This is a genomic window from Vibrio sp. 10N.261.52.C11 (assembly GCF_041471405.1).
In the GTDB taxonomy this organism is placed as follows: domain Bacteria; phylum Pseudomonadota; class Gammaproteobacteria; order Enterobacterales; family Vibrionaceae; genus Vibrio; species Vibrio crassostreae_C.
Map to the genome: position 1 here is coordinate 1 of NZ_JBFROI010000046.1, position 42,880 is coordinate 42,880.

General features: G+C 41.7%; 36 protein-coding genes and 6 pseudogenes. 23 read left to right on the plus strand and 19 right to left on the minus strand.

Annotated elements, in window-relative coordinates:
- The 3 genes and pseudogenes from AB4323_RS17460 to AB4323_RS17470 form a co-directional block, all read right to left on the minus strand.
- Positions 1-247: DUF1640 domain-containing protein (locus AB4323_RS17460; protein ID WP_372152989.1), on the minus strand; the 247-nt coding region annotated here is incomplete at its 3' end.
- Between the two features lie 103 nt (positions 248-350).
- Positions 351-599, minus strand: a pseudogene (locus AB4323_RS17465) (JAB domain-containing protein); the annotation flags it as partial.
- 104 nt (positions 600-703) lie between these two features.
- A complete protein-coding gene (locus tag AB4323_RS17470; RefSeq protein WP_372117333.1) occupies positions 704-1,315 on the minus strand; it encodes a recombinase family protein in 612 nt (203 codons plus the stop codon).
- Between the two features lie 213 nt (positions 1,316-1,528).
- Between AB4323_RS17470 and AB4323_RS17475 the strand changes: the two genes are divergently transcribed.
- Positions 1,529-1,897, plus strand: coding sequence for a type II toxin-antitoxin system RelE/ParE family toxin (locus tag AB4323_RS17475; RefSeq protein ID WP_372117331.1), 369 nt, complete (start codon positions 1,529-1,531; stop codon positions 1,895-1,897).
- A complete protein-coding gene (locus AB4323_RS17480; protein ID WP_088879100.1) occupies positions 1,869-2,174 on the plus strand; it encodes a helix-turn-helix domain-containing protein in 306 nt (101 codons plus the stop codon). Before AB4323_RS17475 ends, AB4323_RS17480 begins: the two co-directional genes overlap by 29 nt.
- Positions 2,175-2,394: 220 nt before the next feature.
- Here the strand turns inward: AB4323_RS17480 and ltrA are convergent, their stop codons facing one another.
- Positions 2,395-3,867 carry a group II intron reverse transcriptase/maturase gene (gene ltrA, locus AB4323_RS17485; protein ID WP_237297782.1) on the minus strand — a complete coding sequence of 491 codons (1,473 nt, stop codon included), beginning with the start codon at positions 3,865-3,867 and terminating at the stop codon, positions 2,395-2,397.
- Between the two features lie 809 nt (positions 3,868-4,676).
- On the opposite strand from ltrA, the gene AB4323_RS17490 reads away from it, so the two are divergent.
- From AB4323_RS17490 to AB4323_RS17500, 3 genes are read left to right on the plus strand one after another with little or no spacing between them, the layout of a single operon-like run.
- Positions 4,677-5,141 carry a cupin domain-containing protein gene (locus AB4323_RS17490; protein WP_017097733.1) on the plus strand — a complete coding sequence of 155 codons (465 nt, stop codon included), beginning with the start codon at positions 4,677-4,679 and terminating at the stop codon, positions 5,139-5,141.
- A 27-nt stretch (positions 5,142-5,168) separates the two neighbouring features.
- Positions 5,169-5,534: a VOC family protein gene (locus AB4323_RS17495; RefSeq protein ID WP_017097734.1), complete on the plus strand. Its 366-nt coding sequence runs from the start codon at positions 5,169-5,171 to the stop codon at positions 5,532-5,534.
- A 45-nt stretch (positions 5,535-5,579) separates the two neighbouring features.
- Complete coding sequence (locus AB4323_RS17500) at positions 5,580-5,951, plus strand: DUF4440 domain-containing protein (protein ID WP_017097735.1); 372 nt, start codon at positions 5,580-5,582, stop codon at positions 5,949-5,951.
- 242 nt (positions 5,952-6,193) lie between these two features.
- Here the strand turns inward: AB4323_RS17500 and cysS are convergent, their stop codons facing one another.
- The gene (gene cysS, locus AB4323_RS17505; protein WP_372117328.1) at positions 6,194-7,567 is read right to left on the minus strand and encodes a cysteine--tRNA ligase; all 1,374 of its coding nucleotides are present in this window, start codon (positions 7,565-7,567) and stop codon (positions 6,194-6,196) included.
- Positions 7,568-8,076: 509 nt separating this feature from the next.
- Here cysS and AB4323_RS17510 point away from each other — a divergent pair.
- Positions 8,077-10,995, plus strand: a pseudogene (locus AB4323_RS17510) (Tn3 family transposase).
- Between the two features lie 25 nt (positions 10,996-11,020).
- On the opposite strand, the gene AB4323_RS17515 reads toward AB4323_RS17510, so the two are convergent.
- The 5 genes and pseudogenes from AB4323_RS17515 to AB4323_RS17535 form a co-directional block, all read right to left on the minus strand.
- On the minus strand, positions 11,021-11,443 hold the full coding sequence (locus AB4323_RS17515) for a lytic transglycosylase domain-containing protein (RefSeq protein ID WP_372117326.1): 423 nt from the start codon (positions 11,441-11,443) through the stop codon (positions 11,021-11,023).
- Positions 11,444-11,662: 219 nt separating this feature from the next.
- Positions 11,663-11,926 (minus strand): DUF1640 domain-containing protein, encoded by a 264-nt coding sequence (locus AB4323_RS17520; RefSeq protein WP_102258136.1) that lies wholly within the window; start codon positions 11,924-11,926, stop codon positions 11,663-11,665.
- A 99-nt stretch (positions 11,927-12,025) separates the two neighbouring features.
- Positions 12,026-12,511: a DNA repair protein RadC gene (radC, locus tag AB4323_RS17525; protein ID WP_371997718.1), complete on the minus strand. Its 486-nt coding sequence runs from the start codon at positions 12,509-12,511 to the stop codon at positions 12,026-12,028.
- Positions 12,512-12,562: 51 nt separating this feature from the next.
- On the minus strand, positions 12,563-12,994 hold the full coding sequence (locus tag AB4323_RS17530; protein WP_102258042.1) for a hypothetical protein: 432 nt from the start codon (positions 12,992-12,994) through the stop codon (positions 12,563-12,565).
- 1,180 nt (positions 12,995-14,174) lie between these two features.
- A pseudogene (locus AB4323_RS17535) lies at positions 14,175-14,743 on the minus strand (transposase).
- Between the two features lie 193 nt (positions 14,744-14,936).
- Between AB4323_RS17535 and AB4323_RS17540 the strand changes: the two are divergent.
- From AB4323_RS17540 to AB4323_RS17565, 6 genes are read left to right on the plus strand one after another with little or no spacing between them, the layout of a single operon-like run.
- Positions 14,937-16,061: an ABC transporter substrate-binding protein gene (locus tag AB4323_RS17540; RefSeq protein WP_016800125.1), complete on the plus strand. Its 1,125-nt coding sequence runs from the start codon at positions 14,937-14,939 to the stop codon at positions 16,059-16,061.
- The gene (locus tag AB4323_RS17545) at positions 16,054-17,118 is read left to right on the plus strand and encodes an iron ABC transporter permease (RefSeq protein WP_016800126.1); all 1,065 of its coding nucleotides are present in this window, start codon (positions 16,054-16,056) and stop codon (positions 17,116-17,118) included. The genes AB4323_RS17540 and AB4323_RS17545 overlap by 8 nt, the downstream gene beginning before the upstream one ends.
- Positions 17,118-17,885 (plus strand): ABC transporter ATP-binding protein, encoded by a 768-nt coding sequence (locus tag AB4323_RS17550; protein WP_017103898.1) that lies wholly within the window; start codon positions 17,118-17,120, stop codon positions 17,883-17,885. The genes AB4323_RS17545 and AB4323_RS17550 overlap by 1 nt, the downstream gene beginning before the upstream one ends.
- Before the next feature lie 8 nt (positions 17,886-17,893).
- Positions 17,894-18,673, plus strand: a complete 780-nt coding sequence (locus AB4323_RS17555; protein ID WP_016800128.1) for a hypothetical protein — start codon at positions 17,894-17,896, stop codon at positions 18,671-18,673.
- Positions 18,670-19,944, plus strand: coding sequence for an opine metallophore biosynthesis dehydrogenase (locus AB4323_RS17560; RefSeq protein ID WP_017100974.1), 1,275 nt, complete (start codon positions 18,670-18,672; stop codon positions 19,942-19,944). The genes AB4323_RS17555 and AB4323_RS17560 overlap by 4 nt, the downstream gene beginning before the upstream one ends.
- A gap of 11 nt (positions 19,945-19,955) precedes the next feature.
- Positions 19,956-20,801 (plus strand): DMT family transporter, encoded by an 846-nt coding sequence (locus AB4323_RS17565; RefSeq protein WP_016800130.1) that lies wholly within the window; start codon positions 19,956-19,958, stop codon positions 20,799-20,801.
- Positions 20,802-20,900: 99 nt separating this feature from the next.
- Here AB4323_RS17565 and AB4323_RS17570 read toward each other — a convergent pair whose 3' ends face one another.
- On the minus strand, positions 20,901-21,821 hold the full coding sequence (locus tag AB4323_RS17570) for an IS5 family transposase (RefSeq protein WP_372152992.1): 921 nt from the start codon (positions 21,819-21,821) through the stop codon (positions 20,901-20,903).
- Between the two features lie 1,503 nt (positions 21,822-23,324).
- Here AB4323_RS17570 and AB4323_RS17575 point away from each other — a divergent pair.
- The 4 genes and pseudogenes from AB4323_RS17575 to AB4323_RS17590 form a co-directional block, all read left to right on the plus strand.
- Entirely contained in the window at positions 23,325-24,386 is a 1,062-nt protein-coding gene (locus AB4323_RS17575; protein WP_229648408.1) for a hypothetical protein, read from the plus strand.
- A gap of 15 nt (positions 24,387-24,401) precedes the next feature.
- A complete protein-coding gene (locus tag AB4323_RS17580) occupies positions 24,402-28,244 on the plus strand; it encodes a hypothetical protein (protein ID WP_229648407.1) in 3,843 nt (1,280 codons plus the stop codon).
- Positions 28,245-28,278: 34 nt separating this feature from the next.
- Positions 28,279-29,547, plus strand: coding sequence for an RHS repeat-associated core domain-containing protein (locus AB4323_RS17585; protein ID WP_016800081.1), 1,269 nt, complete (start codon positions 28,279-28,281; stop codon positions 29,545-29,547).
- Between the two features lie 568 nt (positions 29,548-30,115).
- Positions 30,116-30,457: pseudogene (locus AB4323_RS17590) on the plus strand (recombinase family protein); the annotation flags it as partial.
- Positions 30,458-30,493: 36 nt separating this feature from the next.
- On the opposite strand, the pseudogene AB4323_RS17595 reads toward AB4323_RS17590, so the two are convergent.
- Both AB4323_RS17595 and AB4323_RS17600 read right to left on the minus strand, forming a co-directional pair.
- Positions 30,494-30,796: pseudogene (locus tag AB4323_RS17595) on the minus strand (type II toxin-antitoxin system RelE/ParE family toxin).
- Positions 30,796-31,056 carry a type II toxin-antitoxin system Phd/YefM family antitoxin gene (locus tag AB4323_RS17600; RefSeq protein WP_069592240.1) on the minus strand — a complete coding sequence of 87 codons (261 nt, stop codon included), beginning with the start codon at positions 31,054-31,056 and terminating at the stop codon, positions 30,796-30,798. The pseudogene AB4323_RS17595 and the gene AB4323_RS17600 overlap by 1 nt, the downstream one beginning before the upstream one ends.
- Positions 31,057-31,266: 210 nt before the next feature.
- On the opposite strand from AB4323_RS17600, the pseudogene AB4323_RS17605 reads away from it, so the two are divergent.
- The 3 genes and pseudogenes from AB4323_RS17605 to AB4323_RS17615 all read left to right on the plus strand — a co-directional run bounded on the left by AB4323_RS17605 (position 31,267) and on the right by AB4323_RS17615 (position 32,740).
- Positions 31,267-31,716 (plus strand): annotated as a pseudogene (locus AB4323_RS17605) (recombinase family protein).
- Positions 31,717-32,003: 287 nt separating this feature from the next.
- Positions 32,004-32,216, plus strand: a complete 213-nt coding sequence (locus AB4323_RS17610; protein ID WP_102258025.1) for a cold-shock protein — start codon at positions 32,004-32,006, stop codon at positions 32,214-32,216.
- Between the two features lie 314 nt (positions 32,217-32,530).
- The gene (locus tag AB4323_RS17615) at positions 32,531-32,740 is read left to right on the plus strand and encodes a hypothetical protein (RefSeq protein WP_016800083.1); all 210 of its coding nucleotides are present in this window, start codon (positions 32,531-32,533) and stop codon (positions 32,738-32,740) included.
- 285 nt (positions 32,741-33,025) lie between these two features.
- On the opposite strand, the gene AB4323_RS17620 is transcribed toward AB4323_RS17615, so the two are convergent.
- Positions 33,026-33,283 carry a hypothetical protein gene (locus AB4323_RS17620; protein ID WP_016800084.1) on the minus strand — a complete coding sequence of 86 codons (258 nt, stop codon included), beginning with the start codon at positions 33,281-33,283 and terminating at the stop codon, positions 33,026-33,028.
- A 175-nt stretch (positions 33,284-33,458) separates the two neighbouring features.
- Here AB4323_RS17620 and AB4323_RS17625 point away from each other — a divergent pair, with 175 nt between their 5' ends.
- On the plus strand, positions 33,459-34,094 hold the full coding sequence (locus AB4323_RS17625; RefSeq protein WP_017103703.1) for a recombinase family protein: 636 nt from the start codon (positions 33,459-33,461) through the stop codon (positions 34,092-34,094).
- Positions 34,095-34,229: 135 nt separating this feature from the next.
- Here AB4323_RS17625 and AB4323_RS17630 read toward each other — a convergent pair whose 3' ends face one another.
- From AB4323_RS17630 to AB4323_RS17640, 3 genes are all read right to left on the minus strand, one after another.
- A complete protein-coding gene (locus AB4323_RS17630; protein WP_102421439.1) occupies positions 34,230-35,153 on the minus strand; it encodes an Rpn family recombination-promoting nuclease/putative transposase in 924 nt (307 codons plus the stop codon).
- A 409-nt stretch (positions 35,154-35,562) separates the two neighbouring features.
- Positions 35,563-36,417 carry an EamA family transporter gene (locus AB4323_RS17635; RefSeq protein ID WP_016800581.1) on the minus strand — a complete coding sequence of 285 codons (855 nt, stop codon included), beginning with the start codon at positions 36,415-36,417 and terminating at the stop codon, positions 35,563-35,565.
- On the minus strand, positions 36,414-37,013 hold the full coding sequence (locus tag AB4323_RS17640; protein ID WP_371997471.1) for a class I SAM-dependent methyltransferase: 600 nt from the start codon (positions 37,011-37,013) through the stop codon (positions 36,414-36,416). Before AB4323_RS17640 ends, AB4323_RS17635 begins: the two co-directional genes overlap by 4 nt.
- A gap of 511 nt (positions 37,014-37,524) precedes the next feature.
- Between AB4323_RS17640 and AB4323_RS17645 the strand changes: the two genes are divergently transcribed.
- The gene (locus AB4323_RS17645; RefSeq protein ID WP_102561499.1) at positions 37,525-38,310 is read left to right on the plus strand and encodes a hypothetical protein; all 786 of its coding nucleotides are present in this window, start codon (positions 37,525-37,527) and stop codon (positions 38,308-38,310) included.
- Positions 38,311-38,913: 603 nt separating this feature from the next.
- Here AB4323_RS17645 and AB4323_RS17650 read toward each other — a convergent pair.
- The gene (locus tag AB4323_RS17650) at positions 38,914-39,918 is read right to left on the minus strand and encodes an AbrB family transcriptional regulator (RefSeq protein WP_371997469.1); all 1,005 of its coding nucleotides are present in this window, start codon (positions 39,916-39,918) and stop codon (positions 38,914-38,916) included.
- Positions 39,919-40,455: 537 nt separating this feature from the next.
- Positions 40,456-40,644 (minus strand): hypothetical protein, encoded by a 189-nt coding sequence (locus AB4323_RS17655; RefSeq protein WP_017101218.1) that lies wholly within the window; start codon positions 40,642-40,644, stop codon positions 40,456-40,458.
- 775 nt (positions 40,645-41,419) lie between these two features.
- On the opposite strand from AB4323_RS17655, the gene AB4323_RS17660 reads away from it, so the two are divergent.
- Both AB4323_RS17660 and AB4323_RS17665 read left to right on the plus strand, forming a co-directional pair.
- Positions 41,420-42,010, plus strand: a complete 591-nt coding sequence (locus AB4323_RS17660; RefSeq protein ID WP_229648402.1) for a phage integrase central domain-containing protein — start codon at positions 41,420-41,422, stop codon at positions 42,008-42,010.
- Complete coding sequence (locus tag AB4323_RS17665; RefSeq protein ID WP_241909576.1) at positions 41,952-42,725, plus strand: site-specific integrase; 774 nt, start codon at positions 41,952-41,954, stop codon at positions 42,723-42,725. The genes AB4323_RS17660 and AB4323_RS17665 overlap by 59 nt, the downstream gene beginning before the upstream one ends.
- Positions 42,726-42,880: the final 155 nt, after the last annotated feature.

A 42,880-nucleotide genomic window follows, 5' to 3' on the forward strand; every position in this document is an offset into this window, starting at 1 on the left:
CAATAATGAGGTTTTTAAGGGAACTCACTTCATTACGAACCCCCAGGACCTCATTCCGTACCCCTTGAATATCAGATTTCAGCTCATTACGAACCGCTTCAATTTTATCTGAAAGGTCATGACGAACCGCTTCGATCTTCTGATCGAGTTCTTTACGCGTATCATTTAACTGCTCTTGAGTGGCAGCATGAGCGGTTAGGTTGATCAGCTCTTCAACGCTTAATGTGACTTTGCTTGATTCAGACATAATAGAAACCTTATTTAATTGTCTTTAGTTTACTGCATTACGTTACCGAAGTCATTCACGCCAGAATAGGCGTGAATGAGAAACATTTTTCACTAACTAATGGCTATATCCAACCACGCTCCGCAAATGACACCACGTCTTCAAAAGACACCACGAAGTGATCGAGTACTCTAATATCAACCAAGGCTAACGCGTCGGTCAGTCGTCGAGTAATACGTCGATCGGCTTGACTGGGTGTGGCATCACCGCTGGGATGGTTATGATAAAAAATGACCGCGCTTGCATTTGTGGCCAGTGACTCCTTGACCACTTCACGCGGGTAAACGGATGCGGCGTCAATGGTGCCGTTAAAGGGGTCACACGACGATTCGGAAAATATTGTACGCTAAGAGCGTAACTTATTATTTTTATGGGAAAAAATCAGTTCATGTCCTTCTTTATTACAAAGTAAAGTCCTTATCGGACTGCTCCAGCTTTTTTGACCTTTGCGATCGTTGACCGACTACAGCCTAAAAGGTGTTGAATTTGAGACCAGCTTTTTCCCTCACTAAGTAAAAGTGCCACATTTTCTCGCAGTTGGAGGTCTGGTTTTCTTCCTTGATATTTACCCAAAGCTTTAGCTTTCTGTATTCCTTGTGCCTGTCTTTTACGTCGAGTTTCATAATCATCCCTGGCCATTGCCGCAGCGAGATCAATCATGAATTCAGTCAGCACTTTTGAAATCATCGAATTTTCCAAGTCACCGCTGAGAGCGGGATGAGTCATAGGTTGGTCAAGAACGACAATATGTAGACCAGCATCAATTAATTGATGCTTGAGCAGCTTCCACTGTTCGTATGGTAATCTAGACAGCCTGTCTACCTTTTCGATAAGCAAGACATCATTTTTATGTGAGTCATCTATTAGTCGTGAAAGTTCAGCTCTTTCTAGCTTTGAACCCGACTGGTTCTCAGTATAAAAGCTAGCGATACGAACACCTTTTTGTTCTGCAAATAGCTCCAAGTCGGCTTTTGCACGATTAGCATCCTGTTCATCTGTTGATGCTCTGAGGTAACCACGTATGAACACTTTCGTAATTCTAGTCTGTTATAGGTATGGTATTTGATAATAGTTCGCGTAGGGTGCAAAAACAATAATAAGCGAACCAACTTTGAAGATACATCACATGGTTTGCATAAGGTATACTCTATTAGAACCATTTATTGGTAAAATTTTAATATAGATTGCACTCTATATAGATTGCAGTCTATAATTTCTTCAAATATAAATTAAGCGTCAATTATGTGGACAATACTCAACCGACCACTCTTTGTTGATTGGTTTAAAACGTTAGATAGTAAAGACAAGGTTAGTGTCAGGGCATCCCTTGGATTACTACAAGAAAGAGGCCCTACTCTACCTCGACCATACGCTGACACTTTGGAAGGCTCCAAAATCAGCAACCTTAAAGAGTTACGTGTGCAAAGTAGTGGGAAGCCTATCCGGGTTTTCTTTGCTTTTGACCCTGAACGCCAGTGTGTTGTCTTGTGTGGAGGGGATAAAACTGGTGAGAAACGTTTTTACAAGAAGATGATCCCTATCGCAGAGAGTGAATTTGAGGAGCATATAAAGGAGTTAGACAATGAAAAGTCAGCCACTAAGCGCACTTGATGATCTAATGACAGAGGACGAATTGAGACAAGCACATCAGAAAACTTCTGAGATGTTGCTGGAGCTCAATCTGGCTGAAATCCGGCATAGTGTTCAAATGTCACAAGCACAAGTTGCTAAAACTATGGGTATTAAACAACCCACCATTGCCAGCCTGGAGAAGAATGGCAAAGACGTAAAGTTGCTTTCCCTAAAGCGATATGTGGAAGCTCTCGGCGGTCAGCTACGCATAGATATTGAGATGCCTGATGGTCATCATTTTGGTATGAAAGTATAACTTCCCACTTCTCTAGGAAATGGTTCTGAATTGATAAGATAAGCCAGTGACCACTGCTACTGGCTTGTTTTTTCACACCCGAATGGTTCATAAGCTCTATGTAAGTTATGTCGGGTGGACGACACTTGTTACCAAGTGCCGTCTCCCTAAGAACCTAGCGTGCAACTTTCACTGCACTAGGCTCAAGCCTCCACGAAGGCATCGTTTGATACCCAGCAACTTATAAAGCAGTCGAAGCAGGTTCGTTCCAAGAGTTACGAGCTAGCCTTTTAGATTTTCTCTTTACCAAGTATTCTTGGTAAAGAGGGTCAAAGGGTGTCGCTGCACTTCGGATTTTCACATGCCTTTCTATTGGCACTTTGGCTATTTGGAAGAGATTGAACTGGCAATCCATATCCATGACCTTCTGCCAACCGTGAAACTGCCATTGGCCTTTTCGGTTGATGAAGTATTTTAGGGCAATCCAAGTTTTAGACTTTGTTGGATGACGCCTTTTAGCCCAGTGCCATAACGTATGGAATAACTTGTGACCTACATATCCGAATACCTGTTTAGCTACGCAGTGCCGATAATAGTTCGACCATCCCCTGAGTTTAGGATTTATCAGTTTGATAAGATCATTCACTGGAAGGGTTACGTGCTTTTTGATGAGTTCACGCAGATTGCTTAAGAACATCAACGTATTGGATTTACTCGGCTTGATGAGCAGTTTCCCTTTGTACTTCCTATGGTTGAACCCAAGAAAGTCAAAGCCATCGTTGATATGAGTAATGTGCGTTTTCTCTTCGGATAATGTTAAGCCTCTTTCCGCTAAGAAATCAGCAATCAACGGTTTGATATCGTTCTCGAGTACTTCCTTTGAAGCGCAAGTGACGACGAAATCGTCGGCATATCCAATAAAGTTAGCTCTTGCTCCTTTCTTAAGCGCGGTAGACTTAATGCGCTGTTCGAGACCCGATAACGTCATCAACATCAAGGTGGGGGATATAATTCCGCCTTGAGGAGTGCCTTCGTCGGTGTCGTAAAACAGCCCTTTGTCTACAAAGCCTGACTTTAGCCATTGCTCCAACATCCGTTTATCGATGGCGATGTTATCCATAAGCCATTGATGCCCGATTTTGTCGAAGCAAGCTTTAATATCTCCTTCAAGAACCCATTTAGCCGATTTCTTTAAAGCCAAACACTTGAAGCACTGGTCGACAGCGTCAGCCGTGCTACGATTTGTTCTAAAGCCATAACTATTCGGGTCGGCAGTTGTTTCTGATATAGGCTCTAGCGATAATAGGTGTAGCGCTTGTTGTGCTCTGTCTATCATGCATGGGATGCCCAGAGGTCGAAGCTTGCCATTCTTTTTGGGGATATAGATACGCCTGAGTGGTTTCGCTTGGTAAGCTTTCCGACTCAGTTGATTTACTGCTTTCATACGACGCGTGTCTGTATTCCAGACAACGCCGTCTATTCCAGGCGTTTTACTGCCTTTATTTTGAGAAACTCGCTTAACAGCAAGAAGTTTTGCTGAGCGAGAGTGAGTCAGTATCCACTGCAATGCTTTTGCTTTGCCGTGTTTACCGTCTCTAGTTGCCTTTGCGATACGCATTTGAAGCTTTAAGACGTTCGCCTCTGCGGCCTTCCAGTTAATGGATTGCCACAGTGCACTGTCAGAAGATGCACTAATCTCATTCGAAATCGTCATTTGCTTTTCTTCCTTAATAAAGTTCTTCAAACTCTCTCGCAACGAGAGACCAGTTGGAAGTGGGCTCACTTTCGTGATCAGGCACAAACCTGTATCTGCGTCATTACAATGCAGCCTTTGCTTTTTCCAACCTCCTCTACCCGCATCACTCTCGGCCACAGGGGCTTTCCCGTAGGGAGAGATACAGGCTTACCGTGTTCCGTATGTCACGCAATGTCAGTTTAGATGCCCGCTATGGTGCGGAGAGTTCAATGATCACGAAAGAGCATGGGGCAATCTCTTTCCGACTCTCGTGCCTTTTGGCTACAGCGTATTAACCACTTCCGCTGTTTCACAACATAACGCACCTTACGCGGATTCACTTCTGTTCATCATGCTGACTACCTAGCACTCACCCGATGTTGTGGTTATCAGGAGGATCGTTCTCTCACGATTTCAATCCCGATTGGAAAATACCAACCTTCGTTACATTGTCAAAGCCGCTACTTTATTCAGGCTCCTAGGTTCATCTGGTGATACAGATGGTTCACTCGTTTAGCGGTGAACAGCGCTTCATACGACTTCACGTCGCACGCCCCAAAGTGTGTCACGACCGATGATTGACTAATTAATGGTGAGTTGATTTTGTAATACATATGCTAACTAACAACCCTAGAGTGCAGGTGTTTTTTTCGTAACCCATCACTCGTGTGCGTACAAAAATCACATAACCACCATATATGGCTTGAGTTGCTTAAAAAGGTTGAGCAAGATGGACAGAAGCAAATGACTATATCCCGACTGAAAAGCGTTATGCATAGGGGCAATTAATGACGAAAGCGAAACAAGCGTTAAGCATAAAAGGTGATACGTTTAACCCATTTCCAGAGCCATTTAAATCTCGCCTTGGTCAATCTGAATGCAGAAGTTTAGGTGATTCTTTTGGGCTCACTCAGTTCGGTGTGAATCTGGAAGTATTAGAACCGAATGCGCAGTCGGCTCTTCGCCATTGGCACACAAGGTCAGATGAGTTTCTTTATGTACTCGGTGGTGAGCTATGTTTAGTCAGTGATGACGGTGAGCAGACATTGTTTGCAGGAATGTGTATTGGCTTCCCTGCTAGGGTCGAAAATGGTCATCATTTAATAAACCGTAGTAGCGAACAAGCTAAATTTATAGTTATAGGGAGCCGAGTTGCAAAAGACGAAGCCCATTATCCAGATGATGATTTCAAATGGGTTGTTGAAAGTTCTGGTGAATGGACTCCCTCTAGAAAGAACGGCACACCATACTAGTGATTGGTAAGTAGTAGGAGGAAGACTATGATTCCAACAGCGATTCTTATTCATGTTCAAAATGTCGCATTGGGCATCGAGTGGTATCAAAAAGCCTTTCCTACAGCAGAATCTGTTTATCATCCTAGTTTCGACTTTACCGTGCTCAATTTAAACGGTTTTTCTCTTGAGATAGTGCAAGCAGACGAAAAAGTAGGCTCGGGTAAATGCGGGACAGTTTTATATTGGTCGGTAAACAACTTGGATAAAGCACTGGATCATTTTGAAGAACTTGGTGCAAAACTGTATAGAGGCCCAATGGCAATTGAAAATGGGCTTTTTATGTGTCAAATCGAAGATCCATTTGGCAACCTAATTGGCTTGCGTGGGGCGACGACGTTGCAAGTGGTTTAAATGGATTATAAAGGCCTTATATGCCATATCAGTTTAGGAGGTAAAATGGACATTTTGATCGAACAAGAAATAGAACTCCATCAATACCAAACTCGTCAGAACAAAGCTGACCTTGATCGTTTAATACACCCTAGTTTTACTGAAGTTGGTAAGTCAGGAGATAGCTACGATTTTACATCCATTATTCAAATGATGGATTTGGAAGAGCCTTCAGATATCCGCGTTCATTCTCAAAAGTATGAATGTATTCAACTTGAGCCTTCTATACAGCTTTTAAAGTATGAGTCTGCTCTTGTAAGTGAATCTGGAGAAGTTAGTGACTATGCCAAACGCTGTTCAATTTGGACATTTACGGGCACTTGTTGGAAGCTCAGGTATCATCAAGGTACGCAATGTAAACCTTTCAAACTCAGTTAGTAGTGATTATCCGAAATCTAATTATCTACTGAAGTTTGTCATTACGGGGGAGCTTAAAGTTTGTAACACGCCTCTGCCCCAATATAAGCTTAATTAATAACACTGTGGCTTTCATTATCACAATTTTGGCCGACTTTTTCTAATACGAGCCTTATGAATTACGGTGTAAGCTCAAACCAGCCCATAACCCAGAAATAAGAGGCGATTGCTAACCTCTTATTCGGTAAAACGGGTGATTTTAATTAAAGTAACTTGGTTACACTCGATTGATTAGTACTATCGTTAACTTGATATCCCAAAGCTCGAATTTGCTCTCGGATTGTGTCTGCTTCATCATATCGCCCCTGTTCTTTCAAACATTGACGTTGTTCAGCGAGCTGTTGAACTTGTTTGGGGATTGTTAACTGTTCAACCTTATCAAGGTTAAGGCCAAATACTTGATCAAAATAAAGTAGTGTCGCTTTTTTATTGGCAGGCTCTATGGAACTATCAGTGACCTCCCATAATAAGGCGAGTGCTTGCGGCATATTTAAATCGCGGTTGATACGTGCAAGAAATTCAGCTTTGAACTGGTTGTCAACGTTACCACCGTCAGGCATATCAGTGATTTTCTTTCTTAATCTACGCAGTGCCTTTTGTGCGCCATTCAACCCTTCCCAAGTAAAACTGAGCTGGCTACGATAGTGACTGGTTAAGGTTAAATAACGATAAGCTAAAGGATCATAACCTTTGTCGATTAGGCTTTCTAAACACAGTGTAGAACCCGACTTAGATATTTTCTCATTGTTAATATTTAAGAAGTAACCATGCAACCAAAAGTTTGCTTGTACATGTCCGTTTTTAGCTTGGCATTGTGCAATTTCATTGGTGTGGTGTATAGGAATGTGATCTTCACCACCGATATGTATATCGAAGGTTTCTCCCAAGTACTTCTCTGCCATCGCTGAACATTCAATATGCCACCCTGGGAAGCCATTTCCCCATGGACTTGTCCACTCCATTTGCCGTTTCTGTTCGCCAGTGAATTTCCATAGTGCAAAATCTGTAGGATGCTTTTTCTCCGCCATATCAACGCGAATGCCAGCTTCCAAACCTTCCATATCTAATCGCGCAAGCTTTCCGTAGTCGGGTAACTTCTCTGTATCAAAATAAATACCATCACTGGTTTGATAGGTATAGCCTTTAGCTTCGAGTGACTGAATAAACGAAATCTGCTCTTGAATATGATCAGTTGCTCGGCAAGTGATAGAAGGTTTGAGAATGTTAAGCCTTTCAAGATCAGTAAAAAATGCGTCTTCAAAAAAAGTAGCAATATCCCAAGCTGATTTTTCTTGTTTGCGTGCACCTTTCTCCATCTTGTCTTCTCCAGTGTCACCATCTGATACTAGATGTCCGACATCGGTTATGTTCATGACATGATTAACTTGATACCCATTGATCTGTAGTACGCGTTTTAGGACGTCAACGAACAAATAGGTACGTAGATTACCGACATGTGCATAGTCATAAACGGTTGGGCCACATGCATAAAGGCCAACCTTACGGGGTTGAATCGTATAAAACGGACTCAGTGTTCTATTAAGGGTATTAAAGAGCTGGAGTGTCGGTTGGGTCATAAATCATATCCTTATAAATACAAAAAGGCCGTGGATGAAAACATCAACGGCCTAGGTAATAGTGCGATAGGTTTGCTACGTAATAGCTACACGAAAACGGCCGTAAATAAGGTATTTACAGCAACAACATGGAGTTTGAGTGGAAGTAGTTATTAGCGTCATTTTTTTAAATTAAAATAGATGATTAACAAAAGCAATACATTTATTCGATGATTATGTTGAGCATCATCGTTGGTAGTAATGGACGTCACCTGCGCTATCAAAACAGGGGCATTAAACTTAGCTACTTCCCATACTATTAGTTATCCATGAATTGCTAATTTAGCTGAAGCTATAGCTCATTTCTGTCCAACAATGAGTTACGATACCCGTAGACTGTATGTGATCACCAAGCGATCCTGTCGTACTTCACACCTATGAAATCGTGTTGTCAGCATTGAGTTTTAATCGAGGCATTTATCTGGTTAGCTAAGTATGTCTATTTGACATAGCTACCGGAGGAAATGAAATTGCCACGTAAAACCCTCTTGACGTTATCTGAACGTGAAACATTAACGGCATTTCCTCAAGAGCATCATGATCTTGTCCGACACTATCTATTTAACGATGCCGACCTTGCCCTTATTAACCAAAGGAGAGGGAAACACAACAGACTTGGGTTCGCTATTCAGCTTTGCTACTTGCGATATCCCGGAAAACCCATTTCTCCAGATGAAGAACCTCCAGCCCACCTGCTGTCTTTCGTAAGTGAACAACTCGGTGTATTGGTAACACATTGGAAGAGGTATGCGATAAGAAAGACGACCCGCAGGGAACATCTTACTGAGCTGATGAACTGGTTAGGGATGGCCTCTTTTACTCTGCCCCATTTTCGTCTGTCCGTACAATATTTGCTAAAGACCTCGGTCCAAACCGAATCAGGCATGGTGCTTGCCAGAACGTTGTTGGATTATCTACGCACCCAAAAGATAGTTATTCCTGGCATAGACGTATTCGAAAGGATATGCAAGGAAGCGATCACTCTCGGAACGAAGAGAGTATATCGTGCACTGACATCGGAATTGTCTGAGGGTCAAAAAGAGCAGTTGGATCGACTTCTACTGATGCGGAACCAGCAAAGCCAGACGTTTATTAACTGGTTACGGCAGCCACATGGTTTTCCCAATGCAAAGCACGTTCTAAAACATATAGAGAGAATTGAACATATTCAGGCATTATCTCTACCTGATGGTCTAGAAAAGATGGTTCATCAAAATAGGCTCAGAAAAATAGCCCGTGAAGGTGGTCAAATGACACCACAACATCTCAGGGATTTTGAACCGTTAAGACGACACGCAACACTGGCGGCAGTGGTGCTTGATACAAGAGCCACTTTGATTGATGAACTCATATATATGCATGACCGAATCATGGCTAGTAAAGAGAATGTTGCCAGACGAAAACATGCTGAACAGTTTCAAAGCTCAGGTAAGCAAATTAATGAGCAACTAAAGGTACTGTCACAGGCCGGACGCCTTATTCAGAAAGCCAGAGAATCAAAAAGTGATCCATTTGATGCTATTGAGACCTCCATTGGCTGGCAAGTCTTTCTTGATAGTATCAAAAGCGCAGAGCAATTTAGCCAACCAGAGTTTGATCACCTTATGCTCATTATTGATGCGTATCCTCAGTTACGCCGTTACACTCCGGCGTTTCTTGATGCACTGGAATTAAAGGCGGCTCCAGTCTGCCAGTCTCTACTTGATGCGGTTAACATCCTTCGTAAACTGAACCTGACCAAAGCTCGTAAGTTACCCGAAGGCGTACCGACTGATTTTATTCGAAAACGATGGGCCTCCCTTGTCTTTACTGAGGAAGGGCTAGATAAAAAGTATTATGAACTTTGTGTCCTTTCAGAACTGAAAAATGCGCTTCGTTCGGGGGATATATGGGTTCGTCATTCCCGACAGTTTATGGACTTTGAAGATTACCTGCTTCCGCTTGACAAATATCGCGCGCTATTTAGCCAACAAGAGTTAGGGCTGGATATTGAAACTGACGGTGAATTATTCCTTGAACAGAAAAAGAACCAGTTGATCACCGCATTGAAACGTGTCGAACTCCATGCTGCTGATAACAACCTTCCCGGTACAATAGTGACTGCCAGCGGAATGCGTATTACGCCGTTGACGAACTCTGTTCCAGAAGAGGCAGAGAAGTTGATCAGGAAGGTATCAGCACTTATGCCTAAAGTGAAAATAACCGAACTTCTGCTAGAGGTGGACAGATGGACAGATTTCTCACGCCATTTTACTCATTTGAAAGGAGGACAACCCGCACCTAACCGCGTAATGTTAATGACCGCTGTTCTTGCAGACGGAATCAACTTAGGTCTGACAAAAATGGCCTCATCCTGCCCTGGTACTTCCTACGCTAAACTCTCTTGGTTATAGGCCTGGCATGTTCGAGACGATACTTACAGTAAAGCATTGGCTGAGCTGACAAATGCACAGCATCAACATCATTTTTCTCAATGGTGGGGGGATGGCACGACATCCTCATCTGATGGGCAGCGATTTAAGACGGGAGGTCGGGGAGACTCCAAGGGACACTTTAATGCTAAATATGGCTCAGAGCCGGGAAGCATTATTTATACTCACATTTCAGATCACTATGCGCCGTTTCATACCCGGATCATCAATTCCCCAGCGAGAGATGCCACCTTTGTACTGGATGGCCTTCTTAATCATGAATCTGAACTCAATATTGAAGAACATTATACGGATACCGCCGGATTCACTGATCATGTATTTGCACTCATGCCTATATTGGGATTCAAATTTGCTCCACGAATACGTGATCTTTCAGATAAGCGTCTTTATATAGCCGGTAACAAATCGAATTATCCGACATTAGGAGGGCTAATTGGCGGGGATGTGAACTTTGATTATATCGCCTTGCATTGGGACGATATTCTCAGATTATCAGCTTCAATCGGAAAAGGAGTGGTAACTGCTTCTCTGATGTTGAGAAAACTCGGTAGCTATCCCCGTCAAAACGGATTGGCACTGGCATTACGGGAGTTAGGGCGTATAGAACGCACTTTATTTACTCTGGAGTGGATGCAAGACATTAATCTTAGACGTCGAGTTCAGGTCGGCCTTAACAAAGGTGAAGCTAAAAATGCTCTTTCTCGGGCGGTTTTCTTTAACCGATTGGGAGAATTAAGAGACCGGAGCTTTGAAAACCAACGTTACCGAGCCAGTGGGCTTAATTTAGTTGTTGCTGCAATTATTTTATGGAATACCGAATACACCAGTCAGGCAGTAGAAACACTTCGCAGCCGTGGGGAAATCATCGATGATGCATTGCTTAGCCACTTATCTCCTTTAGGGTGGGAACATATAAATTTAACGGGAGATTATATTTGGCCAGATCTAGAGGAATAATTCTTAAAGTCATGATGTTATGTTCTTAGCGTACAATATTTTCCGAATCGTCGTGTGACCCCTTCTCGGTGCGTTTTGAAAAACCCGCATTATAAGCGCCGACGCTGTTCCAGTTATAACCATGACTAGAAAAATTAGAACTTAATACCCACGCGCCAAGATGAACATTAAAACAAGGGTTATAGATGCTTGTTTCATTCACATTAAATTCGGATAGTAGATCAAACCAATGGGAATTAATTTGCATCAATCCAAAATCACGACTGATCACTTGACCGGTTTTGTTTTTATTTTCATTATACGCATTCGGTTTTAGGCTGCTCTCTACCGTTGCAATGGATTTTAAAAGTTGTGGATCGACATTATAAAATCTCCCTGCCTCATCAAAGCAAAAAGCCCAACCGAAACACGGCGATAGCAAAGAAAGGTAAAGTAATGGTTTCATCATAAAAAGCCACCTATCAGCCACAAACCCACAAAGTGACACCATGAAAAAGCAATAGAATCAAACATCGAGCAAATAGGCGTACTGTGGTACTGAGAGCGGTATTGGCGACCGCTTGCGGTCGAGCCTTTGGCTCAAATTCTTTTAGCGCGAGCGTTGAAGCGTTCGGACAAAAAAAAATGCCTCTAGGATAAGAGGCATTTAAGAAAACATATTTGAATATTAAACGTTGATATGACTGCCAACCCAAAACGCGGCACCGGCTACCGTCGCAATCATAGCGAAGGCTGTTGCAATAATGAGATTTTTAAGGGAACTCACTTCATTACGAACTGTGTCGATTTTATCTGAAAGCTCATGACGAACCGCTTCGATCTTCTGATCGAGTTCTTTACGCGTATCATTTAACTGCTCTTGAGTGGCAGCATGAGCGGTTAGGTTGATCAGCTCTTCAACGCTTAATGTGACTTTGCTTGATTCAGACATAGTAGAAACCTTATTTAATTGCTTACAGTTTATAGCATTATGATGAGGAAGTCATTCACGCCAGAATAGGCGTAAATGAGAGACATGTTTCACTAATGGCTATATCCAACCACGCTCCACAAACGACACCACATCTTCAAAAGACACCACGAAATGATCGAGAACTCGAATATCAACCAAGGCTAACGCGTCGGTCAGTCGTCGAGTAATACGTCGATCGGCTTGACTGGGTGTGGCATCACCGCTGGGATGGTTATGATAAAAAATGACCGCGCTTGCATTTGTGGCCAGTGACTCTTTGACCACTTCACGCGGGTAAACGGATGCGGTGTCAATGGTGCCGTTAAACATCTCTTTTGTGCGTAAAACTCGATGCTGACTATCAAGAAAGATCACCCCAAACACTTCGCTTTCATTGGAAGCAAGTGAAGCCTGACAAAATGACTTCACCAATTTAGGGGAATTGAGTGGCGTCTGCTCTGACACAAACAACTTAGATTTTAAAATGCTCGCGGCATGGTGCAAGATATCTTTTTCTTCTACAGAGAAAAGGCTGTGATTAGAGTAGTTAGCAAGTACAGACATAATAGATCCCTTTTAATATTTAAAGTCGTGATGGTCGGCGCTCAGTCCGTGTTATTGGCCATACAAGATAGTCAGAAGATCTTTCGCTCTCGCTTGATGCTTAGCGGTCGTTTCAACGTTTCTCTCTTCTTTTTTCGCATAGGCGTAATCTTCTCGCATCTGTTTCACAGTCGTAGCTCTATCACATACGCCAATACTCACCCCTTTTCCTTTATTTCCTTCCTCCAAGATCAAAGAGTCGGTATAACCAAACTCATTAAGTAAAATCTCATGCACTTTAACCGCTCGAACGCTCGAATTAAAGTCCGTTGAATTCACCCAAATAAGTCCCTTTGAAACAGTCGCGGAAACGGTCGAACGCACTGCACGTTCAACGACCTGGCAGGAGATATCATTTTTTGGTGAGCTTTCGTGCCCAGCGGCGAAACGCTGGTCGCTGAACATCGATTTAGAGAGAGTTGGGCTTGAGTTTCGTTGTGCCATGAGGAGTTTCCTTTTTGTTTGAGTATCACTTTTATGGAGCCGCTTGGCTGTCCGGCAAGCGCTCATGGTTATCAATAACAAGGGCGCGAAGCGTTCATATACCCTTGTTATTGGGGCTCTGAGCGAGCACGGTAAACAGCCTGCGAGCCCCATCAAATGATGCAAGTCGAAAGGGAAATCGGCACATAAGGCAACAAGCCCTTACTCGAACTTAATGGAGGTCAGTGAAATGAGTGAGGAGGTACGACGAACAGCAACGAGGAAGACTGACGAGGCGCAGGCGTTTAGGGTTGTATCGATAGGAGCTTGTAGAGAAGCACCTTCTGGTGCGGCACGCAGTGGCTCACTAGGGTGATGCCAATCTAGGCCATAGATGAAAGCTCCAAGAGAAAGCCTTGCCCGAAGGATCACGCCTAAGGAAAGAGCACCTCATTATTTCTCACCCCACGTAAAAAACTAAGAAGCAATAAGCTAAGAGATAAGAAGCCAAGAATGAGGATTCTTTAAATACATTTACCCGTAAGTAAGTCACTAGAATGGGTATATCGATACTGCCACCTTGCTCACTGTAACCTCCCTTTTGAGAGCCAAAGGTCAGCGTCCCTTTTTCAAAACGAGCATTAATGGTCTCAAGCGCTCGATTAAGCTCTAACTTGTTAGAGTTAGCCCCAAATCAGTCAAGCCAGTTTCTAAGTTAATGTATATACGTCTATAAGTAAGGCAAACACTTGTCGTATTTTTCAGTAGGAATAAAAACAGATATCGTCCTTACCTCACTTTTTTGAGACCTCACCTTAGTCATCACTTCAGCGCAGTGATGTACTATTTCTCCAAATAGCACATCCGTTTCTCTTAATCGGTTCCGATAACTTAGTTCAACTGAATTACGCAACAAAGAAATATCAAAATCCTTCATACGTGGTGCGAGCCATGTAAATCCAAATCAAACGGTGATGAAAACCGTGCGGTGCTTTATTAAATTATTCATATGTGTGCTCTACCCTTTGCCACTTAGAGTAGTTATATCAAGATATTTAGTTATAGTGCGTTAATGACACAATGCCTTTCTAGCGTAAATCAATTTTAATTAAGCCAAGAAATTATTTACACCTTCGCAATAATTATTGGCTTTGTTGCGTAATTCAGTTTAGAAACAGAGTCTCCCCGTTTCTCATGCTTTTTAGTCAATACGACAAGTTTCAGGCATACCTAACCCAGTAAGCTTGTTCAACGGTTTTATCATCGCGTAAGTTTCACCCACCTGTGAATTGTAATTTCTTAAGCTCAATCGCCCTCCTAACAACTGTTTTACTCGATACATCACTGTTTCTGATAGTGAACGTCTGTGGTATCCATACCGCTCTTTCCAATACTTATTTGAGCCGTATAACTTCTGGCAACCCACGGCGAGATTTCGAGGGTGACCACGCTCCCAGAAGGCTGCTCCTTCTCTTGGGGGAATAAGCGCAACGGCTCGCTTAATCTTAATAGCAGCGTGGCACACTCTCGTGTCGTACGCGCCATCGCCAGACTCTACGCTTGCCATCCGTCTCGTGTTTTTTGACTTTTCATGAGTGCTGTCGTGATAGCTAAATCACTGAATCGACGTGGCCTACCGCGCTTATTCTGTTTGCTTTGCGCCCAACCGCTTATTGCCTCTTCATCAATCCAAAAAGTCAGAGAGCCACGGTTAATGAGCGATTGGTTGTATTGCTTCCTGTTGGTTGTTTTGTAACGAGGTTTAGACATAGAGCTACGAGAGAGGGTGGACGTAGCCGATCATATCGTAGGTTCTTGATTTAGTTCCATTGAATTACGCAACAACAAATCCACCTAGCTTTATTATTTATATTTAATAGATATAAATAATAAATATATATCTTTTCAACCCTAGAACCATTGTTACATTATAACAATTAATGTTCTATTTGAGGTCGAGGGAATGAAAGGACACCTTTTAAAAGTAAAAGCACTTTTTTTGGCAACTTTGGCTTTGGGTGACATGGCCTCTGCTTCTACAGCTCTTCAGTTCAAAGACGTGCTCGGTAGAAACATCTCTTTAGAAAAGCCGGCAGAAAAAATTTTCCTAGGTTTTTATTTTGAGGATTACCTAGCGATCGCTGGACCAGATGCTTACAAAAAAGTGGCTATTTTCCCAAGACACTCTTGGAAAGATTACCGTCAATCTCAATGGACCACCTATAAAAAAATCATTCCTGAGTTAGAAACGATTATTGATTCAGGTTCTCTTTATACAGGTACTTTTGATTTCGAAAAACTCTTGTTAACTAAACCTGATGTTGCACTTCTTGCGGCGTGGCAATATCAATCCCTTGGTGAAAAAGTTGAAATACTTGAAAAGAATGGTATCAGAGTTGTCGTTGTAGACTTCAATGCTCAAACGCTTGAAAAACACGTCATTAGCACACGTGTTATAGGCAGAGTAATGGGGACAGAAGGACGCGCTTCATCGATTGCAACGGAATACGAAAACACAGTAAACATGGTTAAACAACGTGTTACGAGGCATCTGGAAAACCACACGGCACGCCGTGTGTATGTGGAAGCAGGTACAGGTGGACCAAATGAATACGGTAAATCTTACTCGACGACAATGTGGGGCAACCTTTTGACAATGGCGGGGGCCGATAACCTTGCCCATGGGATGTTTGAAGGTTCTGCCCACCTAACGCCTGAATATATCTTGAGTCAAGATCCAGAAGTGATCTTTATATCCGGTGCTCACTGGGTTAAACATAACGACAGCGCCCTGCTTGGTTTCAACAGCACAATGGAAGAAGCGCAAACTAGATACCGCCCCTACCTAAATCGTGCTGGCTGGAATCAACTGACGGCAGTTAAAAATGGTGACGTCTACGGTATATACCACTCAGGAACACGTACTATTTACGACCACGTTTTCTTGTTGTATCTAGCAAAGTCTATTTACCCAGAAGCATTTAAAGATATTGAACCTAAGAAATTGCACCAAGAATTTTTTAGGAACTACATGCCGCAAGCGCTCAAAGGCACTTTCATGATTCAGGTGGGCGTAACTCATGAATGAAAGCATGAAAGCATCGTCTGACCTGAATCATTCCAGCGGCGCTATTTATCAAAGAATGCAGAAGCAAAGAATTAAGATTTTGCTAGGCGCTTTTCTGGCAACGAGTTTTTCCGCTTTATTCGATCTTGGTACTGGCTCATCGTGGCTAGGCATTGAACAAGTTGTTGAAGCCCTCCTAGGTGGTCCCTCTGGTGACAGCTTATCAACACTTATTGTCTGGCAACTTCGGTTACCCATCACTCTCACCTGTCTTATGGTTGGCGCCTCACTCGGCCTCGCTGGCGGTCTAATGCAAACCCTCTTAGCCAACCCACTTGCCAGTCCGTATACCCTTGGTATCTCTGCTGCTGCTGGATTTGGTGCAGCCATAGCTTTTTTAACCGGTTTTTCAGTATTTGGTTTGCATTGGTTAGGCGTGCCGTTTGCCGCTTTCTTGACATCTGGATTAGCGAGTATGGCGATCTATATAATTGGTCGCAGCCGACATATGGACGCAAAAATCCTGATTTTGGCAGGTATTGTCGTTCTCTTCTTTTTCCAGGCTTTACAGTCATTAATTCAATATTTGGCATCACCAGAAGTGCTGCAGCAAATTGTTTTTTGGTTATTTGGCAGTCTACTGAAGGCGAGTTGGTTGTCCTTCTTTGTTTCAGGAGCCGTTTTCCTGTTCGGTTTGGTCTTTGCGTTATCTAAGGTATGGGCACTCACCGCCCTCACTTTAGGCGAAGAGCGTGCACTCGCCTTGGGAATAAAGACCAGCAAGTTAAGACTACAGATGTTTTTACTGTGTTCCTTATTAACTGCAGGAGCAGTGTCGTTTGTCGGAACCATTGGTTTCATTGGTTTGGTTGCTCCTCACCTAGCAAGAATGCTAATAGGCGAAGATCAGCGTTTCTACTTACCTTTGGCGGCATTAATGGGAGCGTTGCTTTTATGTACCTCGTCTCTTGTTGCTAAGTTGATTGTCCCAGGCACTATCATACCAATTGGTATCGTCACCTCCTTAGTCGGTGTGCCGATCCTTCTTTATTTTCTGATAAGCAGGAGGTTTATCTAATGACGTCGCTTTCAATAGAAAATCTTGCCGTTCCAATTGGAAGAAAACTCGTTTTAAAGAAGGTAGATGCCCACTTTTTGGGTGGCAAATTTACCGCCATTTTAGGGCCCAATGGCGCAGGAAAAACGACATTGCTCAAAGCTATCATGGGCATCATTCCTTCTGATGGGAAGATTAATTCAAGTGGGGAGGACGGGCTGAGATTACCGCTACAATCCTTCTCGTACCTATGTCAACTCAACAAATCTCCCTGTCAATTAACGGTTATTGAGTTTGTCTTACTGGGCTTGGTTCATCAACTGAGCTGGAACATCACATTTGAACAAGAACAAAAAGCAGACGCCATCCTTGATTATCTAGGTTTGAGAAATCTCGCCCTTAGACAGTTTTCTCAACTAAGCGGTGGTCAGCAACAGCTGGTTTCACTGGCGCAATCTCTTGTTGCTGAGCCCAAGGTATTGCTCTTAGATGAACCAACAAGCGCCTTAGATCTCAAGCATCAAGTCCAAATTTTAGACCTTGTTCGTCAATATACCCGAGCCAAAAATATCATCACAATTGCGGTCCTACACGACCTCTCTCTCGCTGCTCGATACTGCGACCATCTTCTCTTAATGAATGATGGTGAAGTTCAATATTGCGGTAAACCAGAAGACGTGCTCGATTCTGAAAGGCTGGGGAAAATCTATCAGATTCATGTGGACGTAGGTTGTTGCGTTCATGGACATACCCACGTCACCCCAGTTCGAGCCCTTAAAACAGATTAGGCATTCTTATGGCAATGAATAAAAGGCAATATCACTTATTAGTTTCTCTATCCACGTTTGAATCTCAAATTCAAACCCTGACTCATTACAGCCTTGAAAATTGTGAATGTTTTGTCCTTTTGCAAGAAAAAATTGATGAGTTTTGCGCTTGGATTTTGCAAGAAAATTTTAAAACCATTAGCGATGATTTTGATATGACCCCTGAGTACGATCGTTTAATCAAGCAGCTTCGTGAAACTGCTGTAAAAGCTCTGTGTTTATTGGAAAAACATCAGTCTCAGTGTGCCAGAGAGCATCAAATCGACATCAGCGAATATTTATACCAACTTTCTGAAAACACAAAAATTGAACTAAAAAAAGCAGGAATTGAAAGCAACTCTCGAGTCCTGTTTATTGGCTCAGGGTCCTATCCGGTTTCTGCTTTCACTATATCTCAGAGCACAGGCGCTCTCGTGCACGGTATAGATCTTGATGAGCAGGCAGTGAAAATGGCCAACCAACTCAACTTGTCAACCACTTTTAGCTGCAAAGATCTAATCACTGAGTTTGCCTCTTTCCGGCCAACTCATGTTGTAGTAGCCTCTTTAGTGGAACATAAATGGGAACAACTCAGACAGCTTAGACCTCATCTTAACCACTCTCACCGAGTATTAGTTCGATTCGGTAATGGTTTAAAGTCCGCCTTCAATTACCCTTTCAACCCAAACCTAATGGATGGGTGGGAAACACAACAGATCCATAACGATGCAGCGATATATGACACCGTCTTGATGGAGCGCGCAAAATGACTCTTTCATTAGGAAAAGTGTTAATCGTTGGCACAGGGCCAGCCGCATTTCAGACAGCAAAAATCATCAGAAACCAGTGCGAGCAACTTGGGTTAGTAAACCGCTCATCAGAGCGCTGGCAGCCGATGTTCGAAAGCTTACACAACGAACGTATTGCGCATATTTTCGCTGCCAAATCCTCTTTGAAGCGAATGGCTGGGCAGGTGATATTTGATGCGGTTTTTGAAGATTTACGCGATGTAAGCGGACAATGGGATACGTTGGTTCTGGGCACCCCATCTCATGCTTATTCAGCGGTTCTATTGGCTTTACCTAAATCGTGTTTGAGTTCCACAAAAATAGTAGTCCTCATTTCATCCTTATTTGGTGGGCACCGGATTGTAAAAGGCTTGTTTTCAGAACTGAATTTAACCCCCAACGTACTGATATTTTCCAATTACTTTGCGGCCACTAAATTTATAACGGAACAAGCTGGCGTTCGTGTCCTTACCAAAGCGGTTAAAAAACGTATTTATGCTTACTCAAGTAAAGAAAAATGCCCTGTCCTAGAGCTACTGACTCAAACTTTAGCGGATATCGGTGTTGAAGTTGTCGAGTTGGAAAATGGGTTTAGCGTAGAAGGACGAAACATTACCTCTTTCGTTCATCCCGCATTTTTTATGACCCCTTTCTCGCTCAATCATATCTTAAGTGAGACGAGAGAAGTTAAGTACATGTACAAACTTTTCCCTGAGGGACCGATCACAACCGAAACCATCCACATTTTGGTTGAGCTATGGCGCGATATATCAAGATTGATACTTCACTTTAACGGAACACCATTTAACTTGTTACAATTTCTCAATGATGACAACTACCCTGTGCATCCAGAAACCATTCGTCGTCGTCAAATTGAGCAGTTTATGTCGCTCACTCCAATAGCGCAGGAATATTTGGTTTACGTACGATACAGCGCGATTCTGATCGATCCTTTTTCTAAGCCGGATGAAAATGGGTGCTACTTCAACTTCTCTGCCGTGCCCTATGCCAAAGGTAAGGTGGAAAAAGGCAAGTTGTCTTTACCTCGAATACCTAAAGAAGATATACAGAATCTTTACTGGCTTCAAGTCTTAGGCAGAGCGCATGGGATTGCATTACCGAGCGTTAACCGTGTGCTAGGTATATTCGAATCTTGGTTAAGTAGCTCTCAACTCCCTCACCATTTGATTGAAGAGTCCCGCACTCAAGCGCACCAATACCTTGGTTGGGTGCGTCTATCATACGACCTTTAAAGAAACCCATCATGAACAACGGTGTAGCGTTAACTATATTTTCTGCGTTCATTTTTAGTGTCATGAACGCACTTATTAAAGCGGCCAGTTTGACGATTCCAAGCTCTGAAATTGTCTTCTTCCGAAGCGCAATAGGAACCGTTCTGATTTTAGGTTTAATGTGGAAAGCGAGTATCAGGTTTTCTACCACGGGCATACCAATGCTTTTGCTTCGTGGCCTGTTTGGGGCGTTTTATCTGCTCGCTTTTGTGTACGCGATTACCCACATGCCGCTAGCGGACGCCGTGATTTTGGCTTACCTGTCCCCGTTCTTCGTTATATTACTTTCCAACCTAATTTTGGGAGAAAAAGCCCCTAAAAAAGTAGCATTCCTTTTTCCGCTCACTTTGGTTGGAGTTACCTTAATTGTAAATCCATTTAGCTTCGACACATTTAATTTGTATGCCCTCTCAGGGGTGGCGAGTGCTTTTTTTGCGGCGGCTGCCTCTATCACTATTCGCCACCTGAGTAAGAGGCACCATATTTACGAGATTGTGTTTTATTTTCTTTTCACTTCGATGTTGGTATCCGGTTACTTGATGAGGGATGAGTTTGTGGTTCCACAGGGAATTGCGTGGATTTATCTAATTGCCATTGGTCTTGTTTCGCTCATTGGGCAAATTTTCCTAACAAAGGCATTCAGTCATGAAAACGCCGCTGTAGTTGCAGTCACCCGCTATATCGGCTTGGTCTTCAATATACTTTGGGGGGTTATTTTTTGGTATGAAATCCCTAGTTGGATGAGCACATGTGGCGTTCTTATAATAATAACAACATCTATTTCCCTCTCGCTAAAGAAAAAAAATATTATTCAATGATCTGAGTACCACCTAGAAAACAAACTAATCAAAGAGAGTAGGGAAGGCTTTGTTGCGTAATTAAATTTAGAGATAGATGCACCCCGTTTCGCATACTTTTTAGTCAATACGACAAGTTTCAGGCATACCTAACCCAGTAAGCTTGTTCAACGCTTTTATCATCGCGTAAGTTTCACCTACCTGTGAATTGTAATTTCTTAAGCTCAGTTGCCCTCCTAGCAACTGTTTAACTCGATACATCGCTGTTTCTGAGAGTGAACGTTTGTGGTATCCATACCGCTCTTTCCAATACTTATTTGAGCCGTATAACTTCTGGCAACCCACTGCGAGATTTCGAGGATGACCACGCTCCAAGAAGGCAGCCCCTTCTCTTGGGGGAATAAGCGCAACGGCTCGCTTAATCTTAATAGCAGCGTGACATGCTCTCGTGTCGTAAGTACCATCACCAGACACCTCAAGGATACTTCGGCGTGTTTGTTTCAGTAAGTTCGAGAGTACTTCCCCATCTCTAACCGTCGATAAACTTAGCTCGGCTGCAATAATTACATGAGTGCTTGTATCGACGGCAATATGAAGCTTTCGCCAGACTCTACGCTTGCCATCTGTCCCGTGTTTTTTGACTTTCCATTCACCTTCGCCATAAACCTTTAGGCCAGTCGCATCAATGGCTAGGTGCTGTATCGCTCCTTTCGTTTTTGTCTTAAATGAGACCTCAACTTGCTTTGCTCTACGACTGATGCAGGTGTAATGCGGACAGCTTAATGGAACATGGGCCAGTCTAAATATCGAGTTGATAAATCCTTGTAACGCTCTCAGTGGCATAGAAAACACGCGTTTCACCATGAGTGCTGTCGTGATAGCTAAATCACTGAATCGACGTGGCCTACCGCGCTTATTCTGTTTGCTTTGCGCCCACCCGCTAATCGCCTCTTCATCAATCCAAAAGGTCAGAGAGCCACGGTTAATGAGTGATTGGTTGTATTGCTGCCAGTTGGTTGTTTTGTAACGAGGTTTAGGCATAGAGCTACGAGTGAGAGTGGAGGTAGCTGATCAGATCGTAGGTTCTTGATTTAGTTCTATTGAATTACGCAACAAAGCCTATCGGCATAGCCTGCAGGCTTTTGAATGGCGAGGAAGTAGATATAGCCAGAGAGTTTTTCGTTACAGCTGGTACGCACAGATTTGAGTCGGTTGAAACTGTTATAGCTATAAAGCGTATAACAAAAAAGCGTATAACAAAGCTCTACATTTAAAGTCTCATATGCACCGCAAGCATGGTGTCACGCTGAATCCTAAAAAGGACATCAAGCCACTACTTGCAGTTGCCAAGAAATCGCGTAAATACCAATGGTTGAAGTAATATGATTCAATCGCCTTCCAGCAATCTGTGCTTAATCTTCACCAAGGCTTTAATAACTTCTTTAATCCGAAGTAGAAAGCGAAGTAGAAACGCGACAGAGGCTCCTTCGGGGCGAGTCCAATACACGGCAGAGGGACGAGCCTAATACTTAGTGGGAGAATCTGCTAGTTCTATGCCAGAGGAAGACATAAGTCGTAATCGAGTGAGTGTTACCACCCAACCCTCAGATTTCTTCTTTTCGAATCAGGGCAGGTAAAGCTCTCTCTAAACTTGGGGCCAGTTCAATTAGCCCGCTTGGGGTTTTCCGACCTAGAATTAGGTTTAATTATGCCGAAAAGTTATGCAAAAAGGAGCGTATGATTTGCCTTTTGCCGTTGTAGAAGACTAAGAGCTATAAAGTTTATCACGTCTGACGTAGGCTAAGGTCGCCCTTTCACGAATTAAGGAGGGCGTTAAAGGGAGAGGTTCTAGGCGGGATCGGCGAAGTTAAGGTGAACACCGTAACAATCTGAGCATGTGTGAATGCCAAATCAAGTGATGTGTTCTGCTGGGGTTCTGAGCAAAATAGGAAAAAGAAAAAAACGACATATGAGATCGTTGATGGTTACTGTCATGGAAGCTGGCCGGGAGCAACTAATGAGAAAATAAAACACTGCTCTCAACGGATCTTGTGGGACTTCCCTTTCGATATCAACCTCTAATCCATCAAGTAACGAGCTTAAAACCTAAAGAACATGAGTACTGCTGAGGACATTTTTCTGTTGAGATGTAACCAGTTCCGCTATTGGCATGCAAGATTCCCAAATCGTCTACTAATTAGATGGAGGATGAATTTTTCGGGGAAATGTGTTCAATACCCCAATCAGCTGTAAATCGTAGAACGATTAACAAGGATGCCGTGTTCGGCCAACGTATAACTTAGATTGGCAGAGCTCAAAGTCGTAGAGGCATACCAGCGAACACACCAAAGAAGGAGGTTAGGGCGAAGTTTTGCCATTTGAACTCAAAGTTGGCCAGAGGGCGGGATTCGTTAAAACTCTCTTCTGTATATACATTATTACTGCGCTTTTCTAAATTTTTCATTATAAATTATAAATTAATTATTATAAAAATAATGATTAAATATATATTTTATCATTGTGGTCAAATATGGGATATAATATATGAAATTTCTAAAAACAAATTCATTTAAAAAACTATGTTTACTCGCTTTTTTATTTAATATTAATAGCGCTTTTTGCTCTTCCACTGGACCTAGAGAGGAACCTTTTTCGAGGCTTTATCTTGAAGGCACCTATGTGAATTTATCGCCAAATTCTAAAATATACGCCAATAATAGAATGCAGGCCGAAATTGAAATTTATTATCAGTTGAAATCTAATTACACGTTTGACAATGCAAGTCTCAAAAAACTCTATACGGCGGAAACGATTGACTCGCTCTCCGTCTCAGATTCTCACAGCGGGTATGTATTAGATATCAGGCTTGAGGATGGAAGTAACCGAAACAGACGAAGAGAAGGCTATAGGAGTGTTTCTAAGTTTGTTTCAGGTAACCGTGCAGATGTTTATCATCTGTGTGTCCAAGCGACGGCCACCAATAATATCACTGGTGAATCTCTTACCCAAAATACTTGTAATGGAACCACAAACAAATCTTCTGCCATCGTCGAATTGTTGACCCCAAGAACCTTTACCAGTTCAGATTTTACCTACGAAACAAGCAATAGCGGATGGAGTGATGGGGCCATTCTTCATCTCAATAAGTATAAGCCTAACAATTTTACGCTCCAGAAAGTTTGGCAAGAAGGGGGGCTGAGATTTAATAATGACCACCATAGGTTGCTGGGGACTTATAGCAACAGCCAGTCCTCTTCCGCCTTATACTGGATATATGATACAGATGCTGGCCATATCAACATACCATTTTCAACTACCTATGACACTGGCTGGAAAGACCGGGTTGTCTATGGCGATCTCAATACAGATGAGGCCATTATATTCGTCAGCTCATTTGGGCGCGGTATTTACAGCAGCAACTCTGCTAACATCTCTAAAGCATTTCCTCCCTATGACTGGAACCAAAGTATTAGTCCTGATGGAAAAATAGTGTATTTCGAAGATAAATTTGGCAATAGAGGATACTTTAGTTTTTCAAGAACTAGCTACAATGATTATTTCGAGGAAGGGTACTATTTAAGAAGAATACATAGTGAACATAATTAATAGGTGATTAATAAAATGTCTTTTTTATCGAATGCACATAACTTCTCAATTATTAATAATTCAGGTGTCGATCCTAGGACTGGGGCTTATATATGTTCAATAAGGCTCGCTGATTTTATATCACATAAAACCGTAGGTTCTCCCATTTCCTTGGTATTAAACTATCGTGCCGAAAGTGTTCGAGATGAAGGGTTTGGGAGAGGCTGGCTTCTTTCTTTCAGTCGTTTTGACAAAGAAGATAGTATTATTTACCTGAGCTCAGGACAAAATTATAAAGCGATTTATAATCATCAGACTAATGAATATAAACTCCCATACAGAAAAATTAAAGATATTAAGTTACTCTATTCTCTCAGTAATAATGAAATTAATGTTATCTATAAAAGTGGGATTGTAGAATCGATAGACTATGAAACGGGAGCCTTGAAAAAGATCACCTCCATCCAAGGCTTGGAAACAACATTCCACTATAGAGAGAGTGACCAAACTAGCAAATTGTGGAAAATAACGGATGGCTCAGGAAGAGAATTACGGATAGATTATTGGTCTGAAGACTTAAAAACAACGGTCACACAGGTTGTAGGTGGAGAAACCTATCAAACACTGGTTGTTGATAAAGAAAGCAATGGTATTTATAAAAGATTAACAACGCTTCATTTACCTGATGACGAGTCGAATATCACTTTTGAGTACGAATACCTGAGTAATATTAACTATGATCTCCTGACAGTCTTTTCTCATCCCAGTGGCCTGAAAGAAATCCTCACTTACCAAAATGAAGGGCACAGCTTTCCGAGCGGTGGGCCGGTCAGTAAAGTCCCTTATGTGACTATGCATCGATTTGTCGCTGGGAATAATCAACCTGACCGAGTAACAAACTATACTTATTCAGATAAAAACTATCTCGGTTTTGCTAGTGAAGCCGCGTTCGTCAATGGAGAAGATACTCTATTCAAATCTAGGAGTGACTATGAGTATAGTAGTGTCGAGAAAATAAATAGCACGCAATCCATAACACGGTCTTATAATAAATATCATTTACAAAAATCTATAGAATATCGCCACAATGAGGTTCTTTACAGAAAAGAAGAGTACGTTTATTACGCGGAGATAAATACCAGTATTGAGCATCAACCAGCCAATTACTCATTTCTGAAGGAAAAACATGAAACTCACTATGAAGATTCTGATTCTAGAACGTTTGTCCATAAGTATCAGTACGATGATTATGGGAATCAAACCTTAATTCGAGAGATAAATGGTGATCAAACGAAGCGAGTCTATTACACCTCTTCAGGAGAGGGTCAAGCATGCCCTCCAGAGCCTAATGGGTTTGTTGCCTTCCTGCAGGAAGAAACTTTCCAGCCAGCTTCCTCTATTACTAGTCATGAACAAGAGAGGAAAAGTGTCTTCACCTACCAATCCTTACCCCGCATCGGAGGAGGCAACTTTGTCGTCCTTAAACATGAAGAGAGCTCTCTGAGTCGTGTAGATTATGTTTACTTTAACAATGTTGAAGAGCTTACTCATGGTCAATTACAAAAAACCTCTACTTTTATCAATGATTTTGTTTCACGAAAGGACTTGTCGTACCGTTATACCGACCAAGATGTTGAAATTACAAGCGCACTAACAACACATGATAATTTAGTCGTTACCACCCAAGTCAAGCATGATTTAAAGAGTGGTGAAGCCGTTCAGTGGGTCGATAGTGAAGGAGTTATCTCAAGTTGTCGATACGATCTTCTTGGTAGGCGGACTCGAGAGATAAAGGCGGAAGGGACGGATTATGAAGCGGTAGTGAAGTATGTCTATCGTGTTGGTGATGGGCTCAATCAATTGAAGAGCATAGAGCCTACCGGTATCCAAAGCGTCGAAGACTACAACAATGCAGGCAAGGTCATTAAGACAAAACGAAGTGATCTTAATGGTCAACTCATCGTGTTGAGTGAACTCAGCTATAACAGCCTGGGTCAATTGATTGAGCAGCAAGAATTTGATAACTTTTCGACCAGTTCTTCAATGGTAACTAACTACGAATACGATGCCAGAGGCAACCTTAGTAAAATCACCCACCCAGAGGGAAGGATAGAAGTCATCAAGCAAAACCCCGTCAAGATGACTATAAACTATTCGATACAAGGTTTGCTTTCAGAAATTCGTTCTTTTGATTTAATGGGTAACTTATTAACAAAGGAGCTGCTCAACAGTCATGGGAAACGGTTAGCGTTTTTCCAGAATACTTATGATGCCTTAGGCAACTTGGTGTCGAGCACAGACCAGAAAAGTCATACTGTTGAATACACCTATGATACCGCAGACCGAGTTGTTTCAACACGTCAAATCTACGATGGTGAAACGCTTGAAATATCAAAAAAATACGTCCGTTACAGCCATGATCTTTTGCCTGTTGAAACCAGTGTTAATAATAAAACCATTGGGATTAGGGTGTATGACGGGCTATCTCGCATGGTATCTGAAGTGTCGAGTTCTGGAACTGAAAAACAGTCTTTTAGCGGGGCTTCTCCAATTCCCACGAGGGTTGTTATGGCGGATGGTAATGAACTCGAGATAACGTACAATAAGTATTTGAAGAAAGCCACGGCCTATAATGTTTCAGGCAACGAAGCGTTGAATGTCACCTATCACTACGACGCAAAATCTGGTCATCTAGTACGTGCAGAGAATAAAAATCTCATCAGTGCTTATGTGTACTTTAAAGATGGGATGACGAGAGAGGAGATGGCGTTTTTCCCCAATACGTCTGTTAGACTTTTTAGCTTTGAACAATATCACCTTTCAGGCAGGCTGGATTTTAAGCACGATTATTTTGGTAACGTCGTTAGATACAGCTATGACCGCTACGGAAGAATGTTTTATATCGAATATATTAAGCAAGATTCGAATAATGAGAGTGTCCATACATTCAGCACTTTAAATTATGATCACTATAGTCGCTTGGTCGGATGTGATACTTATAGGGGAAATGATCACCTTCAAATTAAACTAGAATTAAACGATGTCGGACTAGAAACGAAAAGAAGTGTTCATCTAAACTCTCAATTACAGTTTTCTTTGCAACAAGTTTATAACGATGAACTTCAAATCAGCCTAAAGACACTCGAAAGAGACAACAAAACAACGGTTGAAAAAATGTCATACGATGATTTCCATCGACTAGTTGATTATCAGTGTGATGGCTTTGAACACCCCAAAGATACATTTGGCAACAAAATCATTCGACAGCAATATAGTTATGACTTGTACGGCAATATAACCAAACTTATCACGTTTTTTTCAGACGGTACCGACAATATTTGTACATATACTTATGATACTGATGACGTGGTGCGTCTTACGTCAATCTCTAATACCCACATTAGCTACTCTGAATCGGCTAACTTAACTTATGACACATCAGGAAACATAACTAAAGATGAGCGGGGGGCGCTTTATCATTATGACGCTCTTGGTCAATTGAATTCAACTTCTCTGCCTATTAACAACAAGTCTTATCAATTCGAATACGACGCTCAAGGGCGTGTAGTGGCGCAAATTGGGCAAGACGAACCCAAGATGGAGCTTTATTATCAAGGTGACCAGATAGTCAACGAATTATACGATGGATGGCACACTTGTTACCATAACGTGGGTGGTTTATGGACGGACCGTACTATTTCTTCGTACCTCAAGTTTAATATCAGCCCTTCAAATTATGATACCTCGGTGCATCTTGCTGAACATCAATACTTACTAGGAAACGCCCAACATAGTGCTATCGCTACTCTAACCTCACACCATGGCGATGATACTATTTCGACAGAATACAAAATGTACACCCCCTATGGACAAGGTTGAGGTGAAGGCGTGATTTATAGAGGAAATGTTTATCATGAATAAGAATTATGGTTCATCCGGTGTTAATCAAAGATATATAGATCTATCAAAAAGAACTTTTATCAAGTATTCCACCTCATTGGCTGCTTTATCCCCGTTTATTTACTTTACTCCAAGATTTCTCTTAGCTGGCGAAGCCTTTAAATCAAAATTTGAATCTTCAGGGTTAATTGTGCCTGTTAAATTTTCTCAGAGTCGGTTAGGTTTTAATGGCGAACGTGAGATTAGCGACATTGGTTCAGGGCTATATCATTTAGGCAATGGTTTTCGGATTTATAGTTCAGGTTTGACTCGCTTCCATTCTGCAGATGTGTTGAGTCCTTTTGGAGAGGGAGGGAGTAACTCCTATAGCTATTGTTTTGGCGATCCTGTGAATTTGCGTGATCCCAGCGGAAAGTTTGCGATATCCAGTTTAATTATAGGGGCGATTGTAGGGGCAATTCTAGGGGCGGGCATCTCCGCAACTGCAGAAGGAATTCGGGCGATAGTGACGGATACGCATTTTGAATGGGAACAAGTTGGGATTGGGGCCGCACTTGGCTTTATCTCAGGAGGATTTGGCGCGGCAGCAACGGGAGCAAAAACCAGTGTACAAGTGGGCCTCGCGATTGCTGATGCTTCTGTGTCAAGTGCAGTTAGCTTTGGTCTTGAATTGGCGACTGGCTCAAGTGCCAAAGATGCCGCTTTAAATGCGGGAATTGGGGCGGTAATAGGCCTTGTAACGTTTGGGGCAGGAAGAGGGATCGGGGTGGCTCGTAGCAGAAGAGCATTGATGGCTACACGACGCCAAGCGATGGAGATGGTTGAGTTAAGACATTGGTCCCCTCTTGAAGATCTCACGACCATAACAAGGCAGCGCTCACCAGGTTATCAAAGAACAGCAGCTATCTACAGGAGCGCCGACGATTATGTCTACAGCCATGGGGGGATTGGGTTAACCATGACGCCAGATGGTTTTAAAACAGCTGGACGGCTTGCGGAGTATCTACCAGAGGGCGCGCGAAGCGTTCAGAGGTTTAATTTGCAAACCTGTTTCGGGGCGACCGGAGGAAGCATGTTTTCTCAAGGGCAGGCTTTAGCCAATCATCTAAATACTAGAGTGGTTGCTTGGCCAGGTAACTACGTCCGCAACCTACCCGCAACTTCAGGGAGAGTGTTCAGACCTCAAGCCCCTGCATTAGCCAGGGTGACCAATAGCTTCAATACCGCGGCTGGTAACCTGAATAAACTCGTCATTTATGGTAGGAATCCGTCTTGGTTATGATAGTTAGAATGACAGTAATTTTTAACTAATGTGCTTTTTTACAAAAAATCTAGAGGTAAGTTGGTGGGGATAGGGGTTGTTGCCAAATTTGGGTAAAAGTAAAAAACTTCTGTCTGGCCTTTTGCCGAGTCCCGTCCTATGGCTAACTTTTAGTTCAAATGGAAACATAATATTCTCCCAGTTTGGTTGTTTATTTCATTATTGTAGCGGATTACTACAGGTGGATGCCGGCATTGCAACTGAGCTTGAAGCAGCAGCGAGTGAGAGCGTCCGGTTATTGGTTCTTTATCATCGAGGGGGAGTTCACGCTCAAGCGATAATGTAACACTCTTCTTGTCTGGGCCTTCATTAGTATTAGAAGTGCTTATCTCACTGGCATATGACACTTTTAACATTGAAGGTTGCAACCCGATCGCTGTCGCATTCGCAATGAGCAACCCAGGCTCGGTATCACCTTGTTGAACAAAACCAGCAGAACGGGCTGGTAGGAGTAACTCTAACTCGAGGGGCGAGTCGTTGGGGATGATGCTTAAAATCGGTGTGCTTGGCTGCCCACTTTGGCTTGATAGGCAAGATAAAATGGCGACCACTTAAGTTAGGTGTGTTAGTAGAGGGGATGACGAGCGGAGATTGCATTGTGTTTGCTGAAGTCAGTCGAATTGCACGTTCAACGTTACAAGTACTAGAGGTACTCGAAGTGTGCATGAAAAAGAAAATTAATGTCTATATTGCAAAGGAAAACTTACAGTTATATGGCTCGAGGCAATCTCATATCACCGCTAAGGTGCTAGGAATTGCGGCAGAAATCGAGCGTGAGTTGATCTCGCTGAGAACGAAGGAAGCGCTCGCCGCCAGAAAGAAAAACGGAATGATTCTCGGAAGACTGAAGGGCCAAGCCGAGAGGGTGAAGCGCCGAGTACGCTGCGTGACTATATGAAGCTAAGGGTTAAGAGAGTTGTGAAAAGTGCTTGGCGGGAGACATGTGCTTACCAAAAACGGCTGCAATAATGAGGAGCTCTTGTTTTCGAATGTAGTAAATCACATGGTGCTTCAAAGGAAAGCGGAAGTAGTCTTGGCCCAACTCTGAAACTTCTATGCCGATCAACTTATTGCTAGTCAGTAATTCCATTGATTACTTTAGTTCTGAAAAGTAAGTGGTCCATTGTGTTTGCCCCCATCGCTCTAATGTATAGCGACGAATATCAATGAGATCAGACTGCGCTGCATAAGAAAGCTTATATTGCGTCATTAATCAAATTTACCTTGGTCAAGTGCATTCATGAAATCGTCACCGTCGACTAGGTTATCTGATAGAACATCGGCCTCTGCTTGTTCGAAGCGCGATTTCACCACCATCAATTTCAGGGCTTCAAGTTGCTCATATTCTTCACAAGACATCATCACCGCAACCGGTGAACCGTTCTTATTGATTTGTACGGGTTCACGTTGAGCCTTCATTAGTAAATCGCCAAATTTAGTTTTAGCTGTATTAGCAGTAAGTGATTGCATAATATTCTCCTTTTCGTTCATTATAAACGAATCGAACGCTTTAACTGATTTGTATGATTTTAGTTATACGGTTAATCCAATGGCGTGTCCATAAAGGTGTAATTTAGTGGATACGACTTGTTACCCCTCTCAGAACTGTCCAGTTAGTCTTTTAAATGTATATGTACACTTAATTAAAACTATCTTAATGTTCACTTTAGGGTTCATTTCATGAAAATTGGCTATGTCCGTGTCAGTATTCAAGACCAAACGCTCGACGTTCAACTTGAACAGGTTAAAGCTATAGGTTATGAAAAATTCACCAAGAGCAAGCGAGGGGGGGGGAATCCCCAGAGAGAGAACTGCTTAACCTGTTGCTGGACTTTGCGAGGGAAGGGGATGTTATTCACGTTACTAAAGTCGACCGTATTTTGATCGTAATACCATTGATGCTTTGCAAATTGCTGAGCAGCTAGCGAGAAAGAAAGCCGGTTTGGTCTTTCATTACTTGGGCGATTTGGATATTAACAGTGATGTGGGCAAGAGCGCGCGCTCAGAAGGGAGGCACCTCTAAGACGCTCACCAACTCATTCAAGAGATTGCAAACCAAGGCATGAATAAACTGAGCTCAGTAAAGAGTTAGGGTGTAGTCGGACGACTGTTTATAAGGTCTCGGGATAAAAGTGTAGGTGAATTTGTAAAAAATCGTATTTTGCAGGGCAGCAGGAAGATATATGTTAACTTCAAATTAAACCTTTACAAAAACGAGATAATGGATAATAATGTCATCGCTCTGTTGTTCAGAGTTATTAAATGAAACATCAAGTTGTAAAAGTAAAACCCTCAGAATTCCTCGTTATTGTTGTTTTCCTCAGTGTTTCCCTTAGCTTCATAGATACATTAAATAATTCCAGCTCTCAGCGCATCGCATTTTGCGATTAATTTTTATCTTATATAAGGGACACAATATGTCTAACAAAACAAATGGCGTAGTAAAATGGTTTAACGAAGAGAAAGGTTTTGGTTTTCTAACTCAAGACAACGGCGGTGCTGACGTATTCGTTCACTTCCGTGCTATCGCATCTGAAGGTTTCAAGACTCTTAAAGAAGGCCAACAAGTGTCTTTCGAAGTAGAGCAAGGCCAAAAAGGTCTTCAAGCTGCAAACGTTGTAGCTGCATAAGATTTTAAGTAGGCGCGAGCGGAGATACCGCTTGCGTCACTTCCCCCCATCTTAGAGTACTTATTTATAACTCCCCACGAAAATATCCAATATTCTCCCAATACTTTTTGTATTTGTCGTTACGTTTCTTATTTACTTCGTTTTTATAAATAAAATTATTAATATATCTCAATAGTAGTATCTCTAAAAGACTGCTAGCTTCGTTATATCTAACGAAAATAAATAAGGATCAACCATGTCTCGAACAACAGGCCGTAAACTTTTTTGGTTTCAACAACAAAAGAAAAAAACGATAAATAATAAATAGGAATAGTATGAAGATCACATTTAATTTATTTAAAGATAACCTCTCTTGGGGTGGGATTATTCACCAACTTAATGGTGATGTTTTAAGGCGCCACGTGTTAGTGAGCGGAAACGTGGATGATATGAATATTAAATTTTCATACTGCGAAACGACTTTAACAGGCAGCATTACTGATCAACATGATTGTGTACTTGGTGATTTTAGTATTTTGGCTTAAATCTAAAGCACAGGCTTGTAATTAAGCTTACTAATAATTGATTACACAGTTGTCCGACTGAACCCTAACTCTTTGTTGATTGTGTGCTTGATATCTTGCTCCGTAGGCTATTGACTACTTTGGTAAAGCGGCTTGTTAGGAAATCGGTCGACATGCATTCCTCGGCTCGTAATCGCCCCCTGATTCCATTGTAATACAGCAAGATGCGCTTCTTCATATTTCAGCGGAGGCGGAAATTGTGGTGTAAATGACTCTATATACACCTCTATTTATAAACCCTAGCCCTTAAAGTGCTTTATCAAATACTTCGGGCGTAATGTTAATATACCAATCTAAATTTACTTTCTTGCGCCTGATTAGCCCTCGCTCCTCAATAATTTCACAAGATACGCGGAAGTTGTTTGGAGGGACCTCTCTCCTAAGAAGTTGGTTAATAGCATGGTTGACCACCGTAGACTTACCTTCTTTGACTCCCTTCACGAATCCCTTTGCCAAACAACTTAATATCTCTTTTTGGATTTGGCTGAGTCTTTGATTTCTCATTTCATATTTTTATTATTCCTTGTAGCAATGATTAAACTTTAAATTTGAGAAGGAGGGTATGTTGTTTGGGTATACCTTATTGTCACTAGTTGAAAATTGCACCTAACCATTAAATGTCATAATATAAATGACATACCTATTTAGATCATAACCTAAAAGTCACTTAATCAAAATTATGTACATATTTGGATACTTAAGAGCATCAACTATCGAACAAGATGCAGAAAGAGCAAAAAAGACCTTATCAGAATTTGTTGAACAAAAAGGACTTCGTATTGCTGCTTGGTATGTTGAGCAAGAATCTGGCGCTTCGTTGCAAAGACCTAAATTACTGCAATTATTAAGTGATGCTAAAAAAGGGGATTTGATCATGATTGAGCAGATTGATCGACTCTCTCGTCTAAATGAATCTAGTTGGTCTAAATTGAAAGAAATGCTGTACGAGAAGGAATTGAAAGTCATTAGCTTGGATTTACCAACTAGTCACATCGCCATGGCTCCTGAAATATCCGATGAGTTCACGAATTCGATGATTAAAGCGATCAATAACATGATGATGGATATGCTCGCGGCGATTTCTCGTAAAGATTACGAAGATCGACGTCGACGCCAAAAGGAAGGCATAGATAAAGCTAAGACAATGGGCAAGTATCGAGGAAGAAGGCCCGATTTAGAGTTGCACGAACAAATCTACAAACTTCGAGTTCTTAAGGAGATGAGCATCAATGAAACAGCTAAGTTTGTGGGAGTGTCACCACGAACGGTCGTTCGTGTCGTCAAAAGAATGAGAGTTGAGCGTAACGAGAGCTAGGCATGTCTCACATCAAGTTGGTCCGGAATCGAGCAATTTTATAGCAGAAAGCGAAGTGATAGCGCTATTCGTGAGGGTTGTCTTCGTAAAGCAGGAGCCTCGCCCTTAAACTAGCAAGGCTTTATACTTTCTCGGCTAATGAGAAAGTTGTGCTAGTTCGTCTTTATTCAATCCTGTGACATCCATAATGGCTTCCTGATCTAGACCATTAAGCATCATCTTGCGCGCCATCTCCTTGAGGGCTTCTTGGCGTCCTTCTTGGCGTCCTTCTTGGCGTCCTTCTTGGCGGCCACGTTGCTCGCCTTGTTGGCGCAATTGTTCTGCAATAGTCATAAGTGTGTCCTCGTGTTTCGGTACTGATGAGGCTAGTGACGTAATTAACGCCTCTAGGTTGTTCGTTTCACCCACTTGGAGTAAGTAGCTCATCAATGACTGTACTTGCTTATCTGTAGTGTAATCGGTTAAGAGCAATGTGACCAGAGGCTCAAAGAAATCCATGATATCCCGATGCCTTGCGTGCTTTTGGACAAGCTCAAGCAATGCGATGCGGCGATGCTGCATTATCTCATCATCGGAGATGACCGTGACATCGACTAATGGAAAATCTTGAGTATAGAGCGCTTTAGCTATAAGAGGGTTAACGAACCCTTTTAACCAATTCATCTCATACGGGTAGGGTGAGACCTTACCATGGTAAAACTGCAACGGGATCACCAGAGGTAAACGCTCATGGCCAGCTTCAATATGTTGCTGCATGGCGGCGATAGCGTAACGCATTAGTCTGAATGCCATGTGTTTATCTGGTCGACTCTGGTGCTCGATTAACGCGTAGACGTAACCTTCCCCCTGAGACGTTGTAAGAGAATAAAGGACATCCGAATAGTAAGGCCGTAAACTTTCTTCAATAAAGCTGCCTGATTCGAGTTTTAGGGTCGTCAAATCACAGATTTCACGCAGCTCAGCAGGCAGGTGAATATCCAATAAGTCCTTAGCGGTTTCTGGATGAGTGAGAAACTGCTTAAAGAGGGCATCATGTGGGGTTGGCGTGGTCTTTTTCATTTTATTATCCTAACACCAAATGAGTTAAATCAGTATCACGATAGGGATTCTGCGCTAGCTTAATTTCTGCTCACGCATCAATTTAGATTATTTAATGTGATTCCCAAGGGAGGTTGACGGGGGAGTGTAAAATGAGAGCAGAGTGCAACAATAGTTAGCCACGCCTAACATTAAGTAGGCTTTCTAACAAAACTCTATTAATCGATTAGGTTTGTAGTAGAAAGCCCCTCTCAATTAGGCCTTTTTCTACAGCGAGATTTATATGCTATAAACGCTGTAACAACAATGGTTAATTGACTAACATGTATCGCTCGGGGATGTTTTAAAATCATCAAATTTTAAGATTAGGTTTTTTGGTGAAGTTTGTGTTTTGGGGAGTCACACTTGGAGTTCTGTAAATAAGTGTACGTTATGAAGCCAAAGTCAAAATACCAAGGGTAGCGAGTAAACAAGAGACTATTTTCGTTTTAAGGTTCGTGCGCTCTTTTAAAAAGAAGTAACCAAAAAGAATATCGAGGATGAAGGCTCCTTGGAATAAAACCATGACTAAACTAAAAGCGCTAGTGTTAAGCACTTTTAAGAGAAAATAGTAGCTTGCTGTTCCGCAAGTGGCTGTTATTACGGCGTTAAATAGAACTTTTTTGATTAACCTATAATGAACTTTAAATAGTAGAGGCGTCAAAAAAGCGGTTCCAGAAAAACCGATAAAAAGGATAACGCTAGTAGGTAAGTACAACGTAAGTACTTTATCAAAACCAATGGCTAGAGTGAGAAAGATTGGCGCGAGCCACGCGTGTAGATTGTTTGAAAAAAGAAGATTCATGTTGTTACTTGTGCTGATGAGCAGTGAAGCGACAAGTATCAGTATAACGCCAGTCATTTGAAGGAAAGTCAGTGTCTCATTTAAAAAGCTAACCCCGAACAGAGCACTCCAAATGATCTTTGTTTTAGAGATTATCGAGACAGAGCCTAATTCAATTGAAGCACGAGCCCTAAAGGTTGAGTACGCAAACCCAAGCCATGAGAAAACACTGAATATACTTAAAAGCAACAGCTCCCAAAGTTCACTTGTATTGTCGAATTTTGTAGGGATTTGTTCGATTTCGAAGATAACAAACAGAGCAGCCAGTAAACTGCATGTAATTTGATAGGCTATTAAATATTCATTACATAAAGGATTTTTCTTAAGAAAGACTCGTGAAATCCATTTGTCTAATGAACTTAAAGTCATAGCTAGAGCTAATATAGTGTAGGAACTTATCATTGTTTCTCAATGTGAATCGAGGTCTTGCGTTTTATGAGTTCAAATAGTTTTCGGTTATTGGGGCTACTCTCTTCTCCTTTAGTAATAGCAACGTGATTATAATCAGTTTCAATTTTAGCTATGAAATTTGGAATGACGCTTTGAAGCATGAGTAATTCGAAAATAAACTTACTTAAAGGAGTTCCAGGAAGTAACTCTTTATTTTGAAACTCGCCCGGCCAGTGCGCCCACCCCCAATCTTTTATGACGTATATCCCACCTGACTTTAGATAAGGGAATGATGTCAAGAAAGCGGATTTTGTTGGTTCATATAAATGGTTGTAATCATCAATAATTAGATCTACATTTTTTGTGGGGAAGTGTGATTCTAATATTTGAATGACCTTGTCTGTATGCTCTTGCTTTACTCCACAATAAGGCTCTATTACAGAGTGTGCTGAAGACCCCTTTCGGTATTGACTTAAGGCTGGATGCTCTTGGCGTTCGTCTATGCCTATGATGGAGTCAGGGGTGTAAATCTTATCGAGTAAAACGAGACTCGCCCCGTGATATACCCCAAACTCAATAATGTTTTTTGGACTCCCCCAAGAAACCAAATGAAATTCAACTTCGTCATCAATGGAGAAGTGTTCTTCATTATGCCAGCGTATTTTATCTCAAGGGTCATTATAACTATTCATACTTAGTATAGGCCTGATAATTTCCATAGCCTGCAATGCTACTGTATGTAAAGATTTGATATTAATTAATTATTAATTAATTATTAATATAGTTGATATTTTTAGTTTATTCTCCTTAGATCGTTTTACTTTATTTAACGCTTCTTTCGAAAATTCAAAGATAGAGGGAACATAATGGATAAGTCCGAGCTAATATTAAAGACCACTAAGGAATTAAAAGACATAGCTGAATCAGGGGCTAATAAAATTGCATTGGCCATGCAAGAAGCAAAAAAAGCTAATTACATAATTTAATCATTAAGGTCGCCTATATCACCGTAGTGACCGATAAATAATTAGTGGTGGTAATTATTTCCTATTGTTAGTATCGGGTTTATTCTTTTTAAAACATTTAATGACTTAACGCTCAATAGTGACCGAGGGATTCATGAAAAAGACTAAAAGAAATTTAACTCTCGCTTCTATTGTGATCGTAATTATAATTATGCACAGCCAAAGAAATACGAAACCAAATTTTACTTTCCCGGAGTGCGAAGAAGAAAGAAGCGTTAATTCCAATGTCACCTTTTATATTGATAATCAGATTGGTAACAAGGAAGAGTTAAAAGGCAGATTGCAAGAAGCGGTAAAGATGTCTAATACGATACTGTCTAACTCATGCATCCCTATAACTCGTGTGTTCAAGGATAGCCATTCTGTATCAATATCTCATGACAGTATGTCTATCTCCTCTGTGCATTCAGACCTAAAACAAGCAATCAGTTCTTCGAAGGTAAACTCGTTTTTAGACGCTCCAAAAGAGCAGTATGTTTTGGTTTTAAGTGATAATCATCCATTGGTCATCGAAGAGGAGATTAATGGGATGACAATGGTTAACTTGAACGACAGCTTTGTACTGCTTGCGGAGGACTTCCCGATTACCGTGCTAGAACATGAGCTAGGACATTTAGGGTGGGCAATGCATGAACGGCCTAACTCTGAAAGTGGAGACTTTTGGATCATGGAACAGGTCTTTGCTGCAAATAGAAGTAAAGTAAAACCTTATTCTGGAGCTTTTCATTGTTCTAACTACGGGACAGTCATGAGTTATTCTGAAAAGGTTGTCCCTGCTTATTCAAGCCCTCTGAGCAGCAACAACGGTGAACCATGTGGTAATGAAGAGTACGCGGACAATGCCAGAGTTATGCGCGAGTATGCGAAAACTTTGCAGTGAAGTGTCCACCTCTTCATCGTTAGAGCAGAGGTTGTTGAATGCTCCCCTAGTAAATGCACTGTATCAATATATTTTTTGTTCTGTAGTGGCTAAGTGAATTTGACCACTATTAGGGGTTTTGCTGTACCTAAAGTAATCCGTTAAATGCTAATTTAACAATACATATAACACGGAATTGTCCAGAGACGTGTTATGCCGCCATGCATTGGGACTGTGCTCTGGGTGTGCTCTGGGAAAAGATCGCCTTAGTGTTCACTTTTTGGGAGTGGTGTGATTACCGAAGGAGGTTGACGGTCTAAATAGAAATTAGATAGATTTACCGATGATGAATAATGTGTTCAAAGCAAAAAATGATGAGAGGATATTGTACTTCTCAAGCTTTATTGTTTCTGATGTTTTTAGATAGAAGCAGCGTAACTCCGCTCTTCAATACTACAAAGTACAGACTGGATACCGTTGAAGAACGGAAGTTCCAGTTGAATTTCTTTCAATAGGTAAATTAAATGCATTTAAGTGAAAAGAGCTTATTAGGAATGGAAAAAGCAAAAAACCAGTCTTAACTGAGGTTTTTTAATGAAACCAAGCCAACACCAATGTCCCATTTCATAATTGTCTCCGTAAATACTTATAAATATTGAAGCCGAGAGGGATAGAATGAAGCATTATCATGCGAATGATATGACTAAGCATTATTAATGCAGGCTCTAGTCCAAGATAAATGGCAGCGACAGTCATAGACTCCACACTGCCCGGAACCCACGACATCAAGAGTACGATGAACTCCTTATCAATTAGCTTGCTGAATATATATGCAAAAACAACTGTGACTGTAAGACTTAACGTTGTAGCAATAATCCCAGCTCGCGCATAAGAGAAGATATCTACAACGGTTATATCTTTTAGACGAATCCCAATTAATGCCCCTAGAGCGGATGTTGCAATAAAAACAAGCTCTGTCGGGACAAGAAAGTTGTATGACGGTAACTCAGAGTTCACAAACATAGTTGCTAACATCCCAGTCACCATATACGGTGCTGGAGTACCAATTTTATCGAGAAGCAAACCTGAAAAGTAGGCGAGGAAAAGTGGGAGAAGTATCCAAAGGTTGTCTAAGGAAATAGCCGGCCCAGGAACTGGTGAATTGTCCGCTGAGACAAGAAGAGCGGAAGCTATGATTAAGAAAATGAGTCGAACTGTGTGAGTGAAAATCACTTTACTAGAAGGTGAATTGTGATTTTCATTAATGACAAGAACCGAGGCCATCGCTCCCGGGACCGCCCCAAGTAGGCTTTCATATTTTGACCATTTCTCTCGCTTAGAAAGCCAGAGATACGAGGTGAGAACTTGTGCGGACATACAAAGGACGAGTCCCACAAAAAGTAATATCGGATAACCCTTGGAAAGAGTCTGCATAGGGACGATTGAGCCCACTGTGGCACCAAGGATTAACTGTACTCCGGTCAATGTGCTTTTGGGAAGAGCTAGAGTAAACCCTGTTTTTACCGTTAACAAAAGAGCAATCAGGGCACCGAACATTACACCTAGTGGTATCTCGAAATATGTAAATAAGAGCGAGCCAACCAAAGCTATGAATGAGGCTAGATACATGTTTTGGTTTCCCCTTTTTTTAGCTTGAAGGATGACAATAAAGTGGAGATTTGGTTATTAATCATATCTATGTTATTGACTATGTAAAAATCACCACAAGTTATCCGCCCAAGAGCATACAAGCCCATTTGAATATCACCAGTTTCTGACTTAGCAGGCTATCAAGTACCGGATTGCTTCTATCGAGTGAACGTTGTATTCCTGTAGCATTGATGATGAAATCAAAGAAGTACTCCTTTTCTATCTGTCTCTACACAATATTGACCATTGTCTAATCGTTGAGCAAAGTCACTGGCAAGGTAAGATGTATCAGTGCCCGGAATGGAAACCTGATGAGGAAGCTAGTTCCACCCTTGTAGGAGTGGAACTATGGTCGATAATTAAAATGGACAGCTCATATAATCCTGAAGGATTATCTTTTTGGGAGACATTTTGCAGACAGCAGCCTAATTGCCTCTAAAAATCAGTGCGCATGTAGTGCAACTAAACTTTGTGACACAACGAGTAAGACAAGAGTACGAAGAGATATTAATGATGTTAGTGGTCTTTATCATATATACCAATGTCTTTTTTTAAATGGTCAGAAAGGTGTCTCACATCGAGAGATGCATTTTTATTTTTTCCACTTTTAAAATTATACCTTTTAAATTTAATCCGCAGATAGCGTAAATAGTCTCTAAACTTCGATTTTTTTTGAATTGTTTTCACTGACTTTTCATTTTTCATAGCAACGCACTCTTTTTTATAAGAAAAACCATAATTTTAACGACCAAAATTAATTGAAATTAAGTATCTTTAAACCCAGAAGCTTCGTCTTCATGAGAAAGTTGATTTGATACTAATTATGTTTACTTTAGGGACTGCTGCTCCTTTTCTCTTCAGTGAAAATAGTTTTATTTGTCTTTCCATGAAGAATTCCCTTATTGTTTTGTTACTTATTGCCAGAGTAAGTAGATAGTTACTTATTATTTTATAAGTTAACACAAAGGCTAAGAGCTAATTATTTACATTTAATTTATATTCGTTAAGGGTTTATAATGAAAATCAGGATTAGATACTGTTCACGAAATGCCTCCAGTATATAAAAGGATATTTGATTGGTTTGATGCGATGGTGCGTTCTAGAATTTTTTCATTTCTAGCCTGTATTTTTGGGGTGAAAGTGCCCCTGTATAAGAGTAACTTGGCGTTAATGTAAAAACAGTGTGGTCAAATCTACACCCCAACCCCTTCCAATAGGGGCGTTTTTCATCGATAATTTAGCCTCTTAGTGAAAACAAAGACTAATTGGAAAGTGTTCCAAAAATGCCCCTGTATTTTCAATTTTTGACCACACCCTACGCCAGTATTGCCATTCAGTCGAAGGTGAACGTGATCGTGCTGAGTCGTCTTTTGGGGCATGCTGAAGCGGAAACGACGCTAAAGTATGCGCATTTGGGACGTGAGGACGTGTGTCAGGCGGCCTCTCATGTGTCGGGTGTACTCGTTAAGGGGATGCGCTCATGAAGTCACTGTTATTCACTTCTAAAGTGATTCAATCTCTTCATTCAAAAACTCGAACGTATACGGTGTGGGATACCAAAATTCCCGCGTTAGGGGTTAGAGTCTATGCCGATGATCGCCGTTTCTATGTGACTTATCTACCCATTCCCAATAAGACGTTAGCGGCCGTGGGACAATTCACCCTAAAACAAGCCAGACAACACGTGCAAGCTTTACAGTCTTCTTTTTTAGAAAAAGAGACGAAACCGATACGGTTAATTCGCTTTGATGCTTTGGTGAAAGAAGAATGGACGGATAAGGTCTGCAAGGGATGGAAACTGAGTACACAAGGGACAGCGTCGAGCGCCTTAAGAAGGCATTTGTTGCCCGAGTTTGGACGTTTTCCTGTCAGCCGTATTGATTCGTTTCATGTGCATCGTTGGTTTGATGAACTCAGCCAGAATTACGCAGGGGCTGCCAACCGTAATCTTGATGTGCTTCGTTCTATCTTCAAATATGCGGTGAAGCAAGGTTATTGCATGGAAAACCCTTGTGAGGGTCTCAAGCAAAGTCGCAAAAAAAAAGCTCAATCGTTTTTTGAGTTTGGATGAGTTAGCGCGATTGGATAAGGCATTAACTGTGGTCAGCCAGCAAGGTAATCTGGAAGCGTGCTGTTGTCAGGTGCTAAAACTGGTGCTGTTAACGGGGTGTCGAATTTCAGAGGTAACAGGCCTACAATGGTCTTTTGTTAAAGGCAGGGAGTGGCACTTGCCGGACAGCAAAACGGGTGCGAAGGTGGTGTATGTGGGCAAGGAAGCGCAGAAACTCCTTTCAGACATACCAAAGCAAGCATGGACACAGCGTAGCGAATCACACGATGATGTGTTTATGCCTTTGCGTCGTTTTGTGAGTCGGTCGACTAAGGTTAGTATGGTCTGGCAACAGGTGCGAGCCTTAGCCCATATCGAGGATGTTCGCATTCACGATTTGCGTCATACCTTTGCCAGTTATGCGGTGTTAGAGGGGTTCCCTATTCCGATGGTGTCGAAACTGTTGGGTCACACGCGTATTTCATCCACGCTTCGTTATGCTCACGTGGATGATGTGCAAGTATCGCAATCTGCTGAGGCGATAGGGGAAGTTATTAGTGGAATATTATCAGGCCAGCTTGTGAATAACCCTAAAACTCGAAAAGTGAGAGCCTCCAAACCTAAGCCGACGAAATCTCCCCCTAAACGCAGAGGAAGACCTATCAAAGTAATACCGGAACTGACCGAGAAGGAGGTTGAACGGTTTAGATATGAAGTGGATTTTTGGGAATGGTGATTAAAATATCTGTCGGAATAACATAAGTACATCAAATTTTAAGATTAGGTTTTTTGGTGAAGTTTGTGTTTTGGGGAGTCACACTTGGAGTTCTGTGAATAAGTGTACGCGAGAACTAACGCTTTTCTCTAAATATTAATTATTAATTATTAATT

Coding starts and splice junctions, on each gene's coding strand:
- AB4323_RS17630 (WP_102421439.1), bottom strand. CDS start 35,153: ATGAAAAAGACCACGCCAACCCCACATGATGCCCTCTTTAAGCAGTTT.
- AB4323_RS17520 (WP_102258136.1), bottom strand. CDS start 11,926: ATGTCTGAATCAAGCAAAGTCACATTAAGCGTTGAAGAGCTGATCAAC.
- AB4323_RS17610 (WP_102258025.1), top strand. CDS start 32,004: ATGTCTAACAAAACAAATGGCGTAGTAAAATGGTTTAACGAAGAGAAA.
- AB4323_RS17545 (WP_016800126.1), top strand. CDS start 16,054: ATGAATGAAAGCATGAAAGCATCGTCTGACCTGAATCATTCCAGCGGC.
- AB4323_RS17645 (WP_102561499.1), top strand. CDS start 37,525: ATGAAAAAGACTAAAAGAAATTTAACTCTCGCTTCTATTGTGATCGTA.
- AB4323_RS17565 (WP_016800130.1), top strand. CDS start 19,956: ATGAACAACGGTGTAGCGTTAACTATATTTTCTGCGTTCATTTTTAGT.
- AB4323_RS17530 (WP_102258042.1), bottom strand. CDS start 12,994: ATGGCACAACGAAACTCAAGCCCAACTCTCTCTAAATCGATGTTCAGC.
- AB4323_RS17650 (WP_371997469.1), bottom strand. CDS start 39,918: ATGTATCTAGCCTCATTCATAGCTTTGGTTGGCTCGCTCTTATTTACA.
- AB4323_RS17500 (WP_017097735.1), top strand. CDS start 5,580: ATGGACATTTTGATCGAACAAGAAATAGAACTCCATCAATACCAAACT.
- AB4323_RS17600 (WP_069592240.1), bottom strand. CDS start 31,056: ATGCAATCACTTACTGCTAATACAGCTAAAACTAAATTTGGCGATTTA.
- AB4323_RS17495 (WP_017097734.1), top strand. CDS start 5,169: ATGATTCCAACAGCGATTCTTATTCATGTTCAAAATGTCGCATTGGGC.
- AB4323_RS17540 (WP_016800125.1), top strand. CDS start 14,937: ATGAAAGGACACCTTTTAAAAGTAAAAGCACTTTTTTTGGCAACTTTG.
- AB4323_RS17635 (WP_016800581.1), bottom strand. CDS start 36,417: ATGATAAGTTCCTACACTATATTAGCTCTAGCTATGACTTTAAGTTCA.
- ltrA (WP_237297782.1), bottom strand. CDS start 3,867: ATGACGATTTCGAATGAGATTAGTGCATCTTCTGACAGTGCACTGTGG.
- AB4323_RS17515 (WP_372117326.1), bottom strand. CDS start 11,443: ATGATGAAACCATTACTTTACCTTTCTTTGCTATCGCCGTGTTTCGGT.
- AB4323_RS17570 (WP_372152992.1), bottom strand. CDS start 21,821: ATGCCTAAACCTCGTTACAAAACAACCAACTGGCAGCAATACAACCAA.
- AB4323_RS17620 (WP_016800084.1), bottom strand. CDS start 33,283: ATGAGAAATCAAAGACTCAGCCAAATCCAAAAAGAGATATTAAGTTGT.
- cysS (WP_372117328.1), bottom strand. CDS start 7,567: ATGACCCAACCGACACTCCAGCTCTTTAATACCCTTAATAGAACACTG.
- AB4323_RS17615 (WP_016800083.1), top strand. CDS start 32,531: ATGAAGATCACATTTAATTTATTTAAAGATAACCTCTCTTGGGGTGGG.
- AB4323_RS17480 (WP_088879100.1), top strand. CDS start 1,869: ATGAAAAGTCAGCCACTAAGCGCACTTGATGATCTAATGACAGAGGAC.
- AB4323_RS17560 (WP_017100974.1), top strand. CDS start 18,670: ATGACTCTTTCATTAGGAAAAGTGTTAATCGTTGGCACAGGGCCAGCC.
- AB4323_RS17580 (WP_229648407.1), top strand. CDS start 24,402: ATGTCTTTTTTATCGAATGCACATAACTTCTCAATTATTAATAATTCA.
- AB4323_RS17550 (WP_017103898.1), top strand. CDS start 17,118: ATGACGTCGCTTTCAATAGAAAATCTTGCCGTTCCAATTGGAAGAAAA.
- AB4323_RS17585 (WP_016800081.1), top strand. CDS start 28,279: ATGAATAAGAATTATGGTTCATCCGGTGTTAATCAAAGATATATAGAT.
- radC (WP_371997718.1), bottom strand. CDS start 12,511: ATGTCTGTACTTGCTAACTACTCTAATCACAGCCTTTTCTCTGTAGAA.
- AB4323_RS17490 (WP_017097733.1), top strand. CDS start 4,677: ATGACGAAAGCGAAACAAGCGTTAAGCATAAAAGGTGATACGTTTAAC.
- AB4323_RS17655 (WP_017101218.1), bottom strand. CDS start 40,644: ATGAAAAATGAAAAGTCAGTGAAAACAATTCAAAAAAAATCGAAGTTT.
- AB4323_RS17660 (WP_229648402.1), top strand. CDS start 41,420: ATGAAGTCACTGTTATTCACTTCTAAAGTGATTCAATCTCTTCATTCA.
- AB4323_RS17555 (WP_016800128.1), top strand. CDS start 17,894: ATGGCAATGAATAAAAGGCAATATCACTTATTAGTTTCTCTATCCACG.
- AB4323_RS17575 (WP_229648408.1), top strand. CDS start 23,325: ATGAAATTTCTAAAAACAAATTCATTTAAAAAACTATGTTTACTCGCT.
- AB4323_RS17625 (WP_017103703.1), top strand. CDS start 33,459: ATGTACATATTTGGATACTTAAGAGCATCAACTATCGAACAAGATGCA.
- AB4323_RS17475 (WP_372117331.1), top strand. CDS start 1,529: ATGTGGACAATACTCAACCGACCACTCTTTGTTGATTGGTTTAAAACG.